Below are 57671 nucleotides of genomic sequence, written 5' to 3'. Positions count from 1 at the left end.
GCTTTTGTGCACGGTACCGTGCAGGGTGTGGGCTTTCGCTGGTGGACGCGGTCGCGCGCACTGGAATTAGGCCTTTCTGGGCATGCGACCAACCTGGCAGACGGCCGCGTGCAGGTTGTTGCTGAGGGCCCGCGCAAAGACTGCGAGAAGCTCTTGGAACTATTGCAGGAGCAACCGAGCACTACCCGCCGCCCCGGAAGCGTCGATCTCGTGGTCGAGCAGTGGGCGGACGCAAAGGGCGAAAGCGGCTTTGTTGAGCGCTAATAGCCAACCCAATGCTTGCTGCAGCTCGTGTCTTAAAGGCTTGCTACACTATCCCAAATGCACCTGAAATCGCTGACGCTCAAAGGCTTTAAGTCATTCGCGTCGGCGACGTCTCTCAAATTTGAGCCGGGCATCTGCGCCGTCGTCGGCCCGAATGGTTCCGGTAAGTCCAACGTGGTCGATGCCCTTGCGTGGGTCATGGGAGAAGCCAGCGCGAAAACCCTGCGCGGCGGCAAGATGCAAGACGTCATCTTCGCCGGTGCGGGCGACCGCAAGCAATTGGGCAGGGCCGAGGTTACGCTCACCATCGATAATGCCGATGGTGCCCTGCCCATCGAGTACTCCGAGGTATCCGTTACCCGCCGCATGTTCCGCGATGGCGCGAGCGAATACGAAATCAACGGGGCAAAGGCCCGGTTGATGGATATCCAGGAGCTGCTTTCTGATTCCGGCATCGGCCGGGAGATGCACATCATCGTGGGGCAGGGCAAGCTTTCTGAAATCCTGGAATCGCGCCCCGAGGATCGCCGCTCCTATATCGAGGAAGCCGCAGGTGTCCTCAAACACCGCCGCCGCAAAGAAAAGGCCCAGCGCAAGCTGACGGGCATGCAGGCCAATTTGGACCGCTTGCAGGATTTGACCGATGAGCTGGGAAAACAGCTAAAACCCCTGGCGCGGCAGGCAGAGGCCGCCCAGCGCGCGGCGACGGTGCAGGCGGATGTGCGCGATGCGCGCCTGCGCCTGGCCGGAGATCGCATCGTCGGCCTGCGGCAGAAGCTTTCCGCTGCCGAGCAGACCGCGACGGTCCTATCTACCCAGGTGGAAGAAACCACGGCGCAGGTCGAAGCGGCGACCGAGCACCAAATGGAGCTGGAAACCCAGCTAGAGGAGGTCAATCCGCAAGCGGAAGCCGCCCAAAAACTGTGGTTTGATCTCTCCACCTTGTCCGAGCGCATTGCGGCGACCCAGCGCATCGCGGAGGAGCGGGCGGATAATGCCGGGTCCCAGGTCGCTTATGCCGGCCAGGATCCGGATGATTTAGAGGCCAAGGCGGCGCGCGCGGACGAGGAGCACGAGGAGCTCGTGGTGGCGGCGGAAGAAGCCGCGGAGCGGTTAGAAAGCATCCGGGAGGAAGTGGCGGAGCGTCGGCAAGCATTCGAGGCCGCCGAGCACGAACATATGGCACAGGTGCGTGCCATTGCGGATCGCCGCGAGGGCGTGGTGCGCCTTTTTGCCGCCGAGGAAAAGGCGGCGGGGCAGGTAGCCAGCGCGGAAGAGGAGTTGACGCGGCAGGAAGAGGCCGTGGCTTCGCTGCAGCGCCGCACCCAGAATGCGCAGGCAGAAGCTGCTGAGGTAGCGCAGAAGCTGGATAATTATGCCGCGGAGCGCCAGCCTTTGGAGGAGGCGCATACGCGGGCTGCCAGCGAGTCCGGTGCGGCCGATAAGCGCTTGGAGCAGCTCCGCGATGGCCAGCGCGAGCGCGAGCGCAGTGTCTATACGCTGCGGTCCCGCATCGATACACTGTCCCAGACCATCCCCGAGTCGGTCGAGGTGGGCGAAGAATTCCAGCCATTGGCCGCGTATATTTCCACCACCTATGAATCGGCGGTTGCGGCCGCGTTGGGCACCTTTGCGGAGGCGCAGGCAGGGCAGTTGACCGAGGGCTTGATTACGGATCTGGAAAAGGGCCCGCGCTCGGCGCTGCTGGATGCGGCGGCGGCAGCGCCTGCGAGCTCGTGGCGCGTCGATGCCGATCTGCCGCCGCAGACCTCCTGGTTGCTGGATCACATAACGGTCCAACCTGCGGTGTCGGCGGCGTTACACAGGCTGCTTGCCGATGTCGTCCTCGTCCCCGATATTGCCCACGGCCGGCGCCTCGTCTCCGCGGATCCGCGCCTGCGTGCCGTGACCGCCTCCGGCGTTGTCATCGGCGAAGGCTGGGTCGAGGTCGGCACCGGTTCCTCGTCTACTGTGGAGGTCACCGCCCGCATCGCGGAGGCTGAAGAAGAACTAGAGCAGGCAAATCAAGCCCTGCACGAGCTTTCCGGGACTTTGGAGGGGGCAAAGATTGCCGCCGAAGATGCCCGCGTGACGGCCGCGTCCGCCAAGGCCGCGTTGCGGGAGCACGATACCGAAGTCGATGCCTGGAAGCGCGATCATCACCGCCTGGAGAAGCAGTACGAGGCGAATAAGGCGGAGCTGGAAAAATCCGCGCAGCGCGCCACTGAGATCGAGGTGCGTCTGCAGAAAGCCAACCAGGAGCTTGCCGATGCCCGCGATAGGCTCGCCCGCGTCGACGCCGACGATCAACCAGACGAGCCCTCGTCCGCCGACAGGGACGCCGCCTCGGCCGCGCTGGAAGAGGTAAAGTCCATGGAAATGGAGGCCCAAGTCGCGGCCCGCTCGGCGCAAGAGCGTGTGGGCCAAGTTGCCGGCAAGGCCGATAGCTTGCGGCGCCAGGCCCAACACGAACGCCAGGCGAAGGCCCGCCATGAACAGGCCATGGCTCGCCGCAAGGCGCAGGGGCAATTGGCATCGGCAGTGGCGCGACACGCACAGGATTTGGCCGCGCGGGCGAACCAGCTTTTAAGTCGCGCCACCTCCGAGCGCGATGAGTTTGTACACGAGCGCAACTCCTTAAATTCCCAATTGCAGCAAGCCAAGCAGGCGGTATCGGCCGCACGCCAAAATAGCGACCGGCTAACCGCGCGGGCGCATGAAGCAGAACTGGCCCGCTCGCAGGCACAGGTGCGCCTGGATGAAGCCGAGAAAAAGATCGGCGAACAGCTGGGCATCGCCATCGCAGACCTCTTGCGCGATTTCACCCCGGGCGAAGATTTCGACCGCAGCGCCGAAAAGTCGCGGCTGCAGCAGGCAGAAAAGGATCTGAACTCGCTGGGCAAGGTCAACCCCTTGGCCTTGGAAGAATATAAGGCGCTGGAAGAGCGCTACAGCTACTTGTCCACGCAGCTCGATGACGTCATCCAAGCCCGCAAGGACCTCGCCGGGGTAATTTCGGACGTGGATAAGCAGATCCTGCAGCTCTTTACCGATGCCTGGCGGGATGTGGAAGCGGAATTTCCCAAGGTATTCAATACCCTCTTCCCGGGTGGGGAGGGCCGGTTGATCCTTACCGAGCCCGAAGACATGCTCACCACCGGCATCGAGGTCGAAGCCCGCCCGCCAGGCAAGAAGGTCAAGCGCCTATCGCTGCTTTCCGGCGGCGAGAAATCCCTTACCGCACTGGCCATGCTCGTGGCGATCTTCCGCGCGCGCCCCAGCCCGTTCTATGTCATGGATGAGGTCGAGGCAGCGCTTGATGATGTCAACCTGCGCCGGCTCATCGCCCTATTTGAGGAATTGCGGAAGGATTCCCAGCTCATCGTCATCACGCACCAAAAGCCGACCATGGATGTGGCCAATGTCCTCTATGGCGTAACCATGCGCGGCGATGGCATCACCCGGGTCATCTCCCAGCGCATGAATCCAGCCGGTCTCGCGCCGGGAGCCGAGCAAGCAAGCCAGGATGCGACGCGGCTGGGGGTTGATGCGCCGCACTCAGGTGGTACGCCGCAGTCAACGGAATAGAAGTTTTCGCCTCCCTTTTGTGCCGCAAGCCCGAAAGGCTGGCACTATAGAGGCATGAATTCTTTATGGTTATGGATCGGCATAGCAATCGTTGTCATTGTGCTGATTGTCGTCTTTATTGCAATCGGCAAAAAGCGCGGTGAATCCAAGAAGGTTTCTTTCGAGAAACCCAAGGAAGAAGAGCCCAAGCAGCTAACGCAGGAGCAAAAGTCCGGCAATTACCAGGCCAAGTCTGGCTTCAACTTTGCCCCAGCGGGCTCCAAGGAACCCGAGAAGGTAACCCAAGAAAAGCCGCAGCAGGCCCAACCACAGCAGGCTAAGCAGGAGCAGCAGCCGGCGCCTTCGGAGAAAACGGAGCCGAGCGCCACTGATATCGCGAATGCCCAGCTCAACGGTGAAGAGCCGCCAGCGGCGAAGCGACCTGAACCGGCTAAGGACAAGGAAGCTGCCTCCGAAAAGGAGGCCAAGCAGGAAGAACCGCAGACTCAAGAACCTGCGGCCGGCGAGCAGCCGAAGAAGTCCGCAGAGCCCGCGGAATCCAAGAAACCTGCAGAAGACGGCGACGTGACCAACCAGGATAAGGACACAGGAAAAGCCGACGTCGCTGGCGATGAGGCTAAGTCCGAGTCCAAATCCGAGTCTGCTTCCACTTCGGAAGCGGAGTCCAAGCCTGCCGCGGATAAGCCTGCGGCGGATAAGACTGAAGGTAAGGGCACTGCCGGTACGGCCGCTGCCGCTGCGGCCGCAGCTGGGGGAGTTGGCTCTGCCGCTTCTGCAGCCTCTGGTGACCGCCAGGAATCCGCCGCAGATGATGCGGATAAGGAACCTGCAGATCAGGCAACTGACCAATCTGATAAGCCGGATTCCGCGCAGGCTTCCACACCTGCTTCCGGTGAGGCGGAAGCAGAGGATAAAGAAGCAAAGGGCAGCGAGCAATCCGCCCCAGCTGCAGCCGAGAAACCCGCAGCAGAAGGCACAGACGATCGGCACCGCGGCGAGCCGGACCATGAAGAAAAAGACCCAGAAGACGTTGTATCCGTCGAGGCCGCCGAGGTAGAAGACGAATCGCCGGTCTTCGATGCGGTGGTAGATGATAAAGACGCTGACCACATCGAAGAACGCGTTGATAACCGCGAGGAAGCCGAAGAAGCTGCGGCTGCCGCCGATGCACAAACGGATGCTGCAGAAGCAGCCAAAGAACAAACCCCTGTGCCTGATGGCGAACCTGCTGCGGCGGGCCAGCCCACCGAAGACATCGCTCCGGCAGGCGGCCGTCTCGGCCGGCTGCGCGGTCGCCTCTCTCGTTCCCAGAACGCCATCGGCCAGGGGCTGATGGGAATTCTTTCCGCAGGTGATCTGGACGAAGACGCTTGGGAGGAAATCGAAGATACCCTCATCATGGCGGATCTGGGCACCAAGTCCACGATGAAGGTCACCGATTCTTTGCGTGACAAGATCGCTGAGCGTGGCGTGTCGAGCGAGGAAGAGGCGCGTGCGATGCTGCGTGAATGCCTCATCGAGGCCTGCCACCCAGAAATGGATCGCTCGATTCGCGCGATGCCCAATGACGGAAAGCCCGCCATTGTCATGGTCGTAGGCGTCAACGGCACCGGTAAGACCACCACCACCGGTAAGCTCGCCCGCGTCCTCGTATCGATGGATCACAGCGTCCTGTTGGGTGCGGCAGATACGTTCCGTGCTGCGGCTGCAGACCAGCTAGAAACGTGGGGACGCCGCGTGGGCGCCGAAACCGTGCGCGGCAAGGAAGGCGCAGACCCAGCCTCCGTGGCCTTTGATGCCGTGGCCACCGGCGTGGAACAGCAGGTTGATGTCGTCTTGGTCGATACGGCTGGCCGCCTGCACACCTCGACGGACCTGATGGATCAGCTGGGCAAGGTCAAGCGCGTCGTAGAAAAGAAGACCGAGGTTGATGAGGTCCTCTTGGTTCTCGATGCCACGGTGGGACAAAACGGCCTGGCACAGGCTCGCATTTTCCGCGAGGTCGTGGATATTTCCGGCGTGGTGCTCACCAAGCTGGATGGCACGGCGAAGGGCGGCATCGTCTTCCAAGTGCAAGAGGAATTGGGCGTTCCAGTCAAGCTTGTGGGCTTGGGTGAGGGTGCCGATGACCTTGCGCCATTCGAAGTTGAAGGATTCGTCGATGCCTTGTTAGGTGAGAAATAGGGTCTTCTCCCTCAACCGTTTTAGATAACTCCCCAGTACCTGGCTGCTCATAAAATGAAGTAGTCGCGGGTGCTGGGGAGTTTTTCGCGCCTATGTGCCTTGCAGGTATGTCCTGCGAGCATGGGGAGCCGTGGATTGCTGTGATCTGCATTGAGCTGGTGAGCAATGGTAATCTGATAGGGCTGTATTTAGTGATTCGGTGCGAAATTCGCACCATTCCAAGACCAAGGTTCGTGAGGCAAGTATTTCGTGACGCTACTTTTTGCTGTCCTCCTCGCAGCATTGGCAGTGATCTTGGCACCGGTGACCGTAAAGGTCATGGACCGACAGGCGGGCTATCCATTAGCCGTCCTCTTTCTCATCGCAGCGGTGCTCATTGCTAAGGATTTTTCTGCCATTGCAGCGGGGGAGGAACTCAGTTTCCAAGCCACCTGGGTACGCGATTTTATTGCACCGGGGGTTGATGTAAGTTTCGCTCTGCGTGGAGATGCATTGAGCATCTTCTTCGCCATGTTGGCTCTTGTCATTGGCGCTGTCGTGTTGACCTACTCGGCAGCGTATCTCCCGAAAAATGAGGGAAATACGAGCTTTTATACATTGATGACGGCGTTTACGCTGTCCATCTTGTTGCTGGTTCTGGCCAATGACGTTGTTGTCCTATTCCTCGCCTGGGAGCTTGTCTCCTTGGCTTCCTTCATGCTCATTGCGCGTTCTGGCTCCGGGGGAGAGGCGGGTTCACAGCGCACCTTAATCCTGACGTTCATCGGTGGCCTTACGCTATTGACGGCATTGGGCATCGCCGCAGTGACCACCGGTTCGACCACCATTTCTGAGATCCTCGCATCCTCGGTATGGGATGAGCGCCCCGGCGTGACCGCGAGCGTTGCCGTGCTCATCGCGGCTTCTGCTTTTACCAAGTCCGCTCAATTCCCATTCCACTTCTGGCTCCCAGAAGCCATGGCCGCCGCTACGCCTGTCTCGGCGTTCCTGCACGCCGCAGCCGTGGTCAAGGCGGGTATTTACCTGCTCATTCGCTTCTCCACGGTCTTCTACGATGTCGCGGTATGGAACTGGGTGCTCATCGTCGTCGGTATGGGCACGGCTGTTATGTCCGCGGTATTCGCGGTGCAAAAGACGGACCTGAAGAAGCTGACCGCTTATTCCACCGTGTCTCACCTGGGTTGGATTGTGGCCACCATCGGTGTCGGTACCCCGTTTGCTATTGGGGCAGCACTGGTGCACACCCTGGCACACGCGCTCTTTAAGTCCTCGCTGTTCATGCTCATCGGTGTCATTGACCATGAAGCGGGTTCGCGCGATATCCGTCGCCTTGGCCCGCTGTGGAATAAGATGCCGTGGACGTTTGGCTCTGTCGTCATCGGCGCCGCCTCCATGGCTGCGGTTCCTCCGCTGCTGGGCTTCGTGTCCAAGGAAGGCATGCTTACCGCCTTTGAGGATGCCCCCGTTGGCGGCGCAGGCCAAGCAATCTTGCTTGCCGTGGCGGGTATCGGTGCGTTCTTTACCTTCACCTACTCGGCAAAGATCGTCTTCGGTGCATTCTTCGATGGGCCGCGCTCTATGGACGATGTCCACGAAGCCCCAGTTGCCCTGTGGCTTCCTGCTGCGCTACCGGGCTTTATGTCCCTGCCGCTCGTCTTCGTCCTGGGTATTTTCGATGAGCCTTTGGAGCATGCCGTTGGCGCCGTGGGCATGGAAACGCATTCTCACCTTGCGGTATGGCATGGAATCAACGTGCCATTCATCATCTCGATTCTCGTGCTGGTGGCCGGTATCGCTGGTCTCTTTGCCCGCAAGAAGATGTGGCCGGCCTTCGAGGGCCGGAACTTCATGCCGCGCAGCGGCAACGAGCTCCTGCAAAGCCTGCAAGATGGCTGCGCCAAGCTCGGCCAGGTATTGGGCAAGATGTCCGATTCCCACAACCCTTCCCGTCACATCCTGCCGATCGTCATCGTGGTTATCGTGCTTGCCGGTACTACCTTGTTTGGTGAGGGTGTCGACGGCGTACCGCTGCAGCCGCGCGTCGATGGGCTCGACAACCCGTGGGACCTGCTGCCTTTGGGCATCATTGCCTTGTCCGTATTCGGGCTGGTTCGCACCAAGAACCGCCTCACCGGCGCCGTCATGATCGGCATCGCAGGTACCGGCGTTACCTTGCAGATGTTCCTCTTGGGTGCACCGGACGTCGCACTGACGCAGTTCATGGTGGAGGCCCTGTCCGTGGTCGTCATGATGATGGTGCTGCGTTACCTGCCGGAGACCTTCCAGCCGGTTACTGATAAATCCCGCAGGGTAGGCTCCATCGTTATCGCCGTATTGGCCGGTATCGCTGCCTTCCTCGGCGTGTGGGGCCTGATGGGCCGCCACGAACGCTCGGACTTGGCGCTGTGGTACCTCGACGAGGCACCGGATATCACGGGTGGCGATAACGTCGTGGCCACCATCATCGTGGAATTCCGTGCACTCGATACCTTGGGCGAGCTGTCCGTGTTGGGCATGGCCGCCGTCGTTATCGCAGCCATTACCACGACGCTGCCGCGCTTCCCGTTCAGCTCGGGTACGCGCCCGGCGCCTTTCGGTCAGTCGCAGCTGAACTCCGTGCCGCTGCGCAAGGGAATCAATATTGTCATTCCTTTGCTCATCATCATGTCCGTCATCGTGTTCTTCCGCGGGCACAATTCCTCCGGCGGTGGATTCCCAGCGGCGCTCATTATGGGTGCGGCTATTGGCTTGACCTACCTGTCCCGCGGTTCCGATGAAATTGTCTTCGGCCGGATGACCCCAGTTCACCTCACCGGAATTGGCATCATAACGGCGCTATTGGCAGGCTTTATTGGCTACTGGCACGACGGCTTTGGCAATGGTGGTTTCCTCACCGCCCTGCACGGCGAAGCCTTTGGCCAGCACTGGACGACGTCCCTCATCTTCGACCTCGGTATTTACCTGGCCGTGTTGGGCATGCTCACGATGGCCATCAACGCCTTGGGCGGCTACCTCAGGCCAGGTACCGAGCGGGACTTCCTGCCGTGGATTCATGACGATGACTCGGCCCTGCCGGCCACGCCGCGCATCGCCGTTGAGGATGCGGACGATCCGTATCCAGACCCAATCAACCCGTCGACGGATCCGCTCGCTTTGCTGAGCCCCAAAGAGGCAAAGACAAAGACAAAGCAACGTCGCCGTTCTAACGCCAACCGAGGAGGGGAGAAGTAATGATTCTCGCGTTAACTATCGCCATCCTCATCGGTGGCGCCGTCTATCTCATTCAGCAACGCGGCTTGGTCCGCATTGTCTTGGGCATGATGGCATTCGGCCACGGTGCCAACCTGACCTTGTTGGCCACTGGCGTGTACTCCTACCGAGGCGAAGCCTTTCCCTCAGAGGTACCCCACGATCAAATGGCCGATCCGCTACCGCAGGCATTCGTTCTGACGGCAGTTGTTATCTCCATGGCAACCTCGACCATCCTGTTGACCATGGCCGCGATGGGTAAAAACGATGACACCGATGTGGTGGAACCCGTCGACGACAACACCATTGACCACGCATTTTCTACCTTGGGCCGTGATGCCCAGAACCGTGCGATCTTGGAAGAGTCCGCGAATGAGCTCGATCGCATTGGCCGGGTAGACCACGACACCCCCGTGGCTGAGCGCGGGGTAAATAGGAAGAAGGAGGATGAAAAATAATGGCTGATGTTGTAGCCCAACTTCTTCCGCTTTTCCCGGGCATTCCGCTCATTGCCGCGGCTCTTGCCTTGCTGGCGCCGTGGCGCGCCGTCCGCGATGCGATCATGCTCATCATTCCCGGGGTCGGTGTCTTCGCCGGCCTGGGACTGTTGATCTACACCATGAACAATGGTGTAGTGGCGCATACCGTGGGCCTCTACGTAGGCAATGTGGGTATTCCGCTCGTTGCGGATGCCTTCTCCGCGCTGATGATCATCACCACGATGATCGTGGCCTTTGGCGCTAACTGGTTCGCCATCGTAGGCGGGGAGACGAAATCTCGTTACTATCCGTCGCTCACCCTGATCCTTATTACTGGTGTGTGCGGTGCGCTGCTGACCGCTGACCTCTTTAACTTCTTCGTGTTCATTGAGGTCATGCTGCTGCCGTCCTACGGCCTTATCACCATGTCGGGCACGTGGTCGCGCTTGGCGGCAGGACGCGCGTTCGTCCTCGTTAACCTTTTTGCCTCCACGCTGCTGGTGGTTGGTGTCGGTTATATCTATTCCGTCACCGGCTCGGTCAACCTGGCTGCCCTGCAGGGGGCCGCCGCTGGCAACGGTCCGGTGACCGTCGCCGCGGGCATTATCCTTATTGCGATTACCGCCAAGGCCGGTGTCTTCCCGGTGCAGTCTTGGCTACCGCGTACCTATCCAGGCACGTCGGCCGCGGTGATGGGCCTTTTCTCCGGCCTGCACACGAAGGTCGCCGTCTACATGCTCTACCGGCTGTACGTGCAGCTTTTCGATCTCGAGCAGCGGTGGAACGTCCTTATCATCGTCCTCATGCTGATCTCGATGATGATCGGCGCCTTTGGTGGTCTGACCGAAAAGACTATTCGCCGCGTGCTGGGTTACCAGATGCTCAACGGTATGCCGTTCATCTTGGTGATGCTGGCCTTTACCTCGGAAGACCCAAGCCGCGCTCTGGCCGCCGGTATCATGTACACGATTCACCACATGGTGACCGTTGGCTCGTTGATCCTGGCGTCCGGTGCCATCGAAGAGACCTACGGTACGGGTGACTTAACCAAGCTATCCGGCCTCGCGCGCCGCGATACCATTATCGCCTGGATTTTTGCCGCCGGTGCCTTCTCCGTGGTGGGCTTCCCGCCATTCTCCGGCATGTGGGGCAAGCTCATGATCGTCTTCGAGGTCGCCCGCAATGACGGCGCTTGGGCCTGGATTGCTATTGCCGCCATCATCATCGCTTCCTTCGCGGCATTCTTGGCGATGTTGCGCGTCTGGCGCGAAGCCTTCTGGGGACACGATTTGCCCTCGGACAAGGTTCCAGATGAGCTCATCATCCGCAAGAAGCTGATGGCGCCTTCCGCAGCGCTCATCTTGGTCTCGCTGGGCATGTTCATTTTCTCCGGCGTGGTTATTGATGCGGTGGAAACCGCAGCCGAGCAACTGCTGGACACGACGGCTTATACTGACACCATCTTGGGTGATGATTCAGCCGCACTACCTAATATCGATGACATTCAGGAGGGCCGATAAATGCATGCCGTAGCTTATGCACTCTGGCTCATCAAGGAGATTTTCGTTGCTGGGTTCACCCTGGCGATGTCAGCATTTAAGCCCGATAACGAATACCACCCGGTGATCATCCGGTATCCACTGCGCGTTACCAGCGCCTGGGAGATTTTTTGGTTCACCTCTTCCATTACCGCAACCCCTGGCACGCTGTCGTTGGGACTGCGCGAACCACCGCGCAAGGGCTTGCCCCGCATCGTGCTAGTACAAGCGGTACAGGGTTCCGATCCTGCGGCGATTGTGGCTGACTTGGCCGATATGGAAGAGCACTTGGCACCGCGCGTGAAGAGCATCGACTATGGCGTTCCTGGGCAAGGGGATACGACGGAGCTCGATGAGGCTTTCTACGAATTCCCCTTGGATACCCTGGGTCGCTATATGCGCTCGCCGGACCTCGCGCGGGCGGAGGACACTCCGCTTTCGGAGAGCCAGGCGGACGTCGAAAAGCCCAAGCACCTCGCCCGGAAAATTCAACGCAGGAAGGAGACCGACCGATGATTGATTTTGCAACATTGTCCCCATTCGGTTGGGTTGTACTAGTGTGCGTGTTCATCATGGGCGGGGCCGCCTGGTGCGGGGTGCTATTAGCGCTGCGCACCCGCGATGAACTCACCCGCGCGGTGATGTCAGACATCGTCTTTTACGGCATGATCTGCATGTACCTCGGCTGGTCAATGATCAACAATGCCCCCTTGGCCTATGACATTGCCTTGATTGGCGCCATCGCGGCCGGTATTTTGCCGACCTTGTCTATGGCCCGCATTATTTCGAAAGGTCGGCGATAAGTCATGGCTGTTTACGAGATTATTGCTTCGGTCTTGCTCATTGTGGCCACCATCCTCGTGGTGGCAACCGTGGTCTCCTTGTGGCGCGCGCCGGATGCCTTGACCCGTGCCAACCTGATGGGCCCGACCGTGGGTTTGGCGGTGCCGCTTATTATCGTCGCCAAGCTCGTGGTGGATTTTGGCCAAGATGGCTTTTCTTTGGGCCTTCTTATCAAGGGCCTCATTGCCTGCTTTGGCGTGTGGATTATCGGCTCGGTGGGCTCGTTCTACCTGGGCCGTTCCATCTATGGCGTTGCGGTTACTGACGTCAAGCACGCCAAACACAATAATGAGAAAATCCAGACCGTCTATGCAGATGAAGACGAAATCTAGGGTTGTTCTTTCCTCATGAGTAGCGCGGGTGCGTACCTTCTCCAAGGAGGTGTGCGGCCCGCGTTTCTTTTGCGCTGCCGCGGTGCTTAGCGCAGCGGGTCCTAGCTTGATTTACCGATTGCCACCGTAATTCGGGCACATTCGGAAGTTGGGCGGGGCTAGACTAGAACGCAGCATATCCGCGCCTTGCTTGGCCGCTGAACTTTACTTTTCTTCAGGAGGATTAAATGAAACTAATTACCGCCATTGTTAAACCGTTTACTCTGCCGGATATCCGGGAGGCATTAAAACAGCAGGATGTCCACGGCCTTACCGTGACCGAAAGCCAGGGCTTTGGGCAGCAGAGCGGGCACAGCGAGGTCTACCGCGGTGCGGAGTACGCCACGGACTTTGTGCCCAAGGTGAAGCTGGAGGTTTTGACCGCTGATGACCAGGTGGAAGACCTCATTGACGCCATCGTGGATGCCGCTTATACCGGCAAGATTGGCGATGGCAAGATTTGGATTACCCCGGTAGAAGACGTCATCCGCATCCGCACCGGGGAGCGCGGCGAGACCGCTCTGTAATTACAGATGGTGGCAGCATCCGCTCTTCGCAGCGAGGCTTATGCAGCGGCGGTGCGCATACTCCAGGGTTTGGACCTGCCGCCGCACACGGCGCTAGCAGCAACCGGCTCTGTGGCCCGGCAGGAGATGACTCCCTATTCCGATATTGATGTCATCCTGATTTTCCCGGAGGACCACGAGCCAGACCCCAGCCAGGTAGAAAAATTGTGGTACCCGGTGTGGGATGCCAAGTATCGGCTGGACTTCGCCCTGCGCACCCCGCAGGAGTGCGCGGAGATTGCCCTGCAGGATGCCTCGGCTGGCTTCGCTCAATTGGATCTGACGTATATCGCAGGCGATAAGCCGCTTGTCGATGACGCCCGTCAGCGCCTCCTGCACGCGTGGCGGCGGCAGCTGCAGCGGGGCTTTGATAGCTTCGTCGATATCGCCATCGCCCGGTGGAACCGCTCCGGCGCCGTCGCCACCATGACCAACCCAGACTTAAAAAACGGGCGTGGGGGATTGCGCGATATTCAGCTCCTGCGCGCTTTAGCCCTGGGCAACCTATGTGATCTGCCCGCGCTGGAGGAAGAGCGGCGGCTGCTACTCGATGCCCGGACCCTGCTGCACGTCAAGGCTCGCCGCCACCGCGATATTTTGGATCCGGACTTTGCCGCAGATGTTGCTGATGAATTGGGCTTTAGCAGCCGCTATGAGCTCACCGCGGCGTTGGTTACTGCGGCCTCTGCGGTCGACGAGGCGGTAGAGCGTAGCTTGGCCACAGCCCGCGGCGTTTTGGGTAGCCGCAGCGCTGGTCCGGCGCAGGGGCGAGACCGCGTGCGACGTCCCCTCGACGTGGACGTCGTGGCCGATGGCGCCGTTATCTCCCTGGCCCGCACACCCAATTGTGAAGATCCATGGTTATTGACCCGCGTTGCGGCGGCCGCGGCGCGCACGGGCTATTCCGTATCGCTAGCGACGTGGCGAGCGCTGCAGGAATTACCGCCCCCACCGCAGCGGTGGCCGCGGGCGGCCGTGGATGACTTTTTCGCCATTTTGTCTTCGCCGTCTCATACCCCACGGGTAATTGCGGAGCTGGATCGCTATGGGCTGTGGGAGCGTTTAGTCCCAGAATGGGGTCATGTGCGTGGATTGCTGCCAAGAGAGCGCAGCCACATGCATTCAGTGGACTACCACCTCGTCGCCACCGTCACGCGCTGCGCTGAGGTGCGGACCTCAGTGGCGCGCCCGGATCTTCTCCTCTTGGCCGCGTTGTACCACGATTTAGGCAAGGGGCATGATCGCCCGCACGAGCAAGTAGGAGCAGAGATGGTGGCGCGGCAGGCCGCGCGCATGCGGTTTAACCTTGCAGATATCTCCCGCGTGCAAACCGTGGTGGCAGAGCATACGAGCCTGGCGCGATTGGCGGCGACGATGGATCCGCGCTCGGATGCCGCGCGCGATGCCCTATTAAACGCCTGCCATTATGACCAATTGACCATTTCGCTGCTTGCGACCTTATCCAAGGCGGATGCCTTATCGACGGGCCCTGGCGTGTGGTCTGCTCGCACCGCACAGGCGCAGGCCCTTATCGTCGCTCGCGCTTTGGAAGCGAATAAGCCTCGCATAGTCACCCGCCCTTTAGTTCGCGTTCCGCAGGACGAGCATGGAGTAGGGCTTGCGGTTGATTGGCAGGAGGAAGTGGTCACAGTGACCTGGTCCGGCGCCAATAAGGCAGAGTTTAAGCGCATTTTTGCGTTGATATCTGCCCTGGGGTGGACCATCGTGCGGGCCAATTTCGTGCGCGGTGATGCTGGTGACTATCAGGCGGAATTTGTCATCCGCACCGTGCAAAAGACGCTGAGAGAGGCCGCGGAACCGGACCGGTTTATCCAGTCCTATAATTCGCGGACATATACCGAGCTTCCTGAGATCGCAGGTGAGCCCACGACGGCGGCGTTTAACGTGGGCGGAATCTTAGAGATTCGCACCGTGGAGAGGATAGGCGCGTTGGGCTATCTGGTGGAGGCTTTGCCGGAGTTTATGTGGCTGCGCCATGAGATCCTGGGTGCCACGATGATTGTGCACGTTTTCTTTGGCGCTTCGGTTTCTCGCGCCCAGGTGGTGGGGAATGTGACCAGGGCCCTGGCTAGGGACTAAGATTGAATAATTGAACTTTAGATCGATCTAATTTAAGGGAGCGCATCCGTAGTGTTTGACTCACTATCAGACCGCCTACAGTCAGCCCTGGCGGGCCTGCGCGGCAAGGGCAAATTAACTGAGGCGGATATCAACGCCACGACTCGTGAGATTCGTTTGGCATTGCTGGAAGCTGACGTTTCTCTGACGGTGGTGCGCGGGTTTATCAAGCGCATCAAGGAACGCGCCCGCGGCGCGGAAGTCTCTGAGGCGCTCAACCCCGCCCAACAGGTGGTCAAGATCGTCAATGAGGAACTCATTGAGATCCTTGGCGGCGAAACCCGCCGGTTGAACTTGGCCAAGAATCCTCCGACCGTCATCATGCTGGCCGGTCTGCAGGGTGCTGGTAAAACCACCCTGGCCGGTAAATTGGCCAAGCACCTCACGAAGCAGGGGCACACCCCCATGCTCGTGGCCTGTGACTTGCAGCGCCCAGGCGCTGTGCAGCAGCTGCAGATCGTCGGCGAGCGCGCGGAGGTACCAACCTTCGCCCCGGACCCAGGTACCTCCCTGGATTCCAATGACCACGAGATGGGTACCTCGCACGGGGACCCGGTGGACGTCGCCAAGCGCGGTATTGCTGAGGCAAAGCAGAAGCAGCACGATGTGGTCATCATCGATACCGCCGGCCGCTTGGGTATTGATGAAACCTTGATGACGCAGGCGCGCAATATCCGCGATGCCGTCAACCCGGATGAAGTCCTCTTCGTCATCGATTCCATGATTGGTCAAGACGCCGTGCAAACGGCGGAGGCCTTCCGCGATGGCGTGGACTTTACCGGCGTGGTTCTCACGAAGCTGGATGGTGACGCCCGCGGTGGTGCAGCGCTGTCCATTCGTGAGGTCACCGGCAAACCAATTTTGTATGCCTCTACCGGTGAGAAGCTCGATGATTTCGATGTCTTCCACCCAGAGCGCATGTCCAGCCGCATCCTGGGCATGGGTGACCTGCTCTCCCTGATTGAGCAGGCGGAAGCCACCTTGGACCACCAGAAGGCCGAGGAAGCAGCCTCCAAGCTGGGCTCCGGCGAGCTCACGCTGAATGACTTCCTTGATCAGATGCTGATGATCCGCAAGATGGGTCCGATTGGCAACCTGCTGAAGATGATGCCTGGCGGCAAGCAGATGAATGAGATGGCCGCCATGGTGGATGAAAAGCAGCTGGATCGCATCCAGGCGATCATCCGCGGTATGACCCCAGAAGAACGCGAGAACCCAAAGATTCTGAACGCGTCGCGCCGCAAGCGCATCGCCAATGGTTCCGGTGTGAGCGTGTCCGAGGTCAACCAGCTCATCGAGCGCTTCAACCAGGCCAAGAAGATGATGTCCAAGATGGCCGGCCAATTTGGTATGGGCGGTGGCGGACGTTCTGCCACCAAGAAGAAGCCCAAGGGCCGCAAGGGCAAAAACGGCAAGCGCAAGAAGGGCAAGGGCGGCGGTGGCAACCGCGGCCCCAAGATGCCGGGCGGTATGCCGGGCATGGGCGGCGGTATGCCGTCGATGGAAGAGCTACAGCAGCTGCAGCAGCAAATGGGCGGCGCCGGTGGCCTTGGCGGTGGAAAGATCCCCGGCATGCCCAAGATGCCCAAAGGCATGGAAAATATCGACCTCGATAACCTCAACTTTGGCAAGGGCAAGAAGTAGCCGCGCAGAGTCATAAATAAAAGGTGGCCCCATTACTTCGCAGGTAATGGGGCCACCTTTGTGCGTGCCATCGCGGGGGAGCGTTTACACCGGATCGTTTTCCGGGGTATTGGGGTACGGCACCGGGTTGGCGCGCCGCGTGCCACCGGTGGTGGGGGCAGCCGGCGATTCCTCTAGCGCTGCCTCTGCCTCTTCGGGGGAGATTTCTGGCGCCTCTTGCTGGACTTTTTCGCCGTTCAAGAAGGGCGTAAGGGCTTCTCGGATCATCGGTATCGCGGAATCCGCGAAGGCATTGGTGATGTGGTGCATATCGCGGTAGACCATGGTGTTGCCAATGACCACCGGGCAATCGCCGTTAGCATCGCAGAACCACGGCGCGGTATCGAGGGACAGCATGTTCTCGTACTGCGATAGGACTACGGCACCTGGATCATAGGGCTGGTAGACCTGCTCGAATCGCATGCCACAGCCCACAGCATCCTCGTTGGCTACGTAGCACTCATCGAATTCGCGCGGCTCCCCGTCTTCATCGAATCCCCACGGGTTATCGCGGAAGCCCAGGAAGGGGATATCGCGCTTGGATAGTTCTTCCCAGAAGGCTTGGTAACCGGCGGGCACCGCATCGGGGCCATGCCCATATTCGTTTTGCGGGCGGGTGGTATTGGAAATAACCAGCGCTGGGTGGGCCTCGGCAATGCGGTCCATGACCAGCTCGCCCCACTCTGCGCACTCGGGGCTGACCGTGACGTCATCGCCAAGCTCGATTGGGCAGCCTTGGCGCAGGAGGGGGACGAGTTTAAAGCCCATCTCGCGGCCCAAGTGGTCGAGGGCGGAGGAGTATTGTTCCGCGTGGGATCCTCCCACCAAATAGACTTCTTTTTCGGAATTGGTATCGCCGAAAATGCACGGCGTCTTGCCGTCCCTGCGCGTTTCAAAGAAGAAATCGGCGGGCTGGCTATCGGGAACAAAGCACCAGTTTGCGGCGACCGGCGGCTGGATGCCCCCGGCCACGATGGGATCAGGTTTGATCTCTACGCCATCTGGTGGGGTGATGTCATTAATGAACGTGGTGGCGCCCGGATATTGCTTGGGGTTGAGAATCTCCGCATCGGCGATATTCAGCGTGCGCAGCCACAGCGGCTGAATGAGAAGCAGTGCGGTGACACAGCTGGCGACCACGACACCGCCGATGGCCCGACCGGCCCCGGCACGGGTGGACAGGCCGGAGATTGCCTTGTGGGCTGGAAGGTCCTCTGCCAAGGGGCGCTTGCGGTGCTGGCGCAAGGGGCGCTCGATGAGGCGGTGCGTGGCATCGGCAAGCAGCAGGGAGATGGCAATGATAATGATGCCCAGCCACCACGACGGGGTCTGCTGACCCAAGTACGAGGTGGACAAAATGAGCAGCGGCCAGTGCCAGAGGTATAGCGGATAGGCGACATCGCCTAGCCAACGCGCCTTTCCAGAAGCCATGGCCTTGGAGATCTTTCCGCCACCGCCCAAGATGATGAGCACGGCACCACCCAAAGGCAATAGCGATAGCGGTCCTGGGTAGGCGGTGGTCTCTGCGATGATGGCGCCGGTAAAGACCAACATGAAAAGGCCGAGGCCGGTAAATAGGTCATAAAAACGGGCCGGAATCTTCCAGGCGGAGCCGTAAATAGCAAGTACCGCGCCGAGGGTCAGCTCCCAGGCGCGCGACCACGTGGAGTAGTAGTTTTCCGGCGTTCCGTGCAGCCCATGGCGCGAGGCATAGGCAAAGGAAGCGATGGTCACCACGATGAGAATGGGACCGGCAATCTGGTTGACCGTGGGGAAGCGGCTGGTGCGCAGCGAGGACTCCTGCGGGCGCAGTTTCATTATCGCGGCCAGAATGAGGGCGAAAGCAATGCCCATCAGGTAAAACTGGCCCTGCACGGACATCGACCACATATGCTGCAGCGGGGAAGTATCGGCGGCGGCCGCGGTGTAGTCGGCATTTTGGCGGGCCAGCTCCCAGTTCTGGTAGTACAGCATGGTTGCCGTGATTTGCTGGGTAAATTCAGTGCGCATGAGCTGCGGGGTGAAAAGGCGCACCAAGATATACGTCACACCGATGACTAAAACGAGGCTTGGCACCAAGCGGCGCAACGTGCGCCAGATTGGCCACCAGGGGTTCAAAGATGCGTTGGGCTTGCCGGCATAGCGCAGCTGCGAGCCTAAGAAGAAGTAACCGGAAAGCAGTAAGAAGACATCCACGCCGCCAGAGACACGACCGACAAAGACGTGGTAGATAACTACGAGGCCAATTGCGATACCGCGCAGACCGTCGAGGTCATAGCGATATCGAAAGTTGCGTGGGGAATCTGTTGTCATAAAACGTCATTTCGTGCGCTTGTCCGTGGGAGGCACAAACGCGGCGTACTTTTAAGCCTTCAGGGTCAAAGGATTGCATTCGGCTCATAAGGGTACTCTTTAAAGGTCTCGGAAGCATAACGAGCCCAGGCTAAGCGTAGGGAAGCGGAGATTTTAAAATACTGCCTGCACACGCTAAAATGGTTCAGGTTATCGCAGCGGTGCGAATTGCTGCTGATAATGAGACGTTTCATTCTGCGTAACACCGTTCCCGTCTACGGTCGGCCGGTACGTCACGCGCAGATAAAATCCAAGGGTTGAACCGGCGCGCTAAAAGGCGCGTGTCTGAACTGCCCAGTGACTAGAAAAGGAGCCATCATGGCTGTCAAAATTAAACTGCAGCGCGTAGGTAAGATCCGCGCCGCTGAATACCGCGTAGTTATCGCTGATGCTCGTACCCGCCGCAGCGGCAAGGTCATCGAGAACATCGGCATCTACCACCCGAAGGAAGAGCCTTCCCTCATCAAGATCGACTCCGAGCGCGCACAGCACTGGTTGTCCGTTGGTGCACAGCCCACCGAGCCGGTCTTGGCACTGCTGAAGGTCACCGGTGACTGGCAGAAGCACAAGGGCCTGCCGGGCGCAGAGGGCACCCTGAAGGTTGCTGAGGAGAAGAAGTCCAAGCTGGACCTCTTCAACGAGGCATTGGCTGAGGCTAATAACGGCCCAACCATCGAGGCCATCACCGAAAAGAAGAAGGCCAAGGAAGAAGCAAAGAAGAAGAAGGAAGCTGAAGAGGCTGCTGCAGCTGAGGCTGCCGCTGCTGCTGCCGGCGAAGCAGACGCTGAAGCAGAAGCTTCTGAGGAGTCCGCAGAGTAATCTGCTCGGGTTTCTAGCGCCCTCTACCAATAAGAGGGCGCTTGCATAAACTTCATCCCCCACCTGCCATCGTTGCATTGACATACGGTGGCGAGTGGGGGACTTTGCGCGCTTGGCCAGCGCGCGGCCGCCGCAGGCTAGTGCCTAATGCTCCCCATCGTGTGGGCGCAGTTCGGGGTAATTGCCATATACATCGTTCGGATCTTCAAAGTCCATTCCGCGCAGGCTGCCTGCGACGACGGGCTTGAAAAGCTTATAGATTTCCTCCCGCGGCAGCTTGGACAGGGGGCCGTCAATGGCAAGCACGGTAAACCCGTGGACGGCGGACCAGGACAGCAAGCTATTGTGCAGGAAGTATTCTTTCTTGGGCGTTTGGCCTAGGGCCTGCGCATGGCGCGCCAAGAGATCGAAGTAGCGCTGAATCAGGTTCAGGTGTTCGCTTTTTGGATCATCGGGGGTTGACGGGTCCACGCCGAGCATAAAGCGCAGCGCCTTCCACTCCAGCATGCAGCGGAAGAAATTCGTTTCATCCAGGGCGAAGTCGAGGTAGGCAAAACCTATCTGCACGAGGTGATCGGGGAAGGCAAGGTCACCAGCTTCATTGGTGGTGCGGTGCAGGCGGCGCACGAGCTCATCGGTGGCGAGCTCGGCCACCTTATCGTGTAGCTCTTCCTGGTCCTTAAAGTGCCGGTAAGCGGACGTAGGGGACACTCCTGCCGCGCGGGTGACGGCGCGGATGGTAATAGCCTCAGGACCTTTTTCTTTGCCTAATTGCACGGCGATGCGCAGCAGCTCGTCGTGGAGGTTTCCGTGGTGATAAGGCTTGTTATGAGACTGCGTTGTATCCAAAATCTGTCCTAACCGTGTGTGTATTTCAATTAGCCCGTAAGCATCGTTAAAAGTATCAGTGCAGGCTGCGCGTCCGCCTGTTGTGCGGGCGAATCCGAATCCATCTCCGGCAGGGGCGCGGCAACGCTATGTACTGTATAAGCCGGCAAGTGCACCATATTACCCGGGGATAGGGTGACCGTTTTCTCCCCGCAGGTGAACTTCACCTCGCCGCGTATGGCCTGCACGGTGATCGGGTGGGCGGCTTTGTGGTCCGGCAAGGTTTGCCCCGGTGCGAAGCTAAAAAGGATGAGGTTGGCGCGCTCACCGTTCAAGACCCGCTTGACCCCAGGGCGCTTGCGCTCAGGATCGGTGGCAGGCGCCAAGGCTACGAGGTCAAGGTCAATCAAGGGCGAGTGCGGTGCCTCCTGATGTGCACCGCGTGGCTCGGAAGCAGGGTTGGGTGAGTCGTTCATGCCACAAGCCTAATCCTTGGCGGCGGGATTGTGGGGAACGCGGCAGGAGATAAAGGCAACGGGGTGCATGCGGTAAACTTTGCGCCATGGAATTGATGATTGGGCGCGTCATTAAGTCGCACGGTATCAAGGGAGAAGTGGTGGTAGAACCCACCACCGATGAGCCTGAGGTGCGCTTTGCAGTGGGAGAAAAACTGCAGGGAAGGCAGGGCCGCAAGGAACACGAGTTGACCATCTCTGCGGTGCGCAGCCACAAGGGCAGGCTTTTGGTGACGTGCAAGGAAATTGCCGATCGCACCCAAGCGGATAGCCTGCGCGGCACCCAATTTTTCGCCGCCCCGTTAGAAGATGATGACGAGGGCTTTTATGATCATGAGCTCGAAGGTTTGCGCGTTATCCGCGACGGGGAAGATATCGGCGCTGTGGTTTCCGTCGTGCACGGGCCTAGCCAAGACCTCTTGGAGGTTGAGCTGGCTTCGGGCAGCTCCGCCTTGGTTCCCTTTGTCCATGCCATCGTCCCAGAGGTCGATGTGGAAGCCGGCACGTGCACCATCCAACCCCCGGAAGGGCTGTTGGACCTATGAGGCTCGATGTCGTGACCATCTTTCCGGAATACCTGCAGCCGCTGCGCCACGCCCTTTTGGGCAAGGCCATCGAGCAGGGCCGCCTTGAGGTGGGCGTGCACGATCTGCGGCAGTGGGCCACGGATGCGCATAAATCGGTCGATGACTCGCCCTTTGGCGGCGGCCCAGGAATGGTTATGAAGCCTGAGGTATGGGGCCCTGCGCTTGACGATGTCGCACTCGGGACCACCGCGCCCACCCTCGAGTCCTCGCTACCGCACCTCAACCGCCCGCGCCACGATGAAGTAGAAGGCGTCGAAGCTCGGGCCTATGGCGCCGATGCGGCGCACGAGGAGCACGAGGACGCCAGTGAGGATGGCGATCTCCCGCTGCTGCTGGTGCCCACCCCGGCTGGGGCGCCGTTTACCCAAGCGGATGCGCGGGCATGGTCTACCGAGGAGCATATTGTTTTTGCCTGTGGGCGTTACGAGGGCATCGACCAGCGCGTGGTTGAAGATGCAAAGAAGCGCTACCGCGTTCGGGAGGTATCCATCGGGGATTATGTGCTCATTGGTGGGGAGGTCGCCGTATTGGTGATTGCAGAAGCCGTCGTCCGCCTTATCCCCGGGGTATTGGGCAATAAGCGCTCGCATGAGGAGGATTCCTTTTCTGATGGCCTGTTAGAGGGACCGAGCTATACCAAGCCGCGGGAGTGGCGCGGGCTTGCGGTGCCGGAGGTCCTGACCTCTGGAAACCATGGGCTGGTAGATAGGTGGCGCAGGGAACAAGCATTGGAGCGCACCTGGCAGCGCCGCCCCGAGTTATTGGAACACGTGGAATTGAGCAAAGCGGACAAGGCATATCTAGCGCACGTGCGCGAGCGTGAATCTGAAGGAGAGTCACAGTAGTGCAGGTCAGCGTGGATCTTTCTGTGCTGATGACCCAGGAAGAATGGGAAGGATGCCAGGAAGATATGCCGCAGAAATTACGCGATGCAGGTTTTACGCCGGTAAATATTTTTGCCACCGTGGTTGCTCCATCGGCGCCGAAAGATAGCCCATTGGCTCAAGAATATGCCTTCAGCAATGGAACCGCGGCGGAAGGAACGCCGCTGTGGCGGGTCATCGTCAATGGCGATACCACAGCAGCCCTGCCTTCCGTCGCGCCGGTGGTTGCTGAGTGCCTACCGCCCACCGCGGCGTGGTTGGGGAGCACGGAAATTGGCCATACCGAATTCGCGTGGTCGGCCGAGCCCGTATGGAGCGCAGAATCCTCCGAAGAAATTTAAGAAAAGCTCTCTAGAAAAACGTGTATCGATGCTGGGTAGTGCTACTGTAAGTGCAGCATTTACTCGCATTTTTTACTTGCTCTCCAAGGATCTCTCGCATGACTTCTCCCAATGGAAATGACTTTGGCGGATACAACCAACAGCCGCAGTACAACCAGTACCCCGCGTATTCCCAGCCGCAACAGAGCCGCGGCGGGAATGGGGCCATGATTGCGGCGATCATTTTGGGAGTTGTGGCGCTATTGGCCGTTGCTGCTGCCGCATTCTTTTTCGTGCAGGGAAATGGCAATAAGTCCAGCGCCACCGCGCAGGAAAGCCAATTCCAGCAAAAGGTTGACTCCACCAAGGTCGATGCCAAGGAAGACGGGAAGTCTGGCAGTGAAGCTACCGTGACCAAGACCGAACAGGCTCCCGCGCCCGCACCAGCACAGGCGGCTGCAAGCAGCGGCAATGGGCACTCGTGGGGCGATTACACAAGCTATTACGCGGCCACGAGCAAAACCTCAGAGGCCTTTGCCAAAAACGTCTACAACACTTTCATGAATAACTGGGTGGCCGGCGGCGGAACGGATGCCACCTTGAGCGTTTATTCTCCTACTACCGGTGGTACCTATACGATGTACTGCTCCGGCAGCTCCTCGCGGGTAAGCTGCACCGGCGGCGATCGGGCCGAGGTAGTCATCCACTAAATCGGGGCGTCTTTTACTCCTCTTCTTCCTGCTTGTAGCGTGCGGGAGGGAGAGGATTTTGTGTGTCCGGCGGTGGCAGGCCGGGGCGGTGGACAAGGCATGCGGTAGATTGGGTGGGTCCTATGCCAAGCTGTGAAATAGAAGTGTGAGGAATCTACGTGAATATTGCGGCCACCATCGCGGCGGAGATCGGCGCTCAAGAAACCCAGGTTTCGACGGCGCTGAAGCTCCTGGCGGAGGGAAATACCGTGCCTTTCATTGCGCGCTACCGCAAGGAGGTCACGGGTGGTTTGGATGACGCGCAATTGCGCACCATCGAAGAGCGAGCCACCTACCTGCGCGAGCTAGAAGAGCGCAAAGAGACGATCCTTGCCGCCATCGAGGAGCAGGGCAAGCTTAGCGATGCCCTGCGTAGCCAAATCCTTGCCTGCGATACCAAGGCGCGGCTCGAAGATTTGTATCTGCCGTATAAAAAGCGCCGCAAGACAAAGGCGGATATCGCCCGCGAAGCCGGCTTGGAAGACTTGACCGACAAATTGATTGCACGGCCGAAGGCCCAGCCGGAGGAACTGGCGCAAGGCTATCTCACGGAAGGTTTCGCGGATACCAAAAAGGCACTGGAAGGCGCGCGCTCCATTCTCATCGATCGCTTCGCGCTCGATGCGGACTTGGTGGGTGGCGTGCGCGAGCGCATGTTTAACCAGGGTGCCATGCAGGCGCAGGTGGTAGAGGGGAAGGAAGCCGAGGGCGCGAAGTTCAAGGATTACTTCGACTTCAACGAGCCTTTTTCTTCGCTTCCTTCCCACCGCATTCTGGCGCTCCTGCGCGGGGAGAACGAGGGAGTGCTGCAGCTGCACCTGGATGCCGGTGACGATGCCGACTACGAGGACCTCATTGCGGATCGCTTCGGTCTGGATCGCAGCTCCGCGTGGCTGGATAATGCCGTGCACTGGGGATGGCGCACCAAATTGTATGTCTCTTCCAGCCTGGATGCGCGCATGCGCTTGAAAGAAGTGGCAGAAGAAGGCGCGCTCAAGGTCTTTGCCACCAACCTGCGCGATGTGCTGCTTGCTGCCCCCGCGGGCCAGCGCGCGACGATCGGCCTCGATCCGGGCTATCGCAACGGCACCAAATGCGCCGTGGTGGATAAAACGGGCAAGGTGCGCGATACCACCATCGTTTATCCCCATCAGCCACAAAACCAGTGGTCGCAGGCGGTGCAGACCCTGTCTACGCTGTGTGCGCGGCACTCGGTTGACCTCATGGCCATCGGCAATGGCACTGCCTCCAGGGAAACGGAAAAGCTCGCACACGAGATCGCCGACCTGCTCGAACAGGCGGGCGGTCAGCGGCCGACCCCTGTCGTGGTCTCCGAATCCGGTGCATCGGTCTACTCCGCATCGCAGCTGGCGGCAGAGGAATTCCCGGATATGGATGTCTCGCTGCGCGGGGCGGTATCCATTGCCCGGCGCCTGCAGGATCCACTGGCAGAGCTGGTGAAGATCGATCCTAAGGCCATCGGCGTGGGCCAGTATCAGCACGATGTGAACCAGACGTCGCTGGCGCGCACGCTGGATGGCGTGGTGGAAAGCGCCGTCAATGGCGTTGGCGTTGACCTCAATACGGCCTCGGCGCCGCTATTGGAGCGCGTGGCGGGTATTAACCCCACCATTGCCGCCAATATCGTGGCCTACCGCAATGACAACGGTTCTTTTGCTACCCGCAAGGAACTGAAGAAGGTGCCGCGCCTGGGGCCGAAGGCCTTTGAACAGTCCGCCGGCTTCCTGCGCATTAATGGGGGAGCGGACCCGCTCGATGCGTCCGCGGTTCACCCGGAGGCCTATCCCATCGTGACGCGAATAGCGGAGCAGACGGGGCTGGGCATCGGCGAGCTCATTGGCAATACCCGCGTGCTGGACAAGCTGGATCCCGCCAATTTCGCCGATGAAATCTTCGGTATCCCAACTGTGAGCGATATCATCGCCGAGCTGGATAAGCCCGGCCGCGATCCGCGCCCTGAGTTTAAGACCGCCACCTTTAAAGAAGGCGTGCATAAGGTCTCTGACCTTACCCCAGGCATGGTGCTGGAGGGCACGGTCACCAACGTGGCGGCCTTTGGCGCGTTTGTGGATGTCGGCGTGCACCAAGACGGCCTCGTCCATGTCTCTGCCATGAGCCATCAGTTTGTTTCTGATCCCCATGAGGTCGTGCGCTCCGGCCAGGTGGTCAAGGTCAAGGTGATGGAGGTCGACGTCGATCGCCAGCGCATCGGCCTATCGCTGCGGCTGGATGATGAGCCGGGCCAGCCCGCGCCGAAGCGCCGCGGCGGCGACTCGCAGCGCGGATCCGGCAAGCGCGGCGGTCAAAAACCCTCGCGCGCAGCGGGGAAGAAGGGCGGACGCAACTCCGATCGTGGAGGCTCCCGCGGGCGCCCGGCAGCCAAGGGGACCATGGCCGATGCCCTGAAGAAGGCCGGCTTCTAGCTTCTCTGTGCAGCGGCCTACCAGCACCGCAGGGTGGGCCGCTGCTTGAGGCCGCGGTGGGGAAAATATCCCCGCCAACCGCGGACGACCCGAAAAATATGACCGCCACATTACAATCGATGCGGACTCCCACATCCAATAATGGTAAGTTTGGCAAAACTAAGTAAATGGCGTCCTTCTTCTCCTGCTTCAGCGAGGTGCTTCTGGGCAGATGGGGGCAAGGGGGACGCTGAACTACTGCCATAAGGAGACAACTATGAGTCGTGCGGCCGATAGCGGTCACGGTGCCGAGGACACTGCAGCGATGGCCTCGATAAGCGGCGAGGAACACAAGAGCCGGGGAGTGCTGGGCTGGCACCGCCTCCTGGACTGGCGCCCACGCAGCGCTTTGTCGCGGGTGCTTATCGTATTCTTCCTCGTTGCGCCCATCATCGTGGCCGGAACCATGATGTGGGCCATGTGGGATCCATCCAAGTACATGCGCAATATTGACCTCGCAGTGGTCAATGAAGATGCCGGCGTGGACAAGCAGGGCAAGCACACCAACTATGGCGACCAAGTGGTCGAGGGCCTGCTAGAGACCGATTACCTCAAATTCTCTGAGGTCAACAAGGACGAAGGCGAAGAGGGTCTGGTCAAGGGCAAGTACTTGATGGTGGTGACTATCCCGAAGAACTTTTCCGAACAAGCCGTCACCATCATCAGCGATAAGCCCGAAAAGCCTGAGATCAACTTCGCCACGAATGACTATTACGGCACGAATGGCTCGGTGATTTCCTCCAGCCTTATTCCGCAGGTACAAACGAGCGTGGAAAACGCCATTTCCAAAAAGTACGCCGACCAGGTTATTGAGGGGCTTACTAAGCTGAGCGACGGCCTGGGCAATGCCGCGGACGGCGCGGGGCGCCTCGATGAAGGCGCTGGAAAGCTGCAAGAGGGCGGCGGGCGCGCGGTTGAGGGTATCAACAAGCTCGACAACGGTGCGGGCAAGCTCAATAACGGCACGGCCGAGCTCCTCAACGGAACGACGCGGCTCAATGACGGCGTCGGGCGGTTGAATGATGGTGCAGGCAAGCTGAGTGATGGCGCGGCGCGCCTCGATGACGGTGCCTCCCGGCTTGCCGATGGCTCCGATAAGCTCCTTGCCGGTACCGGCCGCCTTGCCGATGGTGCGGGCCAGATCGATGCCGGGGTCAATCAACTCACCGGCATGCTCATCCCCGTGCTGAAGCAAGCCCAAGCCGTGGTACCTGGCCTTACCCAGCTGGTAGATATCTTGCGCGGGCTCGGTATGACCCAGCAAGCGGATCAGCTCTACTCGTTGGTATCCAGGCTCGATCCCGCCTCTAGTGGAAATATGGTGGGACAGCTGGAGAAGCTTTCCGCAGGCACCGGGCAGCTGCACTACAACCTGTCCGACCCGCAATCGGAATACCTCGGCGGGCTGACCACACTGAACGGCGGTGCACACCGCCTGTCCGATGGCATCAAGGAGCTGCGCGGCGGAGTTGGCAGGCTTAGCGACGGTACCTCGCAGCTGCAGGACGGTGCGACCCGCCTGCAGGATGGTGCCTCCCGCCTCCACGACGGCACGGGCGCGCTCAAGGAGGGCACCGGCCGCCTGGCTGAAGGCGGAACCGAGCTCAAGGGCGGCTTGGACCGCCTCAAGGAAGGCTCTGGCGAGCTATCCACAAAGCTTGCCGAAGGCGCCGCCAAGGCACCTACCATTTCCCGCCCAGAGGATTCCGCACAAAATATAGCGGTTCCCATTAACTTCACCGCATCCAATGTCCATCCCGTGCAGACGGTGGTCAACCCAGCGGACCCGACCGAAAAGAATATTACCGGCGGCGCCTCCATGCTCTTCGTGCTCGTATTCGGCTTCCTCGTCATGCTGCTCTTGGCGATGACGCTGCCGTACTACATGGCGCGCCGGGGAGCCCGCGCCACCAGCCCGGCCCGCAGCGTATTCGGTGCCTTTGTCGCGTTGACCGGCCTGAACTTCCTTATACTGGTGTTTATGGCCCTGATGTCTTCCACCCTGGGGTGGCAGCCGGCAAGCTGGTCCATGATCGCGCTCGTGCTCGCCGCGATTTCCGCCGTGGGTGCGGCGACCTACCAGTTCTTCCTGATTACCTTCGGGCGCAAGATCGGTTCGATCTTTGCAGCCGGCGCGTTCGCTCTGGGCGTGATGGTCTTTGGCGGGGTCTGGCCGGTCCTGGCGATTCCGCGCGCGCTCAGCCTGCTGCACCCTTTCCACCCGATGTCCTACGCCAAGGACGCGTTCACCCGCGCTACCGACGGTATTCATGATGGCACATTCTGGAGCAGCATCATTATCCTCTTTAGCATCACGGTGGGTGCCGTGGTGGCGTCGTACTTGGTCTTCCGGGCGCGATACCTGGGCACGGCAAAGATCCTCGATGAGCACCACTCCATCCTCCGCTCGCCCATGCCTGCCTAAGGCGTGCTGCGCGCCCGGCTCGCCCCAGGTAGGGTAGTAAATCCGCGAAGTAGAGGAATTTGGAATTGGCCGGTTCCTATGGAAAGATAATCCATCGTTCTATGTAACGGGCACGAACCGGTCAGGCCTCCGGCCGCCAGGGTCCTCTGTCCCAAACTGAAAAGGAATATTGGCATGACCAACATTATCGACAAGGTCGATGCAGCGCAGCTGCGCGACGACATCCCGTCCTTCCGCCCCGGCGATACCCTTGACGTCAACGTCAAGGTTATTGAGGGTAACAACGAGCGTGCACAGCTCTTCAAGGGCATCTGCATCCGCCGCCAGGGCTCCGGTATCCGCGAGACCTTCACCGTGCGTAAGGTTTCCTTCGGTATCGGCGTAGAGCGTACCTTCCCGGTTCACTCCCCGAACCTCGAGTCCATCAAGGTCTCCCGCCGTGGCCGCGTTCGCCGTGCGAAGCTGTACTACCTGCGCGATCTGCGCGGCAAGAAGGCTCGCATCAAGGAGCGTCGCTAGTTCTAGCGCCCGCCCTGGGCAGCGCCTATCTCCCTTCTTTTCCCGCATGCACAGTGCCGGAAAGGGAGGGAGATTTTTATTGTGCACTCCTCGAATCATTTCGATTTCCTGTGAATCGCCCCGCAGTCACGGGAGCCAATCCAGATTGCGGGCATGCAGTTGCTAGGATCTGACGGGTGAATAACGAAAGCATCTCGCAGGGCAAAGAAGCGGCCGCGGAGGAAGCAACCACGGAGAAAAAACAAATGCCGTGGTGGCTGGAGACTCTCGTAGTCCTCGTCTCCGTGCTGGTGGTCGTGGGGCTATTCCAAAACTTCATCGGCCGCCAATACGTGATTCCCTCAGGATCCATGGAGCCGACGCTGCATGGCTGTGAGGGATGCACGAATGACCGCATCTTTACAGAAAAGGTCTCTTACTACGGCGATAAGAGCCCAGAGCCAGGCGATGTCGTGGTCTTTAAGGGCACCGACGATTGGAACGGGAGTTACGTCTCCCCGCGCTCATCCAATGCCGTCATTCACGGCATTCAGGATGCGCTGAGCTTTATCTCCTTGGCGCCACCAGATGAAAATACCCTGGTCAAGCGCGTTATCGCCACCGGCGGGCAGACGGTGTCTTGCCAGGAAGGCGATCCCGCCGTCATGGTGGATGGCAAGCCCATCAAGCAGGATTACGTGCAGGATCCGCCGACCTATCCGGTGGATGAATCGACTGGATCGGAAGCCTGCGGTGGCCCGTATTTCGGCCCAGTGAAGGTGCCTGAGGATAATATCTGGGTCATGGGGGATAACCGCACCGCGTCTGCCGATTCGCGCTACCACATGGGCGATAACTTCCACGGCACGATCCCCGTAGATAACGTGCGCGGAAAGGTGCAGTTCGTATTCTGGCCGTTCAACCGCATTGGTGGGGTCGATGACCCAGACATCCAAAGCTAAACCACAGCAACAGCGCCTGCGCACGCGCGATTTCCTCGCGCCGGTCATCGGCGGCTTCGTGCTCTTAGTCCTACTGCAGGCTTTCGTCGGCCGGATGTATGTCATTCCCTCCGCGTCGATGGAACCTACGCTGCATGGCTGTACCGGCTGCGATAATGACCGCATCGCGGTGCAAAAGATGAGCTATTACTTCCACGACCCAGCCCCAGGCGATGTCGTGGTATTTGAAGGACCTGAGTCCTGGAATACGGAATTTGAGGTGCAGCGCTCCGATAACGTGCTGGTGCGCGGTGCCCAAAACGCCTTGGCGTCGGTGGGGCTTTTGCCCAATGGGGAAAATATCCTGGTCAAGCGCGTTATCGCCACCGAGGGCCAGACGGTCAAGTGTGAGGAGGGCGATTCCGCGGTGATGGTGGATGGTGCACCGATAGACCAGAGCTTCACGTTGGATCCGCCCGAGATCCCGGTTGATCCCGGCTCCGGCTCGCAGGCCTGCGGCGGCCAATACTTCGGTCCCGTGACCGTTCCAGAAGGCAATATGTGGGTCATGGGGGATAACCGCACCAATTCCCTGGATTCCCGCGCGCATATCGGCGATCACCTGCAAGGCACCGTGCCGGTGGACAACGTGCGCGGCAAGGTAGAAGCCGTGGTCCTGCCCGTATCGCGCTTTGGCGGCATCGACGATCCGGATATCCAGGATGCGTCGGCTTAAACAGCAACGCACCTTTGAAGTGGCGTTGTCCAAGGCAGGGCTCGGCCCCGTCGCCGGGGTGGATGAGGCCGGCCGCGGTGCGTGCTGCGGCCCCATCACCATCGCCGCCTGCATCCTGCCCGAGCGCATCGTGGGCGAATTGGATACCTTAACCGATTCCAAAAAGCTCACGCCCCGCCAGCGCGAAAAACTCTTTCCCATCATCAAAGACAAGGCTGTGGACTGGTCAGTGGTGCATATTGGTGCGGGGGACATCGACAAGCGTGGCATCCAACACGCCAATACCTCAGGCATGCGCCGGGCAGTAGCGCGCCTGGAACAGCGCCCAGGCTATGTGCTTTCCGATGCCCTCTTTATCCCCGGCCTCACCCAACCCCACCTGCCCATCGTTGGTGGGGACGCGGCGGCGCGGTGCATTGCGGCGGCGAGCGTGCTGGCCAAGGTAAGCCGGGATCGCCTCATGCGGGATCTAGACGAGCGCTTTCCGGGTTATGGATTGGCTGGGCATAAGGGCTATGGAACCAAGGCGCACGAGGCCGCGATTGCCGCTTTGGGGGCGAGTCCAGAACACCGCATGAGCTACAGCAATGTGCAGCGCGCGCATGCCCAATTCACTGCGCGTGCCTAGCGAAAATTGTGGTTTCTGCGCGCTAAGCTAGGGCGAGCTATCCCATATTTTGGAGGTCCACAGTGAGTGCAGAGGAACTCGAAAACTACGAGGCAGAGGTAGAGCTGTCCCTTTACCGCGAATATCGCGATGTCGTCAGCCAGTTTTCTTATGTCGTAGAAACCGAACGCCGTTTCTACCTGGCCAATGCCGTAGAACTGATTCCCCATACCGCCGGGCCCGATGTGTACTACGAGGTGCGCATGTCCGATGCCTGGGTGTGGGATATGTACCGTTCCGCCCGATTCGTGCGCTATGTCCGCGTCATTACCTACAAGGACGTCAATATCGAGGAACTGGACAAGCCGGATTTCATCATGCCGGACTAGGGCACTGGGCGCCTGTCAACCCGGCGCCCGTTTTATCCCGCCTCAGCTGTGGATAACTCTTCGTGATGCCGAAGTTATTCACATCCGCGGCGGTTTTCTGGTTTTCGGGCTTGTATCCGGCCCGCATCCTGCGGTGTTCTGTGCGTGCAGCACAAACAGCACGAAAGAAAAGGACGCCGCACATGCAATTTGCATCCGATAAACACCTCGCTACGAAGCACCCCCGGCACAGGCAAGAACTGGGAAAGCGGGGAGAATCATTCGCCGCGCGCTACCTCCGCGAGCGCGGTTCCGACATCATTGCCGCCAACGTCTCCTACCGAGTGGGAGAAATCGACCTTATTGCCCGCGAGCCCGATGGCACGATCGTCTTCGTAGAGGTAAAAACCCGCTCTTCCACAAGCTTTGGCACAGCCGAGGCGGTGACCCCACACAAGCTTGCCCGCATGCGCAGGGCCGCCGTCCAGTGGCTAGACGGCAAGCCGCTGCCTACCGTGCGCTTCGATGTCATTGCTCTCGTGGTCAATGGCGAGGGTTTTGAACTAGAGCACTTTACGGGGGTCGACGATGGCCCTCGGTAAATGCTTAGCAGTCTCCCTGCACGGCGTGCTCGCCCGCGTCATCAATGTCGAAGCGAATGTGGGGCCCGGCCTGCCCGGAATCCATGTGGTGGGGCATGCGGATACCGCGATATCTGAATCCCGCGACCGCATCAAGACCGCCGCCGCGAATTCCCGCCTGCCATGGCCGAAAACCAAGGTGATCGTCTCCATGTCGCCGGCCTCGCTCCCAAAATCAGGTTCCCACTTTGATTTGCCCATGGCCCTTGCGATTCTCGCCGCCCACGTAGAACAGCACGGCGCTGACTACGCGCGCTCCGTGCAGTCACCCAACCGGGTCCTTGAAGAAACTCTGGTGCTCGGGGAACTGGGCCTGGACGGCACGGTTAGAGCAGTCCCTGGCATCATCCCAGCGCTTCTCGCCGCCCGCGAGGAGGGCATTTCTACGCTGGTTATTCCGCCAGGAAATGCGGCCGAGGCCACCCTCGTTCCCGATTTGAATGTGCTGGTTGCAGCCACGCTCTTTGATGCCTTTGCGTGGGCGCTTGGAGAGCGCGACCTGCCCCGCGCGGCCGAGTGCTGCTCTGATCAACCCGCACCGGCGCCCGCACAGGAGCGGCTAGATTTCTGCGATATAGCCGGACAACACCATGCCAAGTGGGCGGCGGAAGTCGCTGCCGCCGGTGGGCACCACCTGTTGATGATTGGCCCACCAGGCTCGGGAAAATCCATGATCGCCTCGCGCCTGCCCAGCATTCTTCCGGCGCTAAGCCCAGACCAGATGGTAGAAACCACCGCGGTCCACTCGCTCACGGGGACCCCCGGTGAAGTGGTCTCCCACGCGCCCTTCATCGCCCCGCACTCTTCGGTTACCCGTGCGGCGCTCCTTGGTGGTGGAAGCGGCCATCCTCGCCCAGGGGCGGTGAGCCTGGCCCATAATGGGGTGCTCTTCCTCGATGAGGTCAGCGAGGTAAGCGCCCCAGTCCTCGACGGCATGCGCGCGCCTTTAGAAGAAGGTCATGTCCGCCTGGCACGCGCGCAGCAGGAGATTGACTACCCGGCGCGATTCCAACTGATTATGGCCGCTAACCCCTGTCGGTGCGCCGCCGAGGATCCCTCTCAATGCACGTGCAATCCGCATGACCGGCTTCATTATCTATCGAATCTCTCCGGGCCGTTGCGCGACCGCTTGGACATGGTGGTCACCCTCTCCGGACAGTCAGCCACCATCAATGCTGAGGGCGAAGAATCCTCTGCCGCCATTGCCGAGCGGGTTGCCGCAGCCCGCGACCGTGCCCGGGCGCGCTGGGCGGCCGACGGCATTCCCGCGCGGGTCAACGGTGCCGTGCCCTCGTCCTATTTGCGCCGGCACCGCCCGGCTTCCGAGTCCGCCATGATCATGTTGTCTGCCTACCTCGCCGAGGGCGAGATTTCGCAGCGCGGCATCGACCGCGTCCTGCGCGTGTCGTGGACCTTGGCCGACTTGCATGGCAGTTCCACACCCGATCTTGCGGAAGTGGGTCAAGCCCTCGACCTTCGTTCGAGCCAAACGATAGGGAGGATTTCGGCATGAGCGTTCTTGATTTATCGACTCCACTTGCCACATGGGTATATCTCAATCGCGTGGTGGAAGGCCCGTCCGCCTCCTTGCAGGCCTTGCTGGAACATCATTCGGCCGAAGAGATTGCCCACGGGATTTATCACCGAGCCGATTGGATCGGGCCTCTCTTAGCGCGCACCGCCTCACGGTTTGATTGGGTGCGGCAAAAAGAAGACCTTGCCGCCGCAGAGCGCGTGGGGGCGCGATTGATCACTGCCGATAGCCCCGAGTGGCCAGCCGAGGCATTTTCTTCTGCCTTCGGTTTCTACCAGAATGGCGCGGACGCGCCGGCCACATTCGATGAGCAAGCAGTACCGCCGCATAGCTTGTGGGTACGCGGCTCAGCGCTTAAACCCGAGGTAGGGCAGGCCGTGGGAATCGTGGGCACGCGCGCCATTTCGCGCTACGGGTGGCAGGCAACCCAAAGTGTGGTCTCAGGCCTAGTGAACCATCAGTGGACTATCGTCTCCGGCGGGGCTTTGGGAGTAGATACCGTGGCGCATGAGACCGCCTTGCACAATGCGGGGCGCACCATTGCTGTCGCCGCGTGCGGAATCGACAAGAATTACCCGGCCCGCAATAGGGGACTCTTCGATCAGATTGCCGATAATGGCTGCATCGTCTCCGAATTCGCTCCCGAGACAGCACCCAAGCGGCATCGCTTCCTCATTCGCAACCGCCTTGTTGCGGCGCTAAGCCAAGGAATCGTGGTCATGGAAGCGGCATATCGCTCGGGTGCGCTTAATACCCTCAACTGGGCAGAAGCCTTGGGGCGCGTTGCCATGGCCGTGCCGGGGCCAATTACGACGAGTGGCTCGCTCGGGTGCCACCAGCGCATCCAAGACGGGAGGGCCCAGTTGGTCGCCAGCGCCGACGAAGTCCGCGCCCTGGTGGGCCGCGCCGGGACGGTTGATCCGGAGGCGCAGTATGAAATGAATTTTGCGGCGTCTTTAACGCAGCGACTATCGCGGAATGAGCTGCGGGTCTTTGACGCGACCCCTCCGCCAGGAAGCCCTCCGGCTACTGCAGAAGATATTGCGCGGGACGCGGGATTCCGCCTGCCCCTTACTATCCACTTATTGCTTGCCCTAGAGAAAATGTGTGTGATCGTGCGGGAGGGAAATAACTGGGTTCGCTTAGAGATGGGCTGAAAAGCAAGTAAACTCGTGGGGCATGAGTGATAAACGGAAGGCCGCAGAAAGTCGTGGCCCGGTCGGGCAAATGGACGAGGCCATCGAGGACTTTGCGGACTTCCAACTCTGCGTCAAGGGCCGTGCGGAGGCCACGGTGCGTGGCTACCGCGCGGACCTAAAAAACCTGGCCCAAGACATCGATACCTTTGCGGACTTTAACCTCAATAACCTGCGGCAGTGGCTGGGCAACGCGGTCGCAGAAGGAAAGGCGCGCGCAACGCTGGCACGCAGGACTGCCTCAGTTAAAGCCTTTTCTACCTGGGCGGAAAGGGAAGGCTACCTCACCCGTGATGTTGCGGCACGATTGGTAACACCGAAGGTGGGCCAGCATCTCCCAACGGTCATGGCACCGCAGCAGGCGGGCGAACTTGTGGGCAACGCCGTTTCTGTCGATGAAGCACATTTTCAGCGCGATAGTGCCATTTTGGAGCTCCTTTATGCCACCGGAATGCGCGTGGCGGAATTGGTCCGCCTCGATCTAGAAGACGTGGACTTTAAGCGGTCCACCGCACGTGTAACCGGTAAGGGAAATAAGCAACGGGTCGTGCCCTTTGGTGCCGCCGCAACCGATGCCCTGCAGCAGTGGATAGACGGCGGGCGCAAAGAAATGGCGCGGGGAGAAACCCAGGCCATCTTTGTAGGCAGCAGGGGAGCGCGCATTGACCAGCGCCAGGTGCGGCGCATCGTAGACAAAGCCGCCACGGTTACCGGCACAAGCGGCCTAACGCCGCACGGGGTGCGACACCTTGCGGCTACACATCTTTTAGAAGGCGGCGCGGACCTGCGCGTGGTCCAAGAGTTATTGGGACACTCGTCTTTGAGTACCACGCAAATCTATACGCATGTTTCCGCAAAGCGGCTAAAGCAGGTCTATTCCCAGGCCCACCCGCGGGCCTGAGTGATTCTTATAAAGGCTTGAGGCGGATAACCGGCATATCCAGCAGGCTTAATGGGTCAATGTAGCTGTCCTTGGCAATCCGCGCGCCCCAATGCAGTCCTGGTGTGCCGTCTACTGGGTGGCCGAGTTTTCCTATGGTTTGGCCCTCGCGCACCTTTTGGCCTTGGGTAACGCTCGCGTGCACGGGTTGATACGTGGTACGAATGCCATCTGCATGGTCTATCGAAATGACCGGGGTTCCAGCGACGGTGCCGACAAAAGCGACGGTGCCGGATTCGGCGGCGACGACGGTACCGCCAATTCGCAGGGCCATATCGACCCCGCGGTGACCCGCGCTCCACTTGTGTTCGGGCTTATCAAAGCCGCGCAGTACCCGGACTGGGCGGGGTTTACCCGAGGCGGGATCGACGTATGCGGCAGCGGGCGCCGCGCACAGTAGCACGAGCGCACCAGTGAGGATGGTGGCGAGGGTGGGGAGAATGGGGCATCGGCAAGCGGCATTATTGCGTGGTCGTGGAAAAAGGTTCATGGGGCACAGTGTGTAGCGCTAGGGCAAATAATGTCCTGCGAAGCGTGGGCTGGCTGTGGATAAACTGGCAGCGGTGGGGAGGAAGAAACTCAAGCGGCAATCGAGGCGAAACGTTCAAAGAAACTTGTGGAAAAGTGCTCGTTCGGTTTGGAAAATCTAGCTGGCTGGGATTATTGTCTTTCATAGCAGTGTGTCCGCTGGGAGTTAACCCTCACGGAGGCATTGACTACGCGCGACGAAGTTGTCGCATCCTGCGTTAAGGGTGTGGCGGCCCGGCAGCTGACGTGGTCCTTGGAAACAAGGTGTTGGCAGGGCCTTCGTTGCTAGGGTGCGGAATAAAACACCGCACATTTGGAAAACCGAAAGACAATTAAAAGAAAGCGAGCGAATCATGGCAGTTGTAACCATGCGCGAGCTCCTCGACGCTGGTGTGCACTTTGGCCACCAGACCCGTCGCTGGAACCCGAAGATGCGTCGTTTCATCTTCACCGACCGTAACGGCATCTACATCATCGACCTGCAGCAGACGCTGACCTACATCGATGAGGCATACGAGTTCGTTAAGGAAACCGTCGCTCACGGTGGCACCATCCTTTTCGTTGGCACCAAGAAGCAGGCGCAGGAAGCAGTTGCTGAAGAAGCAACCCGCGTCGGTATGCCTTATGTCAACCACCGCTGGTTGGGCGGCATGCTCACCAACTTCCAGACCGTGTCCAAGCGTCTGAAGCGCATGAAGGAGCTTCAGGCTATGGATGAGCGCGAGGACGGCTACAAGGGCCGCACCAAGAAGGAAGTTCTGATGCTCAACCGCGAGCGCGCCAAGCTTGAGCGCGTTCTGGGCGGCATCTCTGAGATGGCCAAGACCCCGTCCGCACTGTGGATTGTTGACACCAACAAGGAGCACATCGCGGTTAAGGAAGCTCACAAGCTGAACATCCCGGTTGTTGCCATCCTGGACACCAACTGCGACCCGGATGACGTTGACTTCCCGATCCCGGGCAACGATGACGCAATCCGTTCCACCAAGCTGCTGTCCGGCATCGTGGCTTCCGCCGTCGAAGAGGGCAAGAAAGCTCGCGAGGAGCGCCAGCTTGCAGCCGCTAAGGAAGCTGCCGGCGATTCCGCAGAGAAGGAACAGCGCGATGCTGAGGCTGCTGCAGCCGCATCCGATCCTGCTTCTGCAGAAAAGGCTGAGGAAGCCCCCGCAGACAAGCCTGCACAGTAGGCCTGCCTCTTGTGAGGATTCTTTCTTAACTGCACTTAATTGAATACCCCACGCACATCTTGGTGTGGGGCAGCTAGGGAATAATTCCTGTACAAGGCTGTTTACCTAACCCCTACCACCGTGTGCTACGGCGGTGGGGGTTACTTTTATCTATGCTGGAGGCGGCTAAAACTAGCCTCCGTACAATCGCATTGATGAAGGAAACTGGGGTAGATACCCCCACCCAAAGACGGCGCGAGACCGTTTCTTCGGCTACGCTGTTTCAACGAACACTGACTGATTTTCAAGGAGGATCGCCCTAACTATGGCGAACTACACTGCTGCAGACGTGAAGGCACTGCGCGAAGCAACTGGCTCCGGCATGCTCGATTGCAAGAAGGCCCTGGAAGAAAACGGCGGCGACTACGACAAGGCCGTTGAATTCCTGCGCATCAAGGGTGCGAAGAACGTGTCCAAGCGCGCTGACCGCGAGGCTACCGAGGGCCTCGTTGCCGTATCCGGCAACACCATGGTTGAGATCAATTGCGAGACCGACTTCGTGGCAAAGAACGAGGGCTTCCAGTCCTTCGCCAAGAAGATTGTTGAAGCTGCAGCCGCAGCCAAGGCTAACTCCCCGGAAGAACTCAACAACGTAGAGATCGAGGGCCAGAAGGTCTCCGAGTTCGTTGACCAGGAGTCCGCAAAGACCGGTGAGAAGCTGCAGGCACGTCGTGCAGTCACCGTTGATGGCGACAATGTTGCTGTCTACCTGCACCAGCGCTCCGCTGACCTGCCTCCTGCAGTCGGTGTCTTGGTTTCCTACGAAGGCAACAAGGAAGGCGCACACGCTGCCGCTCTGCAGATTGCAGCTATGAACGCTGAGTACCTGAAGCGCGAAGACGTTCCTGCAGAGATCGTCGAGAAGGAGCGCTCCATCGCTGAGGCCACCACTCGCGAGGAGGGCAAGCCTGAGGCTGCGCTTCCAAAGATCGTGGAAGGCCGCCTGAACGGCTTCTACAAGTCCGTTGTTCTGCTGGAGCAGGCTTCCTTGTCCGATAACAAGAAGACCGTTAAGCAGGTTGCAGAAGAGGCCGGCACCACCATCACCGGCTTCGTCCGCTACGAGGTTGGCGCTTAAGCCTCAGCCGCTTTTTAGCCTTTAAAGCCCACGGGAGGTACACCCTCTCGGTGGGCTTTTCTGCTGTCTAGAGGCGATGGGGAAGGGGCGGCTGCCGGGCTGCGGTGCGGTGTGGGGAAGCGGGGACAGTGTAGGTAAGATGGAAAAGAAATAAATCAGCCCGCGCAAAAGGAGACGATGAAGGCGTGACTTCTGCAGACGAGAAGCGAACCGGATACAAACGAGTAATGCTGAAACTCGGCGGCGAAATGTTTGGCGGCGGCAAGGTTGGCATCGACCCAGACGTTGTCGATAACGTTGCTCGCCAAATCGCTGAAGTGGCCGAGCAGGGCATCGAAATCGCCGTGGTGATCGGCGGCGGCAACTTCTTCCGCGGTGCAGAGCTTTCACAGCGCGGCATGGACCGCGCCCGCTCTGACTACATGGGAATGCTGGGTACGGTCATGAACTCGTTGGCCCTGCAGGACTTCTTGAAGCAAAAGGGCGTTGATTGCCGCGTGCAAACCTCTATCAACATGGCGCAAATCGCCGAGCCGTACTTGCCACTGCGCGCTGACCGCCACCTTGAGAAGGGCCGCGTCGTTATCTTCGGTGCCGGCATGGGCATGCCGTATTTCTCCACGGACACCACCGCCGCGCAGCGCGCACTGGAAATCGGCGCCGATGTCCTCTTCCTGGCCAAGGGTGTTGATGGCGTGTACTCCGACGACCCACGCACGAACCCCGATGCGGAGCTCTACACCCGAATCACTCCGCGCGAGGTTATTGAAAAGGGACTCAAGGTAGCCGATGCAACCGCCTTTAGCCTGTGCATGGACAATGACATGCCGATCTTGGTCTTCAACCTCTTGGAAGAGGGGAATATTGCCCGCGCCGCAAGCGGCCAGGTTATCGGCACGCTGGTGCAGTCCTAATTCTAAAACGGCACAGAACCTGCTACCTTTTATACAGCTACCCCTCAACGTTGAAGGATGATTCAGCCTCATGATCGATGACATTCAGCTCGAAGCCGAAGAACACATGACCGCTTCCGTCGAGCACACCCGCGAGCAGCTGGTGACCATTCGCACCGGCCGCGCGAACCCGGCGATGTTCAACGGACTCATCGCGGAATACTACGGTGCGCCGACCCCGATTACTCAGATGGCTACCATCTCCGTGCCAGAGCCGCGCATGTTGCTCATCAAGCCCTACGAGCAGTCCATGATCCAAGAGATTGAAAACTCCATCCGCAACTCGGATTTGGGTGTTAACCCCACCAACGATGGCCACGTTTTGCGCGTGACCGTTCCGCAGTTGACCGAGGAACGCCGTAAGGAAATGGTCAAGCTGGCCAAGAGCAAGGGCGAAGACGGCAAGATTGCCATCCGTAATATCCGCCGCAAGGCCATGGAACAGCTGAAGAAGCTCCAAAAGGATGGCGAAGAGGGCGAGGATGAGGTCCTTGCCGCAGAAAAGGAAATGGAAAAGATTACCGCTGGCTATGTCGAGCAGGTTGACAAGCTGGTGGAAAACAAGGAGTCCGAATTGATGGAGGTCTAAGCCTTTTCCACTGCCGCCGCGCCCACCTCGGCCGGCGGCGCTTTTCTGTACGTAGTATTTTTGTATAGGAAATAGATAAGCCCCGCGACGCGCATACAACGCCAAGTGAAAGGAGCCGGTCACGGTGAGTGACGCCTTGAACCGCCGATTGCCGCAGCCGAAAAATGGCCCAGGCCGTGACTTACCGGCGGCTATTGGAGTAGGCGTGGGGCTCGGCGCCCTCGTCGTCCTCGCCGTGTGGGCTGGCCCCTTGGCCTGGTATGCGGTGGTTGCCGTCGCCGTCGGCGGGGCCATGTGGGAAGTTCTTACCCGCTTGCGGGAGAATTCATACTATATCCCGCGCACGCTGTTAATCATCTTGGGCCAGGCCATGGTGTGGATTTCCTGGCCGCTTGGCGCGCCCGGCCTCGTGGCCGTCTACGTCACCGCCGTACTCATTTTAATGTTCGGCAGGCTTTTCCATAACGGGCGGCATCGCCCTCCCATCAATTACCTGCGGGACATGTCCGTCGGCATTTTCGTGCTGACGTGGATTCCGCTTTTCGCGACTTTTGCAGCGATGCTGTCGTTGATTTCTACCCCGGTGGCCAGCGGCGCCGCTTCCATCGTGGTCTTCATGCTGTGCGTGGTCGCCTCCGATACGGGCGGCTATATCGTCGGCGTGATGTTTGGCTCCCACCCCATGGCACCGGCCGTGAGCCCGAAGAAATCCTGGGAGGGCTTTTGCGGCTCCATTGGCTTCGGCGTCATCGTTGGTGCGGTGTCCGTCCATTTCCTCTTGCACCATTCGGCGTGGATCGGCGCCTTGATGGGGCTCGGCCTTGTTATTTGTGCCTCATTGGGTGACTTGGTGGAATCGCAATTTAAGCGAGAGCTGGGCATTAAAGATATGTCCCACATCCTCCCCGGGCACGGTGGTTTGATGGATCGCCTTGATGGCATGCTTCCCTCTGCCATGGTTACCTGGGTGGCCATGAGCCTCATGGCAAACTTCGCGGTCTAAACCGGGTTGCAGCCACCGCGTATAAGGGTGCTGCGCATAAACCGCCCGCTTCCCGCTTCGCCACCGAAAAATCTCGGAGCAGGGAGGAGGGCGGCAGTAGAGCTCTTTTAGCCTTCGGCCTGCTTGCGCAATTGGCGGCGCAATTCAAGCATGCGCCACACACCTACTAGCGCCATGATGAGCGCGCCGCCGATGGTAAACATCAGGTAGGCAATTCCCGCTGGGAACTGCCCCGACCAGCCTAGGAAGTTCATCGGCACTTCTTGCTGGTTTTGCATGATGAAGATGATCAACACGATTAGCAAGAGGAAACCGACAATGAGCGCTGCCCAGGTGCTAGCGGCGAACGAACCTTGGGCTTTTTGTGGTGCGGCAGCGGGCTCGGTGGTGCCGGTGCCGGCATCGGTGGAGACTTCCTTGCTTCCGGTTTCGGCCAAAGCGGCATTATCGCTTGCCGCGGTGGCCTCATCATCGGAAGCGGAAAAGTCATCTTCGGGGTATTTCGGAGTGGTCATATGTCCATTATTTCTGTAAACCCTTCCAAAATTCCACTTGGCTATCAATTGAGGCCTTCCCAATTGGAAAAGTACCGGTAAACCGTGGAAAGATGGGCGTTATTATGGCTCAACCAGTAAAACTTAACTTCTCCGCGCCGCGGCGCGGTCTGCCGCCCAAGCACTTTGCGGATCTCTCTGAAAGCGAGCGCATCGATAAGCTCGCAGAAATTGGCCTACCTAAATTCCGTGCTAAGCAAATTACCAAGCACTACTACGAGCATCTCACTGACGACGTCGAAGAGATGACAGATATCCCCGCCGGCAAGCGCGAGGAGGTCAAGGAGGCCTTCTTCCCTGAGCTCATGAAGCCTATTCGTACGACTTCTACCGACGATGGGGAAACCACCAAGTCCTTGTGGCGCTTGCACGACGGCACCTTATTGGAGTCCGTACTGATGCGCTATCCCGGCCGCGCTACCTTGTGCATTTCTTCCCAGGCCGGCTGCGGAATGGCCTGCCCGTTCTGTGCTACCGGCCAGGGCGGACTAGACCGCAACCTTTCTACCGGCGAAATCGTCGAGCAGTTCCGCCATGCAGCTGCGGCGATGGCGGCCGAAGGCGGACGCTTGTCCAATGTGGTCTTCATGGGCATGGGCGAGCCGCTGGCAAACTACAAGCGCGTGGTTCAGGCGGTGCGCCAGATTACCGGTCAGGATGGAACGGGCTTTGGGCTTTCGCAGCGCAATGTGACCGTATCCACCGTGGGTTTGGCACCTGCCATCCGCAAGCTCGCGGACGAAGACCTTGCCTGCACGCTCGCGGTGTCGCTGCACACCCCGGATGATGAGCTGCGCGATAGCCTGGTTCCGGTAAATAACCGCTGGTCCGTTGATGAGGTCCTCGATGCCGCGCGGTACTACGCCGATAAATCCGCCCGCCGCGTGTCTATCGAGTACGCCCTTATTCGGGATAAAAATGACCAGGATTTCCGCGCCGATATGCTGGGCCGCAAGCTGCACCAGAAGCTCGGCTCCAAGGTGCACGTCAACGTGATCCCGCTCAACCCGACGCCGGGCTCGGAATGGGATGCAGCCCCCAAGGCGCGGCTTAATGAATTCGTGCGCCGCGTCCAGGCACAGGGAGTGCCGTGCACCGTGCGCGATACCAAGGGCGATGAAATCGCGGCAGCCTGTGGCCAGCTTGCCGCCGATGAACGAGAAGACATGTCGGCCTAAGAGTCCGCTGCCGCACAGCCACCTAAGCATTTTTGAATAAGTGCTCAGGTGGTTTTCTCGTTGGTGCATGCCGCGTTTACACACGCGGCCCAGCCAAACGCAGTACAGTTATGCACCCAGTAAATCCACGAAACCGCCGAGCCCCTCGCAATAAGGAGGCTCGGCGGTTTTCCGTAGCTAGGATTACAGCGCGTGCTTACCGGAGCTTACCTCGGCAGCGTCGGACGCGGAGTCAACGCGCAGGTGGGCTACGCGGGAAGGCTCGATATTCAACGCGCGCAGCTGGGAGTCGGTCAACTCGGTGTAGGCGCCAGAAACGGTCTTCTGGTCATAAATCCAGTCGCGCTCCTGGTGGTCGGCCGGCTTGTTATTAGAGGTGATGGTGCGCACCTGGTTGAGCTTCGGCTCGAAGGTGAAGATGAGCAGGCCCACAACCAACAGGACGGTCAGGGCGACGAGCCAGACGGTCTCCACGTGGCCCTTGTGGTTACCAAAGTTGAAACCAATCATGAAGATCACGGAGATCCAACCCGCGATTTGCACACCAGAGCGGCTGATGCGGGACCAACCGAAGCCTGCGGATGGAACATCTTCGGTAGAAACACCGTCATAAACCTGCGGTACCGGCTTGTGGGAAGACACTTGCTCTCCTTCGCTATCGCGTGTGTCCATTAATCGAGGGGGCACACCAATGCCATTTGACTGACACCTATTTTAAAACATCGTGGCTGCAAAGGCGATTAAACACCCCCGCCTGCTTGACCGGCTCCACCCCATAGCAGGGCGCGGTAAATGACCGCTAGGGTAGAGGGGTGACTACTCAGCGAATTCTTATCCTTGGCTCCACCGGCTCTATTGGCACGCAAGCATTAGATGTAATTGCGGATAACCCCGATAAATTCGAGGTCGTGGGCATTGCCGCGGGCGGCTCTCACCCGCAGCAGATCATTGACCAGGCCCGTAGCTTCCACCTTTCGTTTGACCACATCGCCGTTGCCCAGCCTGCAGCGGCTGCGGAGGTTTCTGCGGCTTTAGGCGGCACGGTACTTTCTGGTGAAGGTGCTGCAGAAGAGCTGGTGCGCTCGGTTCCCGCCGATACCGTGCTCAATGCTCTAGTGGGATCCCTCGGGCTTAAGGCCACTTTAGCCACGCTGGACATGGGCGAGTACCTCGCACTAGCGAATAAGGAGTCCTTGGTTGCCGGCGGCACGCTGGTCACGAAATCCGCGCGGCCAGGCCAGATCATCCCCGTGGATTCGGAGCACTCTGCGATGGCGCAATGCCTGCGCGCGGGTGAAGAGGGCGAGCTGGCCAAGCTCGTTCTCACAGCCTCGGGCGGTCCCTTCCGCGGCCAAACGCGTGAGCAGATGTGGGAGGTTACTCCGCAGCAAGCCGCGCAGCATCCTACGTGGTCCATGGGGCAGATGAATACGCTGAATTCCGCCACCTTGATCAATAAGGGGCTCGAGCTCATTGAGGCGACGCTGCTTTTTGATATTGAGCCAGAGCGCATCGATGTCACGGTTCACCCGCAGTCGGTCATTCACTCGATGGCCACCTTTAAAGATGGCTGCACCATCGCACAGGCTTCGCCGCCGTCGATGAAGCTGCCCATCTCCCTGGCGCTGAATTGGCCCCAGCGTGTGCCGGGGGCGCAGCCGACACTTGATTTTTCCCAAGCGCATACGTGGAATTTTGAGCCGCTTGATGATGTCTCTTTTCCCGCCGTATCCCTCGCCCGCGAGGCCGCAGCGCAGGGCACCGGCGTGATTTATAACGCTGCCAATGAAGAGGCCGCCGCGGCCTTCTTGTCTGGTCGCATCCACTTCCCAGAGATTGTTGATGTTGTAGGCGAGATCCTCGGGGAGTCTTCCCAGTTTGCTGGTGTAGTCTCTACCCTCGATGAAATCCTCGCCGTAGAAGGTGAGGCTCGCAGGCGTGCGAATGCGCGCATTGACCGTTTAGCTGACTAGAAAGCTTTCTTTAATGGCAAATTTGCTGGGCATAGTGTTTTTCGCCCTTGGCATCGGGCTGACCGTGGCACTCCATGAGGCGGGGCATATGTTTACTGCCCGCGCCTTTGGCATGCGGGTGCGCCGGTATTTCATTGGCTTTGGCCCGCGCGTTTTCTCCTTCCGCAAAGGGCATACCGAATACGGCCTTGCCGCCTTCCCGGTGGGTGGGTTTTGCGATATCGCCGGGATGACCGCGCAGGATGAATTCCTTACGGAGGAAGAAAAGCCCTATGCAATGTATAAAAAGCCATGGTGGCAGCGCATCATCGTCCTTGCAGGCGGTATTGGCGTCAACCTGATCCTCGGCTTTGTCATCTTGTATTTTGTGGCGATGACTGCGGGACTTCCCAACCCAGATGCCGATGTGCGCCCGCGGGTGGGGGAGGTAACCTGCACCGCTGACCAAAAAGAAAACCAGGAGCTGGAATCGTGCACCGGGAACGGGCCCGCTGGTAAGGCCGGTGTCCAGGAAGGCGATATCATTCTCGCGCTCGATGGCGAGCACCTAGATTCCTTTACGCAATTGCGCGATGAGGTCATGCAGCGCCCTGGCGAGACCGTGACGCTTACCGTAGAGCGCGGCGGTGAGGAAAAAGACTTCTCCATCGAACTAGAAACGGTCAAGCGCCTGAATCAACAGGGCGAATTGGTCGATGCCGGTTCGATCGGGCTGAGCAATGAGGTCCTCGACATCGTCGAGAAGCATTCAGCAACGGAAGCGTTGCCTGCAACGTGGCATTTCACCACGTATTCGCTCGAGGCCACGGTGGAAGGAATCAAACAATTCCCCGCTAAGGTACCGGGAGTGGTGGCCTCCATCTTTGGCCACGAGCGGGATGTCAATGGGCCGATGTCTGTCGTCGGTGCATCGCGGGTTGGTGGCGAACTCGTGGAGCGCTCCCTGTGGGCATCGTTCTTCATGATGCTGGCGACGCTGAACTTCTTCCTCGCCCTGTTTAACCTCATTCCGCTGCCGCCCTTTGACGGCGGCCATATCGCGGTCATCTTGTACGAGAAGATCCGCGATGGCATCCGCAAGCTGATGGGCAAGCAGCCGCTGGGTCCTGCAGATTACACCAGGCTAATGCCCATCACCTATGTGATGGCGGCCCTGCTCATGGGGCTTGGCGTCGTTATCATCATCGCGGATGTGGTTAACCCGATCAGGCTATTTGGCTAGGTTTGCCCTTCCCGTGCCCGCCGCGGGGAGTGGGTGGAGAGCTCAACGTATAGTGCACATTTGCAGCGCGAGCGGGAACTTTAGCGCTTAACCATCTAGTGCTAGAGTGGGGACGTTCAACACTTATTGTGCAATAACGTTTAGCAACGAGCCACGAGCTAGAAATAAGGAGCATTCATGTCTAGTCCTATCGGTCTAGGAATTCCTGACGGGCCTCCGCCAGTATTGCACCCGCGCCGGAAGACGCGGCAATTGCACGTAGGCCCGGTGGGCGTTGGTTCTGACTACCCAATTTCGGTGCAGTCGATGACCAATACCAAGACCCATGACATCAACGGCACCCTGCAGCAAATCGCACAGCTTACTGCCTCTGGCTGCGATATCGTGCGCGTGGCCTGCCCTAAGCCGGTGGATGCGGAGGCTCTGCCGACCATCGCCAAGAAGTCCCCGATCCCGGTCATCGCGGATATCCACTTCCAGCCCAAGTACATCTTTCAAGCCATCGATGCTGGATGCGCGGCGATTCGCGTCAACCCAGGCAATATCCGTGAGTTCGATGGGCGCGTTAAGGAAGTAGCCAAGGCCGCGGGCGATGCGGGGATCCCCATCCGCATCGGCGTTAACGGCGGTTCGCTGGATAAGCGCTTGCTGGAAAAGTACGGCAAGGCCACCCCAGAGGCACTCGTTGAGTCCGCTATGTGGGAAGCTAGCCTGTTTGAGGAGCACGGCTTTGGCGATATCGCCATTTCCGTCAAGCACTCTGACCCCGTGCTGATGGTGGAGGCCTACCGCCAGCTGGCCGCGCAGACTGATTACCCGCTGCACTTGGGCGTGACGGAAGCCGGCCCGAAGTTCATGGGCACCATTAAGTCCTCCGTCGCCTTTGGCGCCCTTTTGGCAGAAGGCATCGGCGATACGATTCGCGTCTCGCTCTCCGCCCCGCCGGAAGAAGAGGTCAAGGTGGGAGACCAGATTCTGCAGTCCTTCAACTTGCGCCCGCGCAAGCTGGAAATCGTCTCCTGCCCGTCGTGTGGCCGCGCGCAGGTGGACGTGTACAAGCTGGCGGAAGAAGTTACCGCAGGCCTCGAGGGCATGGAATTTCCCATCCGCGTTGCCGTCATGGGCTGCGTCGTTAACGGACCGGGCGAGGCCCGCGACGCAGACTTGGGCGTGGCATCCGGTAACGGCAAGGGTCAGATCTTCGTCAAGGGCGAAGTGGTGCGCACCGTGCCGGAGGACAAGATCGTGGAAACCCTCATTGAAGAGGCAATGCGCATTGCGGATGAGGAAGGCCTCGAAGCCGTGGACGGCGCTAAGGCCGATGTCCGCGTGACGCAGTAAGCTGCGCGCCTCTACGCTAATTATTAATAGACTGCCCTGCACCTCGGTGTGGGGCAGTCCTTTTTGCTGCGTGCGCTGCTAATGTGCCAAGGCATGAAGAAGTTATTCGCACTGGTTGCTACGGTCTCGCTTAGCGCAACTGGTGTGGTTGCTTGCACCCCAAAGCCCGTATCTGCAGAGCCGGTGGCAGAAGAGTTCATTGAAGGCATGGAGAGCCGAAATAACGAGGGCTTGGCGGAGCTTACGGATTCCCCCGATGACGCCACGCAGGCCCTCGATGCTACGTACTCGGGCTTGCAGGCAGAGGGCCTCGATATTGAGCTCGAGGGGGTAAAACAGGACGAAACCGTGGCCACAGCGGATTATAAGGTCACCTGGGATTTGCCCAAGGATCGCAGCTTGAGCTATACCACGCAGATGACCTTGACCAAGGCCGAAGACGAGTGGACGGTGCGGTGGAAGCCCAGCATTATTCACCCGGACCTGGGCGCGCACCAGCATTTGGAGCTGCGCGCCTTGGAAGCCACGCGCGCCAGCGTCGTTTCCTCCAACGGGGTGGAGCTGATGAGCCCCGGGCTGAATTACCGCGTCATCGTGGATACGAGCTCGCTTTCCGATGTCCGCCCCACGGCCTCCAAGGTCAGCAGCGCCCTGGCTGCAGCGCACCGCGAGGACGACTCAATCGCGGAGGTAGACGCCAAGGAGCTCGCCGAAAAGCTTGAAAAGGCAGAGTCTGCCTATTCGGTGGGGCTTTATACAGAAGAGCAGGAGTCCGTCATCCGCGCCAAGCTGGAGGGGATGGACGGCGTCCGTATTAATGAAGAGCCCGCGCTGGTGACCCGGGACCGTGGTCTTGCGCCCGATCTCTTATCGCGCGTGCGCTCGGCCGTCAATGACGAGCTCGACGGCGAGACCGGCTGGTCCATCGCCGTCGTCAATGAGAATGGTGCGGCGCTTTCCGATGTCGAAAAGCATGCGCCCGAGGCCGCCCCCTCCATCAAGGTTGGCTTGGATTATGACGTCCAACGCGCGGCCCAAGAAGCGGTGAATCAGCGCTCGGACGCCCAGGCCATGCTGGTTGCCATCCGGCCTTCTAACGGCGATATCCTGGCCGTAGCGCAGACCGAAAAGGCGGACGAGGACGGCGACGTCGCCTTGCAAGGCCAATACCCACCCGGCTCGGTTTTTAAGATCCTTACCGCCGCTGCGGGTGTAGAAAAACAAAACCTGACCACGGATACCATCGTTCCGTGCCCTGGCACGATGGATATTTATGGCCGCGTGGTGACCAACTACAACGCGTTTTCGCTCGGCAATGTGCCGCTAAGCCAGGCCTTCGCCCAATCGTGCAACACCACCTTCGCCGATATTTCCACCAAGCTGGCACCCGGTGAATTGAAGGAAACCGGCAAAAAGTTTGGCTTCGGGGTGGATTATGAAATCCCTGGGCTGACCACCACGACCGGCTCGATTCCTGAGGGCAAGGAAGTTTTGGAGCGCACCGAGGCCGGCTACGGCCAGGGCTACGACCTTGCCAGCCCGTTCGGCATGGCTATGGTTTCGGCCTCTGTGGCGGCGGGAAAGACCCCAACGCCCACCCTTATTGAGGGCCGCGAGACCAAGGCCTCGGATAATTCGGCGCCGATCCCAGACCACGTGCTGAATAACGTGCGCGGCATGATGCGCCAGGTGGTCACCAGCGGTACCGCCCGCGGGATGCAGGCGGGCGGAACGATTTACGGCAAGACCGGTGAGGCCGAGATCAATGAAGGCTCGCACGCGTGGTTTACCGGCTACCGGGAAGAAGACGATATCGCCTTTGCCACGCTCATCGTATTGGGCGGCGGCTCCGAATCCTCGGTAGCCATTACCGATAACTTCCTGCGGAAGCTGGATGATTACCGCTCGCGCCCCAATGATGGCCCGGCCCCCAAGGTCGAGTAAGCAGCGGACACTGACTGGCCACCCCGATACTGCGTGAGCCGGTATGAGGACTACCATGGGCAATTATGAGTACTCGTGGAAAATTGAAGCCAGGTAAACCAACCCCCATCCGGCCGGTGCCAGAAGATATCGAGCGCCCGGAATATGTGTGGAAAGACGAGGTACAAGAGGCCATCGGTGAGCCTTTTGTGCAGTCCCCCGAAGTGATTGAGAAGATGCGGGAGGCCTGCAAGATCGCGGCCAACGCGCTGAAGGAAGCCGGCAAGGCCGTAAAGCCTGGCGTGACGACGGATGAGGTCGACCGCGTGGCGCACGAGTATATGTGTGACCACGGTGCGTACCCATCTACCTTGGGATACCGGGGATTTCCCAAAGGCAGCTGCGTTTCGCTGAATGAAATTGTCTGCCACGGCATTCCGGATACCACCGTGATTGAAGAAGGTGACATCGTCAATATCGATGTCACCGCTTATAAAAACGGCGTGCACGGCGATAATAACGCCACCTTCTTGGCAGGTGACGTATCAGAGGAGCACCGCCTTTTAGTAGAGCGCACCAAAGAAGCCACGATGCGCGGCATTAAGGCCGCAAAGCCTGGCCGCGAGATCAACGTTATCGGCCGCGTTATCGAGTCATATGCCAAGCGCTTTGGTTATAACGTCGTGCGCGATTTCACCGGCCACGGCGTAGGACCCACCTTCCACAATGGGTTGGTGGTCTTGCACCACGATTCCACCACGTACCGCGATATCCTGGAACCAGGCATGACCTTGACGGTGGAGCCGATGATCAATCTTGGTTCGCTGGATTACGATATTTGGGACGATGACTGGACCGTGCAAAACCGTGATGGCAAGTTCACCGCCCAGTTCGAGCACACCTTGGTCATCACCGAGGATGGCAATGAAATCCTGACCATCCCAGATGAGGATTAATCGCTAGGTCCCTTCCTCAAGGCCTAGGCACTGCGAAAGCCGCCTCCTTAACCGTCGCGCATGAATCTTTGCGCGTGGTCGGGGAGGCGGCTTTTGCTATGGAGCCTTAGCTACGTGCCTTAGTCCCACTCGAGGCCCAAGAGGGCGTTTTCTACGACCTCTGGCAGGGCTGGGTGGATCCAGTACTGCTTGCGGGCAAAGTCGCGCAGGTCGATCTCGTAGGCCATTACGGTAATCAGCTGCTGGATCAGGGTGGAGGCCTGCGGGCCCATTAGGTGGGCGCCCAAGAGCTGGCCCGTCTTGCGGTCCGCAATCAGCTTGCAAATACCGGTGGTATCTTCCATGGCCCAGCCGTAGGCCACGTCGCCGAAGTTTTGAATCTTCACGGTGATATCGAAGCCCTGCTCCCGCGCTTCTTCTTCCTTCAAGCCCACAGAGGCAATCTGCGGGTGGGTGAAGATGGCGGCAGGAACGTTGTCGTGCGGAAGCTCCTGCAGATCCTCCGGGTGGAGCAGGTTGTGCTGGATGGTGCGAGCTTCAGCGTTGGCGACGTGCTTGAGCATGTAGGGCGAAGAGACATCGCCAAGCGCCCAGACGCCTTCTGCATCGGTAAGGCCATGCGCATCGGTGGAAATGCGGCCATTGTCCAGCAGCTTGATGCCGGCCTTGTCCACATCCATGAGATCGCCATTCGGCTTGCGGCCGGTGGCTACCAGGATTGCGTCTGCTTCGAGGGTCTCGCCATTATCGAGCTCGAGCTTGACGCCCTTGTCGGTTTCTTCCAGCTTGGTGCCGTTAGCAATTCGCACATCGAAACGCTCGCGGGCAATTTCGTTAAAGCGCGAGGAGATATCGGAATCGAGGTGGCGCAGCAGGGTCTCGCTGCGGTTGACCACGGTGACCTTGGTACCGAGGCCATCGAAGACGTGGGCAAATTCCATGGCGATATAGCCGCCGCCCACGATGATCAGGCTTTCTGGTTGGCGGTCCATCCGCATGATGTCTTCGTTGGTGTAGTACTTCACGCCGGAATTGGCGTAGACCTCAGGGATTACCGGGCGGGAGCCAGTAGCAACAACGATCTGATCGGCGCTGATGACGTGATCGCCGGTCTGGATGGTCTTAGGGCCGACGAAGCGAGCGTGCTCGTCGTAGACGGTGATATTCGGGGTCTTGTCGCCGCGACGGTAGTCCTCGCCGCTTTGGGCGATCTGGTCGATGCGGTTGTGGAAGACGCGCTCCACAATGGAGTTCCACTCCACGTTGTTGACCTGGGCATCAATGCCAAGGCGCTCGCCTTCGCGGGCGGCGAGGGCGACATCGGCTGCGTAGACGTACATCTTGGTGGGGATGCAGCCGACATTCAGGCAGGTGCCACCGAAGCGGCCCTTTTCAATAATGGCAATTTTCTTATCGTGAAAATCGCGGTTGGCAATGGAGTTGCCGGAACCGGTGCCGATGATGATGAGGTCGTAGTGTTCCTCAGCGGCCGGAGTATTTGCTGTATCAATTGTGGTCATATCAATACCTTAATCCATGTGTCCAATTTGGGTATTTATGCTGGTGTGGGCGCTTCCACGATGGTGGGAAGCCACGCATCGCACGCTGCGAACGCCTCTTCTAAGGGGCGGGGGAGGGATAAAAAGACATCGTGGCGCGCACCTTCGATGGAATGCAGCGTGTAGTGCGCATTGAGCTCTTTTGCCCACCGTCGGGTCTGTGCGACATCTATGATGCAATCGGCATGATTGACCGCATCGCAGTAGGGCGTTCCCAATAGGGAGCGGGTAGATTGCAGCGTCAATACGGGGACCCCGGCATTAATGCGGCCGCTGTGAATGGCGTCGAAACCGTGGAAGACGGCGGCCAGCCAGCCTATATATTTCTTATGCCCGGCTAATGGTTTCAGGCTGAGGTTGTAGTCCCACTCGCCGTAGAAGTCACTGTGCACCGATTCGCCATAGGCGGTGAGGTTGCCGCCAGGCAAGGCGATCTTGGGTGCGATCTTGGCGGTGGAATATATCGCCGGCTTCAGCGCTGATACGGCCCAGCCGGGAACGCCCATCATGTCCAGCCAGGGGCTATTGAGGATGAGGCCTTTCAGGCGGGAGAAGCGCTCCGCGTCATGGCGGCGTAGAAAGTCCATCCACAGCGGTGCAATCAGGCCACCGGTGGAGTGGGCGATAACGATTACTTCGTCGTTTGTAATGGCATCGAGGGCTGCGGAAAGATCCGCGTTATATAAGGACAAGTCCGAAACGTAGTGCCAGGCTTGGCCCGGGCGGTGCGAGCGGCCGCATTTGCGGAGATCGACCGCGTAAAAGTCATAGCCTTGTGCCGCGAAGTGCTGTGCGACGTGCGTGTGGAAGAAGTAGTCAGTCATCCCGTGCAGCCATACCAAGGCCGGGCGGGAAGTGGCAGAAGGTGAAGAAGAATCGGCGGGGCCCGAATCCGTGGAGCCTGCAGCCGAGCCTGGTGCATAGTGGACGAGGGTGGTGACAACGTCGCCCTCGCCATCAGGATCGGGGCCGAGGTTGAGGGTGGCTGATTGAAAATCGGGGCCGAGGATATCGGGCCCCCATGACGGGGTTGCTGTAGCCATGACACGAGTCTAGTCAACAGTTGGTCGTCGCTACGGTAGCTGCGTGACCTGCCATTATTTCGGTGAAATGTGAAGTGTATAACAGGTCGCCCCATATTGTGGTGACCAGGGTGGGGGAGAAAAACCAATCGAGAAAAGAAAAGCGTAAGGTAAGGCGTTAATGCGTGACACATCGGCAGGTTGGCTGTGCAAAACAGTCGCGGTGTGGGGCGCAAAGCGCTTAAAATATATGGTGCAGAACGCGCCGATGTATATAAATTTTCAATTCGAAGAGGTTATAACACAGTGTCCTCAGCAAAGAAGACAGCACAAGTTGTAGATGAGGTCGATGTCGCACTGGTCGGTGCCGGCATCATGAGCGCCACCCTGGGCGCTATGCTCCGCGAGTTGGAGCCGAGCTGGACCCAGATGATCTTTGAGCGCCTTGATGGCCCCGCCCTGGAATCCTCCTCGCCGTGGAATAACGCTGGTACCGGCCACTCCGCCCTGTGCGAGCTCAACTACACGCCAGAAAAGAACGGCCGCATCGATATCTCTAAGGCGATTGCAACTAACGAGAAGTTCCAGAAGTCGCGCCAGTTCTGGTCCCACCAGCTCAACAACGGCATCCTGACTGAACCTAGTGAGTTCATCAACCCAGTCCCGCACGTTTCCTTCGCCCAAGGCGAAATCCAGGCGGACTACCTGAAGCGCCGCTACGAGGTACTGAGCGAAAAGCACATGTTCCCCGGCATGCAGTTCTCTGATGATGAATCCACCTTTGCGGAGAAGCTGCCGCTCATGGCGGACGGCCGCGACTTTTCCAATAAGGTCGCTATCTCTTGGACCGAAGTCGGCACCGACGTGAACTTCGGCGCCCTGGCCAAGCAGTTCCTGACCGCGGCGCGCGCATCTGGAACGGAGATCCGCTACGGCCACGAGGTCTTCGATATCGACCGCGACGGAAATGACTGGAAGGTTTATTCCAAGAACAAGCACACCGGCGATATCACCGTGGTGAAGGCGAAGTTCGTCTTCGTCGGTGCCGGCGGCTACGCCCTGGATCTGCTCCGCAAGGCAAAGGTGAAGGAAGTAGCTGGCTACGCCGGATTCCCCATTTCCGGTCTGTGGCTGCGCGCCAAGAACCCGGAGCTCATTGAGCAGCACCAGGCCAAGGTTTACGGTAAGGCAGCAGTCGGTGCTCCTCCGATGTCCGTGCCGCACCTGGATACCCGCGTTATCGACGGCGAGAAGGGCCTGCTCTTTGGCCCGTACGGCGGCTGGAGCCCGAAGTTCTTGAAGAAGGGCTCCTACCTGGATCTCTTCAAGTCCATCCGCCCGGATAATATCACCTCCTACCTGGGTGTTGCGGTACAGGAATTCGGCCTGACCAAGTACCTCATCGATGAGGTGCGCAAGGACTTCTCCGACCGCGTCGATTCCCTCCGCGAATACGTACCAAATGCAAAGGAAAGCGACTGGGAGACCGTGATTGCCGGCCAGCGCGTACAGGTCATCAAGCCTGCAGGCGCACCGCGCTTTGGCTCCCTCGAGTTCGGTACCGCACTGGTCAATAACCAGGAAGGCAATATTGCCGGCCTGCTCGGTGCCTCCCCGGGTGCTTCGATTGCCCCAGCCGTCATGCTGGAGCTGCTGGAGCGTTGCTTTGGCGAGCGCATGATTGACTGGAGCGATAAGATTCGCGAGATGGTCCCGTCCTACGGCATGAAGCTGGCCAATGATGAGGACTTCTACAACGAGATGTGGGAATACACCCAGAAGACGCTGAAGCTGGAGCGCTAAACGCCTTCGGCTTGGATTAAGTCCCAGCCCGTGCCCTCCGTGCAGAACCTACTGCACGGAGGGCTTTGTGCTGCGCAACCCCGAAAATTAGGTACCGCAGTAGGTGAGAAAACCTGCAAGCCCATTCGGGTCGGGCTGTTCGTAGGACGGATGCGGCTCCCACGGGTGGGTCACGGCGTGGAGAAGCTCAGTAAAGGGCTTGATATCGCCGGCCTCGGCGGCGCGCAGCGCGGCTTCGACGGCCATGTTGCGGGGAATGACCCGGGGCATGGCAGCATCCACGGCATCCGGGGCGGGGTGAGTGGCTAGGTAGCTATCTAGGAAGTCTGAATCTGGGAAGAGCTCTTGGGCAGGAAGGGTGTGGCCGCGGGCGGCATCGGCAAGCGCGCGGTGCGCCAACGTGATATCCGGCCGGGGTAGCTGCATCGCAGTAAGGTAGGCCGAGGCTACCTCGGTGGTGGTATCGAGGGCCGCGGCTATATCGCTGCGGCGCTGGGTGGCGAATTTCTCCTGGAACCCGTTGATGGTCTCTTGCGCGAAGTCGACCCCGGCATTGATATCGGCATCGAAAAGCGGCACCAGCGATTCCGCGAGCCGGGCGAGATTCCAGCCCAGGATAGCTGGTTGATTGCCAAAGGCATAGCGTCCCTGCTGGTCAATGCTGGAAAATACCGTATCGGGAGAGTAGGACTCCATAAAGGCGCACGGGCCATAATCAATGGTTTCGCCGGAGATGGTGGTGTTATCCGTATTCATTACCCCGTGGATAAAGCCCAAGCGCATCCACGAAGACACGGTGGCTATCTGGCGGTCCATAACGCCCTGGAAGAACTCCCGGTAGTCTGCCCCAGGATAGTGGCGCGCGATGGCGTAGTCCGCGAGAGCCTGGAGGTGCCCGGACTGCGCGGCATAGTGAAAAGTACCGACCCGGATGTGGCTGGCCGCCACGCGGACCAGGACGCCCGCCGGCTGCACGTGGCCGCGCTGGATGGGCCGGCCGGTGGAAATCACGGCGAGGGAGCGCGTGGTGGGCACGCCGAGGGCATGCATGGCCTCAGAAACCAAGTATTCGCGCAGCATGGATGAAAGGGTGCCGCGGCCATCAGCACCCAGGCGGGAATAGGGGGTAAGCCCCGTGCCCTTGGCGTGGAGATCCCACAGTTTTCCGTCTTTTTCCACCTCGCCCAAGAGCATGGCCCGGCCATCGCCCATCTGTGGGTTGAAGGAACCGAATTGGAAGCCGGAATAGGCCATGGCATGCCCGCCGTCGAGGCCCAAGAGGAAATCCAGGCCCTCTGCGGAGCGCAGCCAGTCAGTATCCAGGCCCAGCTGCACTGCTAGCTCCTCATTGAGGACCACGAGCTGTGGATCCGGCTGCTCTTCGCCGTGCGTTGCCGACACTAAGTCCGGCAGGTGCTTTGCATAGTCGTGGTGTAGGTGCATTTTAGACCTCCAATTGTCCTTGCACGCGGATGTGGACGCGGCCGCCGACCCAAATATCGGTGCCGTCATCGTGAATAAAGACCTCGCCGTCTCTTCCCAGTTGGCTGCCCTGGCAGGCGGTGTAGCGGGCGGGGACGAGGCCTCGCGAGCGCATGAATTGCGCGGCACCGCCGTTGAAGGAACCGGTGACCGGATCCTCGAATTCTGCAGTAAATGCGCGCACTTCATAAGCGGCGGAATCCCTACCCGCGGTGGTATCCAGCATGCCCACCACGCCCACCTTGGGGCGAGTGGCGGCGGGTTGAATCGCGCGCACGGCCGCGGCATCGCGCAGCTGTATAAGCCGCCAGCCGGGCCCATTATCCACCCAGGCGGAATCTATGACATCTGCTACCGAAATATTCAATCCCGCGCAGGCCTCTGCAAGCTCAGCATTGCTCAGCGGCCCGCTAGCGCGCAGCGGAGGGGTGGCAAAAGAATAAATACCTGCGTTCTCGCGCACGGAGACCAACCCCACCCCGCATTCTTGCACTATGGTGCCTTCCTTCTGCGGTTCATTGCCGAGCGCCCGCCAGACGGCGGCGCTGCCCAGGGTGGGGTGGCCGGCGAAGTCGAATTCCTCGTGCGGGGTAAAAATGCGCAGGCGATAGTCCGCCGCGGGATCGGTGGGCTCGAGCAAGAACGTGGTTTCAGAAAAATTGGTCCAGTGCGCGATGGCCTGCATCTGCTGTCTCGAGAGCCCATCGGCATGGGCCACGACGGCGAGCGGGTTACCGGAAAACGCCGAGGTGGCAAAGACATCGACTTCAAAGAACTGGAGGTGCATGCCCGCCAGTGTAGTCAGCCCTGGGGATGAGGCCGGCAGGCTGGCTTCTGCGCTAGCCTTGCCCTTATGTCTAAGCTTTGGCCGGATCGTCTGCGCGATTGGATTGGACCGCCGTGGCGAATTATCATCCCCGTGTTCTTCGGCGTGCTCTTGCCCAATGCCGCGAA

The 57671-nt window shown here is 59.6% G+C and carries 51 protein-coding genes (2 of these 51 only partly in view); 41 read left to right on the top strand and 10 right to left on the bottom strand.

Annotation, left to right across the window (positions count from 1 at the left end):
• The 12 genes from EL217_RS07440 to ffh all read left to right on the top strand — a co-directional run.
• Positions 1-264 carry the 3' portion of an acylphosphatase gene (locus tag EL217_RS07440; protein WP_005278595.1) on the top strand. 15 nt of this gene lie to the left of the window's left edge, so 264 of the gene's 279 nt are visible here — the last part of the coding sequence; its start codon lies off the left edge, out of view; its stop codon occupies positions 262-264.
• 57 nt (positions 265-321) lie between these two features.
• Positions 322-3852 (top strand): chromosome segregation protein SMC, encoded by a 3531-nt coding sequence (gene smc, locus EL217_RS07435; RefSeq protein ID WP_126319327.1) that lies wholly within the window; start codon positions 322-324, stop codon positions 3850-3852.
• 54 nt (positions 3853-3906) lie between these two features.
• A complete protein-coding gene (ftsY, locus tag EL217_RS07430) occupies positions 3907-6036 on the top strand; it encodes a signal recognition particle-docking protein FtsY (RefSeq protein WP_126319325.1) in 2130 nt (709 codons plus the stop codon).
• A gap of 249 nt (positions 6037-6285) precedes the next feature.
• Entirely contained in the window at positions 6286-9267 is a 2982-nt protein-coding gene (locus tag EL217_RS07425) for a DUF4040 family protein (protein WP_126319323.1), read from the top strand.
• On the top strand, positions 9267-9743 hold the full coding sequence (locus tag EL217_RS07420; protein WP_005278605.1) for a sodium:proton antiporter: 477 nt from the start codon (positions 9267-9269) through the stop codon (positions 9741-9743). The genes EL217_RS07425 and EL217_RS07420 overlap by 1 nt, the downstream gene beginning before the upstream one ends.
• Entirely contained in the window at positions 9743-11284 is a 1542-nt protein-coding gene (locus EL217_RS07415; RefSeq protein WP_126319321.1) for a monovalent cation/H+ antiporter subunit D family protein, read from the top strand. Before EL217_RS07420 ends, EL217_RS07415 begins: the two co-directional genes overlap by 1 nt.
• Positions 11285-11818 carry a monovalent cation/H+ antiporter subunit E gene (locus EL217_RS07410; protein ID WP_005278609.1) on the top strand — a complete coding sequence of 178 codons (534 nt, stop codon included), beginning with the start codon at positions 11285-11287 and terminating at the stop codon, positions 11816-11818.
• The gene (locus EL217_RS07405) at positions 11815-12105 is read left to right on the top strand and encodes a cation:proton antiporter (protein ID WP_005278611.1); all 291 of its coding nucleotides are present in this window, start codon (positions 11815-11817) and stop codon (positions 12103-12105) included. Before EL217_RS07410 ends, EL217_RS07405 begins: the two co-directional genes overlap by 4 nt.
• Positions 12106-12108: 3 nt before the next feature.
• A complete protein-coding gene (locus EL217_RS07400) occupies positions 12109-12477 on the top strand; it encodes a Na+/H+ antiporter subunit G (protein ID WP_126319319.1) in 369 nt (122 codons plus the stop codon).
• 227 nt (positions 12478-12704) lie between these two features.
• Complete coding sequence (locus EL217_RS07395; protein ID WP_005278617.1) at positions 12705-13043, top strand: P-II family nitrogen regulator; 339 nt, start codon at positions 12705-12707, stop codon at positions 13041-13043.
• 6 nt (positions 13044-13049) lie between these two features.
• Positions 13050-15182 carry a [protein-PII] uridylyltransferase gene (locus EL217_RS07390; RefSeq protein WP_126319317.1) on the top strand — a complete coding sequence of 711 codons (2133 nt, stop codon included), beginning with the start codon at positions 13050-13052 and terminating at the stop codon, positions 15180-15182.
• A gap of 51 nt (positions 15183-15233) precedes the next feature.
• Positions 15234-16865 (top strand): signal recognition particle protein, encoded by a 1632-nt coding sequence (gene ffh, locus EL217_RS07385; protein WP_126319315.1) that lies wholly within the window; start codon positions 15234-15236, stop codon positions 16863-16865.
• Between the two features lie 84 nt (positions 16866-16949).
• Here the strand turns inward: ffh and EL217_RS07380 are convergent, their stop codons facing one another.
• Complete coding sequence (locus EL217_RS07380; RefSeq protein ID WP_126319313.1) at positions 16950-19217, bottom strand: acyltransferase family protein; 2268 nt, start codon at positions 19215-19217, stop codon at positions 16950-16952.
• Positions 19218-19574: 357 nt separating this feature from the next.
• On the opposite strand from EL217_RS07380, the gene rpsP reads away from it, so the two are divergent.
• On the top strand, positions 19575-20075 hold the full coding sequence (rpsP, locus tag EL217_RS07375; RefSeq protein ID WP_005283672.1) for a 30S ribosomal protein S16: 501 nt from the start codon (positions 19575-19577) through the stop codon (positions 20073-20075).
• Between the two features lie 144 nt (positions 20076-20219).
• Here rpsP and EL217_RS07370 read toward each other — a convergent pair whose 3' ends face one another.
• Positions 20220-20924: a TetR/AcrR family transcriptional regulator gene (locus tag EL217_RS07370; RefSeq protein ID WP_005283669.1), complete on the bottom strand. Its 705-nt coding sequence runs from the start codon at positions 20922-20924 to the stop codon at positions 20220-20222.
• A 29-nt stretch (positions 20925-20953) separates the two neighbouring features.
• The gene (locus EL217_RS07365) at positions 20954-21379 is read right to left on the bottom strand and encodes a cupin domain-containing protein (protein ID WP_126319311.1); all 426 of its coding nucleotides are present in this window, start codon (positions 21377-21379) and stop codon (positions 20954-20956) included.
• 86 nt (positions 21380-21465) lie between these two features.
• Between EL217_RS07365 and rimM the strand changes: the two genes are divergently transcribed.
• From rimM to EL217_RS07290, 15 genes are all read left to right on the top strand, one after another.
• A complete protein-coding gene (rimM, locus tag EL217_RS07360) occupies positions 21466-21963 on the top strand; it encodes a ribosome maturation factor RimM (protein ID WP_005283666.1) in 498 nt (165 codons plus the stop codon).
• Positions 21960-22850 carry a tRNA (guanosine(37)-N1)-methyltransferase TrmD gene (gene trmD, locus EL217_RS07355; RefSeq protein ID WP_005283663.1) on the top strand — a complete coding sequence of 297 codons (891 nt, stop codon included), beginning with the start codon at positions 21960-21962 and terminating at the stop codon, positions 22848-22850. Before rimM ends, trmD begins: the two co-directional genes overlap by 4 nt.
• Positions 22850-23230, top strand: coding sequence for a hypothetical protein (locus tag EL217_RS07350; protein ID WP_005283661.1), 381 nt, complete (start codon positions 22850-22852; stop codon positions 23228-23230). Before trmD ends, EL217_RS07350 begins: the two co-directional genes overlap by 1 nt.
• A 98-nt stretch (positions 23231-23328) precedes the next feature.
• Positions 23329-23919 carry a hypothetical protein gene (locus EL217_RS07345; protein WP_023030548.1) on the top strand — a complete coding sequence of 197 codons (591 nt, stop codon included), beginning with the start codon at positions 23329-23331 and terminating at the stop codon, positions 23917-23919.
• A 158-nt stretch (positions 23920-24077) separates the two neighbouring features.
• Complete coding sequence (locus EL217_RS07340; protein WP_023030549.1) at positions 24078-26402, top strand: Tex family protein; 2325 nt, start codon at positions 24078-24080, stop codon at positions 26400-26402.
• Between the two features lie 211 nt (positions 26403-26613).
• Entirely contained in the window at positions 26614-28866 is a 2253-nt protein-coding gene (locus EL217_RS07335) for a YhgE/Pip domain-containing protein (RefSeq protein ID WP_126319309.1), read from the top strand.
• 174 nt (positions 28867-29040) lie between these two features.
• The gene (rplS, locus tag EL217_RS07330; protein ID WP_005278655.1) at positions 29041-29385 is read left to right on the top strand and encodes a 50S ribosomal protein L19; all 345 of its coding nucleotides are present in this window, start codon (positions 29041-29043) and stop codon (positions 29383-29385) included.
• A gap of 245 nt (positions 29386-29630) precedes the next feature.
• The gene (lepB, locus tag EL217_RS07325) at positions 29631-30326 is read left to right on the top strand and encodes a signal peptidase I (RefSeq protein WP_302522372.1); all 696 of its coding nucleotides are present in this window, start codon (positions 29631-29633) and stop codon (positions 30324-30326) included.
• A complete protein-coding gene (gene lepB, locus EL217_RS07320; protein ID WP_126319305.1) occupies positions 30304-31041 on the top strand; it encodes a signal peptidase I in 738 nt (245 codons plus the stop codon). The genes lepB (EL217_RS07325) and lepB (EL217_RS07320) overlap by 23 nt, the downstream gene beginning before the upstream one ends.
• Positions 31019-31669 carry a ribonuclease HII gene (locus EL217_RS07315; RefSeq protein ID WP_232018411.1) on the top strand — a complete coding sequence of 217 codons (651 nt, stop codon included), beginning with the start codon at positions 31019-31021 and terminating at the stop codon, positions 31667-31669. The genes lepB (EL217_RS07320) and EL217_RS07315 overlap by 23 nt, the downstream gene beginning before the upstream one ends.
• A 62-nt stretch (positions 31670-31731) precedes the next feature.
• Positions 31732-32037 (top strand): DUF2469 domain-containing protein, encoded by a 306-nt coding sequence (locus tag EL217_RS07310; RefSeq protein ID WP_005278666.1) that lies wholly within the window; start codon positions 31732-31734, stop codon positions 32035-32037.
• 182 nt (positions 32038-32219) lie between these two features.
• A complete protein-coding gene (locus tag EL217_RS07305) occupies positions 32220-32618 on the top strand; it encodes a YraN family protein (protein WP_126319301.1) in 399 nt (132 codons plus the stop codon).
• Entirely contained in the window at positions 32605-34170 is a 1566-nt protein-coding gene (locus EL217_RS07300) for a YifB family Mg chelatase-like AAA ATPase (RefSeq protein WP_126319299.1), read from the top strand. The genes EL217_RS07305 and EL217_RS07300 overlap by 14 nt, the downstream gene beginning before the upstream one ends.
• Entirely contained in the window at positions 34167-35348 is a 1182-nt protein-coding gene (dprA, locus tag EL217_RS07295; RefSeq protein WP_126319297.1) for a DNA-processing protein DprA, read from the top strand. The genes EL217_RS07300 and dprA overlap by 4 nt, the downstream gene beginning before the upstream one ends.
• A gap of 22 nt (positions 35349-35370) precedes the next feature.
• On the top strand, positions 35371-36288 hold the full coding sequence (locus EL217_RS07290; protein WP_126319295.1) for a tyrosine recombinase XerC: 918 nt from the start codon (positions 35371-35373) through the stop codon (positions 36286-36288).
• A gap of 7 nt (positions 36289-36295) precedes the next feature.
• Here the strand turns inward: EL217_RS07290 and EL217_RS07285 are convergent, their stop codons facing one another.
• Complete coding sequence (locus EL217_RS07285; protein WP_126319292.1) at positions 36296-36817, bottom strand: M23 family metallopeptidase; 522 nt, start codon at positions 36815-36817, stop codon at positions 36296-36298.
• A 391-nt stretch (positions 36818-37208) separates the two neighbouring features.
• On the opposite strand from EL217_RS07285, the gene rpsB reads away from it, so the two are divergent.
• The 5 genes from rpsB to EL217_RS07260 all read left to right on the top strand — a co-directional run bounded on the left by rpsB (position 37209) and on the right by EL217_RS07260 (position 41704).
• The gene (gene rpsB / locus EL217_RS07280) at positions 37209-38042 is read left to right on the top strand and encodes a 30S ribosomal protein S2 (RefSeq protein ID WP_005278684.1); all 834 of its coding nucleotides are present in this window, start codon (positions 37209-37211) and stop codon (positions 38040-38042) included.
• A 304-nt stretch (positions 38043-38346) separates the two neighbouring features.
• Entirely contained in the window at positions 38347-39159 is an 813-nt protein-coding gene (tsf, locus tag EL217_RS07275; protein WP_005283623.1) for a translation elongation factor Ts, read from the top strand.
• A 227-nt stretch (positions 39160-39386) separates the two neighbouring features.
• Positions 39387-40073, top strand: a complete 687-nt coding sequence (pyrH, locus tag EL217_RS07270; RefSeq protein WP_005278688.1) for a UMP kinase — start codon at positions 39387-39389, stop codon at positions 40071-40073.
• A 70-nt stretch (positions 40074-40143) separates the two neighbouring features.
• The gene (gene frr, locus EL217_RS07265; protein WP_005278690.1) at positions 40144-40701 is read left to right on the top strand and encodes a ribosome recycling factor; all 558 of its coding nucleotides are present in this window, start codon (positions 40144-40146) and stop codon (positions 40699-40701) included.
• A 124-nt stretch (positions 40702-40825) separates the two neighbouring features.
• Positions 40826-41704: a phosphatidate cytidylyltransferase gene (locus tag EL217_RS07260; protein ID WP_005283618.1), complete on the top strand. Its 879-nt coding sequence runs from the start codon at positions 40826-40828 to the stop codon at positions 41702-41704.
• 107 nt (positions 41705-41811) lie between these two features.
• Here EL217_RS07260 and EL217_RS07255 read toward each other — a convergent pair whose 3' ends face one another.
• Complete coding sequence (locus EL217_RS07255) at positions 41812-42219, bottom strand: LapA family protein (protein WP_126319290.1); 408 nt, start codon at positions 42217-42219, stop codon at positions 41812-41814.
• A 104-nt stretch (positions 42220-42323) separates the two neighbouring features.
• On the opposite strand from EL217_RS07255, the gene rlmN reads away from it, so the two are divergent.
• Positions 42324-43436, top strand: a complete 1113-nt coding sequence (rlmN, locus tag EL217_RS07250; RefSeq protein WP_126319288.1) for a 23S rRNA (adenine(2503)-C(2))-methyltransferase RlmN — start codon at positions 42324-42326, stop codon at positions 43434-43436.
• A 183-nt stretch (positions 43437-43619) separates the two neighbouring features.
• Here rlmN and EL217_RS07245 read toward each other — a convergent pair whose 3' ends face one another.
• Entirely contained in the window at positions 43620-44108 is a 489-nt protein-coding gene (locus EL217_RS07245; protein WP_005283611.1) for a DUF2631 domain-containing protein, read from the bottom strand.
• A 140-nt stretch (positions 44109-44248) separates the two neighbouring features.
• On the opposite strand from EL217_RS07245, the gene dxr reads away from it, so the two are divergent.
• The 5 genes from dxr to map all read left to right on the top strand — a co-directional run bounded on the left by dxr (position 44249) and on the right by map (position 50851).
• The gene (dxr, locus tag EL217_RS07240; RefSeq protein ID WP_126319286.1) at positions 44249-45409 is read left to right on the top strand and encodes a 1-deoxy-D-xylulose-5-phosphate reductoisomerase; all 1161 of its coding nucleotides are present in this window, start codon (positions 44249-44251) and stop codon (positions 45407-45409) included.
• Between the two features lie 13 nt (positions 45410-45422).
• On the top strand, positions 45423-46631 hold the full coding sequence (locus EL217_RS07235; protein WP_126319284.1) for a M50 family metallopeptidase: 1209 nt from the start codon (positions 45423-45425) through the stop codon (positions 46629-46631).
• Positions 46632-46808: 177 nt separating this feature from the next.
• Positions 46809-47972 carry a flavodoxin-dependent (E)-4-hydroxy-3-methylbut-2-enyl-diphosphate synthase gene (ispG, locus tag EL217_RS07230; RefSeq protein WP_023017313.1) on the top strand — a complete coding sequence of 388 codons (1164 nt, stop codon included), beginning with the start codon at positions 46809-46811 and terminating at the stop codon, positions 47970-47972.
• A 93-nt stretch (positions 47973-48065) separates the two neighbouring features.
• A complete protein-coding gene (locus EL217_RS07225) occupies positions 48066-49916 on the top strand; it encodes a penicillin-binding transpeptidase domain-containing protein (protein ID WP_126319282.1) in 1851 nt (616 codons plus the stop codon).
• A gap of 65 nt (positions 49917-49981) precedes the next feature.
• Positions 49982-50851, top strand: a complete 870-nt coding sequence (gene map / locus EL217_RS07220; protein WP_126319280.1) for a type I methionyl aminopeptidase — start codon at positions 49982-49984, stop codon at positions 50849-50851.
• Between the two features lie 119 nt (positions 50852-50970).
• Here the strand turns inward: map and mtr are convergent, their stop codons facing one another.
• Positions 50971-52371: a mycothione reductase gene (gene mtr / locus EL217_RS07215; RefSeq protein WP_126319278.1), complete on the bottom strand. Its 1401-nt coding sequence runs from the start codon at positions 52369-52371 to the stop codon at positions 50971-50973.
• Between the two features lie 35 nt (positions 52372-52406).
• Complete coding sequence (locus tag EL217_RS07210) at positions 52407-53453, bottom strand: alpha/beta hydrolase (protein WP_005283592.1); 1047 nt, start codon at positions 53451-53453, stop codon at positions 52407-52409.
• A gap of 285 nt (positions 53454-53738) precedes the next feature.
• On the opposite strand from EL217_RS07210, the gene mqo reads away from it, so the two are divergent.
• A complete protein-coding gene (gene mqo, locus EL217_RS07205; protein ID WP_005278731.1) occupies positions 53739-55235 on the top strand; it encodes a malate dehydrogenase (quinone) in 1497 nt (498 codons plus the stop codon).
• Between the two features lie 87 nt (positions 55236-55322).
• On the opposite strand, the gene EL217_RS07200 is transcribed toward mqo, so the two are convergent.
• Entirely contained in the window at positions 55323-56678 is a 1356-nt protein-coding gene (locus EL217_RS07200; protein ID WP_126319276.1) for a protein adenylyltransferase SelO, read from the bottom strand.
• A 1-nt stretch (position 56679) separates the two neighbouring features.
• Positions 56680-57504 carry a PhzF family phenazine biosynthesis protein gene (locus EL217_RS07195; protein WP_005283588.1) on the bottom strand — a complete coding sequence of 275 codons (825 nt, stop codon included), beginning with the start codon at positions 57502-57504 and terminating at the stop codon, positions 56680-56682.
• A gap of 66 nt (positions 57505-57570) precedes the next feature.
• Between EL217_RS07195 and EL217_RS07190 the strand changes: the two genes are divergently transcribed.
• Positions 57571-57671, top strand: partial view of a sensor histidine kinase gene (locus EL217_RS07190; RefSeq protein WP_126319274.1) — the 5' portion only. The gene runs 1081 nt beyond the window's last position; the window shows 101 of its 1182 coding nt (coding positions 1-101); its start codon is at positions 57571-57573; its stop codon lies beyond the right edge, outside the window.

The organism is Corynebacterium segmentosum (assembly GCF_900637825.1).
Classification (GTDB): Bacteria; Actinomycetota; Actinomycetes; order Mycobacteriales; family Mycobacteriaceae; genus Corynebacterium; species Corynebacterium accolens.
The sequence above is the reverse complement of the archived record's forward strand: the minus strand, read 5'-3'. Positions and strand labels throughout refer to the sequence as shown.

What these genes read in the sequence shown, in the direction of transcription:
- smc (WP_126319327.1), top strand. Translation starts at nt 322, where the DNA reads ATGCACCTGAAATCGCTGACGCTCAAAGGCTTTAAGTCATTCGCGTCG.
- ftsY (WP_126319325.1), top strand. Translation starts at nt 3,907, where the DNA reads ATGAATTCTTTATGGTTATGGATCGGCATAGCAATCGTTGTCATTGTG.
- EL217_RS07420 (WP_005278605.1), top strand. Translation starts at nt 9,267, where the DNA reads ATGATTCTCGCGTTAACTATCGCCATCCTCATCGGTGGCGCCGTCTAT.
- EL217_RS07415 (WP_126319321.1), top strand. Translation starts at nt 9,743, where the DNA reads ATGGCTGATGTTGTAGCCCAACTTCTTCCGCTTTTCCCGGGCATTCCG.
- EL217_RS07410 (WP_005278609.1), top strand. Translation starts at nt 11,285, where the DNA reads ATGCATGCCGTAGCTTATGCACTCTGGCTCATCAAGGAGATTTTCGTT.
- EL217_RS07405 (WP_005278611.1), top strand. Translation starts at nt 11,815, where the DNA reads ATGATTGATTTTGCAACATTGTCCCCATTCGGTTGGGTTGTACTAGTG.
- EL217_RS07400 (WP_126319319.1), top strand. Translation starts at nt 12,109, where the DNA reads ATGGCTGTTTACGAGATTATTGCTTCGGTCTTGCTCATTGTGGCCACC.
- EL217_RS07395 (WP_005278617.1), top strand. Translation starts at nt 12,705, where the DNA reads ATGAAACTAATTACCGCCATTGTTAAACCGTTTACTCTGCCGGATATC.
- EL217_RS07390 (WP_126319317.1), top strand. Translation starts at nt 13,050, where the DNA reads ATGGTGGCAGCATCCGCTCTTCGCAGCGAGGCTTATGCAGCGGCGGTG.
- EL217_RS07380 (WP_126319313.1), bottom strand. Translation starts at nt 19,217, where the DNA reads ATGACAACAGATTCCCCACGCAACTTTCGATATCGCTATGACCTCGAC.
- rpsP (WP_005283672.1), top strand. Translation starts at nt 19,575, where the DNA reads ATGGCTGTCAAAATTAAACTGCAGCGCGTAGGTAAGATCCGCGCCGCT.
- EL217_RS07365 (WP_126319311.1), bottom strand. Translation starts at nt 21,379, where the DNA reads ATGAACGACTCACCCAACCCTGCTTCCGAGCCACGCGGTGCACATCAG.
- rimM (WP_005283666.1), top strand. Translation starts at nt 21,466, where the DNA reads ATGGAATTGATGATTGGGCGCGTCATTAAGTCGCACGGTATCAAGGGA.
- trmD (WP_005283663.1), top strand. Translation starts at nt 21,960, where the DNA reads ATGAGGCTCGATGTCGTGACCATCTTTCCGGAATACCTGCAGCCGCTG.
- EL217_RS07345 (WP_023030548.1), top strand. Translation starts at nt 23,329, where the DNA reads ATGACTTCTCCCAATGGAAATGACTTTGGCGGATACAACCAACAGCCG.
- EL217_RS07335 (WP_126319309.1), top strand. Translation starts at nt 26,614, where the DNA reads ATGGGGGCAAGGGGGACGCTGAACTACTGCCATAAGGAGACAACTATG.
- rplS (WP_005278655.1), top strand. Translation starts at nt 29,041, where the DNA reads ATGACCAACATTATCGACAAGGTCGATGCAGCGCAGCTGCGCGACGAC.
- lepB (WP_302522372.1), top strand. Translation starts at nt 29,631, where the DNA reads ATGCCGTGGTGGCTGGAGACTCTCGTAGTCCTCGTCTCCGTGCTGGTG.
- lepB (WP_126319305.1), top strand. Translation starts at nt 30,304, where the DNA reads ATGACCCAGACATCCAAAGCTAAACCACAGCAACAGCGCCTGCGCACG.
- EL217_RS07305 (WP_126319301.1), top strand. Translation starts at nt 32,220, where the DNA reads ATGCAATTTGCATCCGATAAACACCTCGCTACGAAGCACCCCCGGCAC.
- EL217_RS07300 (WP_126319299.1), top strand. Translation starts at nt 32,605, where the DNA reads ATGGCCCTCGGTAAATGCTTAGCAGTCTCCCTGCACGGCGTGCTCGCC.
- dprA (WP_126319297.1), top strand. Translation starts at nt 34,167, where the DNA reads ATGAGCGTTCTTGATTTATCGACTCCACTTGCCACATGGGTATATCTC.
- EL217_RS07290 (WP_126319295.1), top strand. Translation starts at nt 35,371, where the DNA reads ATGAGTGATAAACGGAAGGCCGCAGAAAGTCGTGGCCCGGTCGGGCAA.
- EL217_RS07285 (WP_126319292.1), bottom strand. Translation starts at nt 36,817, where the DNA reads ATGAACCTTTTTCCACGACCACGCAATAATGCCGCTTGCCGATGCCCC.
- rpsB (WP_005278684.1), top strand. Translation starts at nt 37,209, where the DNA reads ATGGCAGTTGTAACCATGCGCGAGCTCCTCGACGCTGGTGTGCACTTT.
- tsf (WP_005283623.1), top strand. Translation starts at nt 38,347, where the DNA reads ATGGCGAACTACACTGCTGCAGACGTGAAGGCACTGCGCGAAGCAACT.
- pyrH (WP_005278688.1), top strand. Translation starts at nt 39,387, where the DNA reads ATGCTGAAACTCGGCGGCGAAATGTTTGGCGGCGGCAAGGTTGGCATC.
- frr (WP_005278690.1), top strand. Translation starts at nt 40,144, where the DNA reads ATGATCGATGACATTCAGCTCGAAGCCGAAGAACACATGACCGCTTCC.
- EL217_RS07255 (WP_126319290.1), bottom strand. Translation starts at nt 42,219, where the DNA reads ATGACCACTCCGAAATACCCCGAAGATGACTTTTCCGCTTCCGATGAT.
- rlmN (WP_126319288.1), top strand. Translation starts at nt 42,324, where the DNA reads ATGGCTCAACCAGTAAAACTTAACTTCTCCGCGCCGCGGCGCGGTCTG.
- EL217_RS07245 (WP_005283611.1), bottom strand. Translation starts at nt 44,108, where the DNA reads ATGGACACACGCGATAGCGAAGGAGAGCAAGTGTCTTCCCACAAGCCG.
- EL217_RS07235 (WP_126319284.1), top strand. Translation starts at nt 45,423, where the DNA reads ATGGCAAATTTGCTGGGCATAGTGTTTTTCGCCCTTGGCATCGGGCTG.
- ispG (WP_023017313.1), top strand. Translation starts at nt 46,809, where the DNA reads ATGTCTAGTCCTATCGGTCTAGGAATTCCTGACGGGCCTCCGCCAGTA.
- EL217_RS07225 (WP_126319282.1), top strand. Translation starts at nt 48,066, where the DNA reads ATGAAGAAGTTATTCGCACTGGTTGCTACGGTCTCGCTTAGCGCAACT.
- map (WP_126319280.1), top strand. Translation starts at nt 49,982, where the DNA reads ATGAGTACTCGTGGAAAATTGAAGCCAGGTAAACCAACCCCCATCCGG.
- mtr (WP_126319278.1), bottom strand. Translation starts at nt 52,371, where the DNA reads ATGACCACAATTGATACAGCAAATACTCCGGCCGCTGAGGAACACTAC.
- EL217_RS07210 (WP_005283592.1), bottom strand. Translation starts at nt 53,453, where the DNA reads ATGGCTACAGCAACCCCGTCATGGGGGCCCGATATCCTCGGCCCCGAT.
- EL217_RS07200 (WP_126319276.1), bottom strand. Translation starts at nt 56,678, where the DNA reads ATGCACCTACACCACGACTATGCAAAGCACCTGCCGGACTTAGTGTCG.
- EL217_RS07195 (WP_005283588.1), bottom strand. Translation starts at nt 57,504, where the DNA reads ATGCACCTCCAGTTCTTTGAAGTCGATGTCTTTGCCACCTCGGCGTTT.